At 71.5% G+C, this 54,946-nt stretch carries 56 protein-coding genes, 1 tRNA gene and 2 pseudogenes (1 of these 59 cut by a window edge); 29 read left to right on the top strand and 30 right to left on the bottom strand.

Annotated features, from left to right (window positions below):
- From KBX50_RS07180 to KBX50_RS07140, 9 genes are all read right to left on the bottom strand, one after another.
- Positions 1-545, bottom strand: partial view of a LacI family DNA-binding transcriptional regulator gene (locus KBX50_RS07180; RefSeq protein WP_210935711.1) — the 5' portion only. The gene continues 490 nt to the left of window position 1, outside the view; the window shows 545 of its 1,035 coding nt (coding positions 1-545); the start codon lies at positions 543-545; its stop codon lies beyond the left edge, outside the window.
- A gap of 62 nt (positions 546-607) precedes the next feature.
- Positions 608-1,573 carry a carbohydrate ABC transporter permease gene (locus KBX50_RS07175; protein ID WP_210935709.1) on the bottom strand — a complete coding sequence of 322 codons (966 nt, stop codon included), beginning with the start codon at positions 1,571-1,573 and terminating at the stop codon, positions 608-610.
- Position 1,574: 1 nt separating this feature from the next.
- Complete coding sequence (locus KBX50_RS07170) at positions 1,575-2,630, bottom strand: carbohydrate ABC transporter permease (RefSeq protein WP_210935706.1); 1,056 nt, start codon at positions 2,628-2,630, stop codon at positions 1,575-1,577.
- 69 nt (positions 2,631-2,699) lie between these two features.
- Positions 2,700-4,049 (bottom strand): ABC transporter substrate-binding protein, encoded by a 1,350-nt coding sequence (locus KBX50_RS07165; RefSeq protein WP_210935704.1) that lies wholly within the window; start codon positions 4,047-4,049, stop codon positions 2,700-2,702.
- 337 nt (positions 4,050-4,386) lie between these two features.
- Entirely contained in the window at positions 4,387-4,881 is a 495-nt protein-coding gene (locus KBX50_RS07160) for a TspO/MBR family protein (RefSeq protein WP_210935702.1), read from the bottom strand.
- 312 nt (positions 4,882-5,193) lie between these two features.
- Entirely contained in the window at positions 5,194-5,337 is a 144-nt protein-coding gene (locus KBX50_RS07155) for a GPGG-motif small membrane protein (RefSeq protein ID WP_007464364.1), read from the bottom strand.
- A complete protein-coding gene (locus KBX50_RS07150) occupies positions 5,328-6,104 on the bottom strand; it encodes a metallophosphoesterase (protein WP_210935699.1) in 777 nt (258 codons plus the stop codon). Before KBX50_RS07150 ends, KBX50_RS07155 begins: the two co-directional genes overlap by 10 nt.
- 10 nt (positions 6,105-6,114) lie before the next feature.
- A complete protein-coding gene (locus KBX50_RS07145) occupies positions 6,115-6,390 on the bottom strand; it encodes a hypothetical protein (protein ID WP_210935697.1) in 276 nt (91 codons plus the stop codon).
- Complete coding sequence (locus KBX50_RS07140; RefSeq protein ID WP_282101349.1) at positions 6,387-7,034, bottom strand: nucleotidyltransferase family protein; 648 nt, start codon at positions 7,032-7,034, stop codon at positions 6,387-6,389. The genes KBX50_RS07145 and KBX50_RS07140 overlap by 4 nt, the downstream gene beginning before the upstream one ends.
- Positions 7,035-7,146: 112 nt before the next feature.
- Between KBX50_RS07140 and KBX50_RS07135 the strand changes: the two genes are divergently transcribed.
- Positions 7,147-7,851, top strand: coding sequence for a thymidylate kinase (locus KBX50_RS07135; RefSeq protein ID WP_210935995.1), 705 nt, complete (start codon positions 7,147-7,149; stop codon positions 7,849-7,851).
- Here the strand turns inward: KBX50_RS07135 and KBX50_RS07130 are convergent.
- Positions 7,836-8,531, bottom strand: coding sequence for an SDR family NAD(P)-dependent oxidoreductase (locus KBX50_RS07130; RefSeq protein WP_210935695.1), 696 nt, complete (start codon positions 8,529-8,531; stop codon positions 7,836-7,838). The two genes, KBX50_RS07135 and KBX50_RS07130, sit on opposite strands and share 16 nt — an antisense overlap.
- Positions 8,532-9,182: 651 nt before the next feature.
- Here KBX50_RS07130 and KBX50_RS07125 point away from each other — a divergent pair.
- Positions 9,183-10,172, top strand: a complete 990-nt coding sequence (locus tag KBX50_RS07125; protein ID WP_210935992.1) for an RNA polymerase sigma factor RpoD/SigA — start codon at positions 9,183-9,185, stop codon at positions 10,170-10,172.
- A 103-nt stretch (positions 10,173-10,275) separates the two neighbouring features.
- Here KBX50_RS07125 and KBX50_RS07120 read toward each other — a convergent pair whose 3' ends face one another.
- A complete protein-coding gene (locus KBX50_RS07120; protein WP_210935693.1) occupies positions 10,276-11,247 on the bottom strand; it encodes a C40 family peptidase in 972 nt (323 codons plus the stop codon).
- Positions 11,248-11,702: 455 nt separating this feature from the next.
- Here KBX50_RS07120 and KBX50_RS07115 point away from each other — a divergent pair, with 455 nt between their 5' ends.
- The gene (locus tag KBX50_RS07115) at positions 11,703-12,230 is read left to right on the top strand and encodes a DUF6232 family protein (protein ID WP_210935691.1); all 528 of its coding nucleotides are present in this window, start codon (positions 11,703-11,705) and stop codon (positions 12,228-12,230) included.
- Between the two features lie 10 nt (positions 12,231-12,240).
- Here the strand turns inward: KBX50_RS07115 and KBX50_RS07110 are convergent, their stop codons facing one another.
- The gene (locus KBX50_RS07110; protein WP_210935690.1) at positions 12,241-12,582 is read right to left on the bottom strand and encodes a DUF3817 domain-containing protein; all 342 of its coding nucleotides are present in this window, start codon (positions 12,580-12,582) and stop codon (positions 12,241-12,243) included.
- Positions 12,583-12,608: 26 nt separating this feature from the next.
- Positions 12,609-13,070 (bottom strand): hypothetical protein, encoded by a 462-nt coding sequence (locus tag KBX50_RS07105; RefSeq protein ID WP_210935689.1) that lies wholly within the window; start codon positions 13,068-13,070, stop codon positions 12,609-12,611.
- Positions 13,071-13,190: 120 nt separating this feature from the next.
- On the opposite strand from KBX50_RS07105, the gene KBX50_RS07100 reads away from it, so the two are divergent.
- The 3 genes from KBX50_RS07100 to KBX50_RS07090 all read left to right on the top strand — a co-directional run bounded on the left by KBX50_RS07100 (position 13,191) and on the right by KBX50_RS07090 (position 14,449).
- Positions 13,191-13,514, top strand: coding sequence for a DUF6158 family protein (locus KBX50_RS07100; protein ID WP_210935688.1), 324 nt, complete (start codon positions 13,191-13,193; stop codon positions 13,512-13,514).
- Positions 13,514-13,837 carry an SRPBCC family protein gene (locus tag KBX50_RS07095; protein WP_210935687.1) on the top strand — a complete coding sequence of 108 codons (324 nt, stop codon included), beginning with the start codon at positions 13,514-13,516 and terminating at the stop codon, positions 13,835-13,837. The genes KBX50_RS07100 and KBX50_RS07095 overlap by 1 nt, the downstream gene beginning before the upstream one ends.
- A gap of 75 nt (positions 13,838-13,912) precedes the next feature.
- Entirely contained in the window at positions 13,913-14,449 is a 537-nt protein-coding gene (locus KBX50_RS07090; RefSeq protein ID WP_210935686.1) for a DUF1360 domain-containing protein, read from the top strand.
- Between the two features lie 158 nt (positions 14,450-14,607).
- Here KBX50_RS07090 and KBX50_RS07085 read toward each other — a convergent pair whose 3' ends face one another.
- From KBX50_RS07085 to KBX50_RS07075, 3 genes and pseudogenes are all read right to left on the bottom strand, one after another.
- Positions 14,608-14,805 carry a hypothetical protein gene (locus KBX50_RS07085; RefSeq protein WP_164447568.1) on the bottom strand — a complete coding sequence of 66 codons (198 nt, stop codon included), beginning with the start codon at positions 14,803-14,805 and terminating at the stop codon, positions 14,608-14,610.
- A 37-nt stretch (positions 14,806-14,842) separates the two neighbouring features.
- Complete coding sequence (locus KBX50_RS07080; protein WP_210935990.1) at positions 14,843-15,085, bottom strand: hypothetical protein; 243 nt, start codon at positions 15,083-15,085, stop codon at positions 14,843-14,845.
- A gap of 307 nt (positions 15,086-15,392) precedes the next feature.
- Positions 15,393-16,481 (bottom strand): annotated as a pseudogene (locus KBX50_RS07075) (3-deoxy-7-phosphoheptulonate synthase); the annotation flags it as partial.
- Positions 16,482-16,784: 303 nt separating this feature from the next.
- On the opposite strand from KBX50_RS07075, the gene KBX50_RS07070 reads away from it, so the two are divergent.
- Together KBX50_RS07070 and KBX50_RS07065 are read left to right on the top strand one after the other, a co-directional pair.
- On the top strand, positions 16,785-17,936 hold the full coding sequence (locus KBX50_RS07070; protein ID WP_210935685.1) for an alkaline phosphatase PhoX: 1,152 nt from the start codon (positions 16,785-16,787) through the stop codon (positions 17,934-17,936).
- Between the two features lie 96 nt (positions 17,937-18,032).
- Positions 18,033-18,248, top strand: coding sequence for a hypothetical protein (locus KBX50_RS07065; protein WP_210935683.1), 216 nt, complete (start codon positions 18,033-18,035; stop codon positions 18,246-18,248).
- Here KBX50_RS07065 and KBX50_RS07060 read toward each other — a convergent pair.
- Positions 18,215-18,949 carry a phosphodiesterase gene (locus KBX50_RS07060; protein ID WP_210935681.1) on the bottom strand — a complete coding sequence of 245 codons (735 nt, stop codon included), beginning with the start codon at positions 18,947-18,949 and terminating at the stop codon, positions 18,215-18,217. The two genes, KBX50_RS07065 and KBX50_RS07060, sit on opposite strands and share 34 nt — an antisense overlap.
- A gap of 143 nt (positions 18,950-19,092) precedes the next feature.
- Here KBX50_RS07060 and KBX50_RS07055 point away from each other — a divergent pair, with 143 nt between their 5' ends.
- From KBX50_RS07055 to KBX50_RS07025, 7 genes are all read left to right on the top strand, one after another.
- Positions 19,093-20,385: a pitrilysin family protein gene (locus KBX50_RS07055; RefSeq protein ID WP_210935679.1), complete on the top strand. Its 1,293-nt coding sequence runs from the start codon at positions 19,093-19,095 to the stop codon at positions 20,383-20,385.
- A gap of 23 nt (positions 20,386-20,408) precedes the next feature.
- Positions 20,409-21,761, top strand: coding sequence for a pitrilysin family protein (locus tag KBX50_RS07050; RefSeq protein WP_210935988.1), 1,353 nt, complete (start codon positions 20,409-20,411; stop codon positions 21,759-21,761).
- A gap of 220 nt (positions 21,762-21,981) precedes the next feature.
- Positions 21,982-23,004 carry an aspartate-semialdehyde dehydrogenase gene (locus KBX50_RS07045; protein ID WP_210935677.1) on the top strand — a complete coding sequence of 341 codons (1,023 nt, stop codon included), beginning with the start codon at positions 21,982-21,984 and terminating at the stop codon, positions 23,002-23,004.
- Positions 23,005-23,154: 150 nt separating this feature from the next.
- Positions 23,155-23,571 (top strand): CBS domain-containing protein, encoded by a 417-nt coding sequence (locus KBX50_RS07040; protein WP_093410484.1) that lies wholly within the window; start codon positions 23,155-23,157, stop codon positions 23,569-23,571.
- A 216-nt stretch (positions 23,572-23,787) separates the two neighbouring features.
- A complete protein-coding gene (locus KBX50_RS07035; protein ID WP_210935675.1) occupies positions 23,788-24,156 on the top strand; it encodes an SCP2 sterol-binding domain-containing protein in 369 nt (122 codons plus the stop codon).
- Complete coding sequence (locus KBX50_RS07030; RefSeq protein WP_210935673.1) at positions 24,156-26,216, top strand: glycogen debranching N-terminal domain-containing protein; 2,061 nt, start codon at positions 24,156-24,158, stop codon at positions 26,214-26,216. The genes KBX50_RS07035 and KBX50_RS07030 overlap by 1 nt, the downstream gene beginning before the upstream one ends.
- Positions 26,217-26,327: 111 nt before the next feature.
- Positions 26,328-27,077, top strand: a complete 750-nt coding sequence (locus KBX50_RS07025) for a 1-acyl-sn-glycerol-3-phosphate acyltransferase (protein ID WP_210935671.1) — start codon at positions 26,328-26,330, stop codon at positions 27,075-27,077.
- 28 nt (positions 27,078-27,105) lie between these two features.
- Here the strand turns inward: KBX50_RS07025 and KBX50_RS07020 are convergent, their stop codons facing one another.
- The 6 genes from KBX50_RS07020 to KBX50_RS06995 all read right to left on the bottom strand — a co-directional run bounded on the left by KBX50_RS07020 (position 27,106) and on the right by KBX50_RS06995 (position 32,223).
- Entirely contained in the window at positions 27,106-27,807 is a 702-nt protein-coding gene (locus KBX50_RS07020; protein ID WP_210935669.1) for a hypothetical protein, read from the bottom strand.
- A 73-nt stretch (positions 27,808-27,880) separates the two neighbouring features.
- Positions 27,881-28,594 carry a response regulator transcription factor gene (locus tag KBX50_RS07015; RefSeq protein WP_210935667.1) on the bottom strand — a complete coding sequence of 238 codons (714 nt, stop codon included), beginning with the start codon at positions 28,592-28,594 and terminating at the stop codon, positions 27,881-27,883.
- A complete protein-coding gene (locus tag KBX50_RS07010) occupies positions 28,567-29,706 on the bottom strand; it encodes a hypothetical protein (RefSeq protein ID WP_247673309.1) in 1,140 nt (379 codons plus the stop codon). The genes KBX50_RS07015 and KBX50_RS07010 overlap by 28 nt, the downstream gene beginning before the upstream one ends.
- Before the next feature lie 136 nt (positions 29,707-29,842).
- On the bottom strand, positions 29,843-31,021 hold the full coding sequence (locus tag KBX50_RS07005; protein WP_210935665.1) for a sensor histidine kinase: 1,179 nt from the start codon (positions 31,019-31,021) through the stop codon (positions 29,843-29,845).
- Between the two features lie 138 nt (positions 31,022-31,159).
- Positions 31,160-31,705 (bottom strand): GNAT family N-acetyltransferase, encoded by a 546-nt coding sequence (locus tag KBX50_RS07000; protein ID WP_210935662.1) that lies wholly within the window; start codon positions 31,703-31,705, stop codon positions 31,160-31,162.
- 65 nt (positions 31,706-31,770) lie between these two features.
- Complete coding sequence (locus KBX50_RS06995; protein WP_210935660.1) at positions 31,771-32,223, bottom strand: nitroreductase/quinone reductase family protein; 453 nt, start codon at positions 32,221-32,223, stop codon at positions 31,771-31,773.
- Positions 32,224-32,355: 132 nt separating this feature from the next.
- On the opposite strand from KBX50_RS06995, the gene KBX50_RS06990 reads away from it, so the two are divergent.
- The 3 genes from KBX50_RS06990 (at position 32,356) to KBX50_RS33260 (ending at position 35,676) form a co-directional block, all read left to right on the top strand.
- Positions 32,356-33,879 carry a PQQ-dependent sugar dehydrogenase gene (locus tag KBX50_RS06990; RefSeq protein WP_210935658.1) on the top strand — a complete coding sequence of 508 codons (1,524 nt, stop codon included), beginning with the start codon at positions 32,356-32,358 and terminating at the stop codon, positions 33,877-33,879.
- Between the two features lie 161 nt (positions 33,880-34,040).
- Complete coding sequence (locus tag KBX50_RS06985; RefSeq protein ID WP_210935656.1) at positions 34,041-34,814, top strand: HAD family hydrolase; 774 nt, start codon at positions 34,041-34,043, stop codon at positions 34,812-34,814.
- Positions 34,815-35,544: 730 nt separating this feature from the next.
- Positions 35,545-35,676, top strand: coding sequence for a hypothetical protein (locus tag KBX50_RS33260; RefSeq protein WP_282101348.1), 132 nt, complete (start codon positions 35,545-35,547; stop codon positions 35,674-35,676).
- A 46-nt stretch (positions 35,677-35,722) separates the two neighbouring features.
- Here the strand turns inward: KBX50_RS33260 and KBX50_RS06980 are convergent.
- The 4 genes from KBX50_RS06980 to KBX50_RS06965 all read right to left on the bottom strand — a co-directional run bounded on the left by KBX50_RS06980 (position 35,723) and on the right by KBX50_RS06965 (position 37,688).
- Positions 35,723-35,795: transfer RNA gene (locus KBX50_RS06980), tRNA-Arg, on the bottom strand.
- Positions 35,796-35,890: 95 nt separating this feature from the next.
- Entirely contained in the window at positions 35,891-36,928 is a 1,038-nt protein-coding gene (locus KBX50_RS06975; RefSeq protein WP_210935654.1) for an alpha/beta hydrolase, read from the bottom strand.
- A 78-nt stretch (positions 36,929-37,006) separates the two neighbouring features.
- Positions 37,007-37,213: a hypothetical protein gene (locus KBX50_RS06970; RefSeq protein ID WP_210935652.1), complete on the bottom strand. Its 207-nt coding sequence runs from the start codon at positions 37,211-37,213 to the stop codon at positions 37,007-37,009.
- A 58-nt stretch (positions 37,214-37,271) separates the two neighbouring features.
- The gene (locus KBX50_RS06965) at positions 37,272-37,688 is read right to left on the bottom strand and encodes an HPF/RaiA family ribosome-associated protein (protein ID WP_210935650.1); all 417 of its coding nucleotides are present in this window, start codon (positions 37,686-37,688) and stop codon (positions 37,272-37,274) included.
- A 347-nt stretch (positions 37,689-38,035) separates the two neighbouring features.
- Between KBX50_RS06965 and KBX50_RS06960 the strand changes: the two genes are divergently transcribed.
- The 3 genes from KBX50_RS06960 to KBX50_RS06950 all read left to right on the top strand — a co-directional run bounded on the left by KBX50_RS06960 (position 38,036) and on the right by KBX50_RS06950 (position 41,594).
- Complete coding sequence (locus tag KBX50_RS06960) at positions 38,036-38,824, top strand: single-stranded DNA-binding protein (protein WP_210935648.1); 789 nt, start codon at positions 38,036-38,038, stop codon at positions 38,822-38,824.
- A 206-nt stretch (positions 38,825-39,030) separates the two neighbouring features.
- Positions 39,031-40,053, top strand: coding sequence for a cobalamin biosynthesis protein (locus tag KBX50_RS06955; RefSeq protein WP_307870873.1), 1,023 nt, complete (start codon positions 39,031-39,033; stop codon positions 40,051-40,053).
- Complete coding sequence (locus KBX50_RS06950; protein ID WP_210935643.1) at positions 40,050-41,594, top strand: cobyric acid synthase; 1,545 nt, start codon at positions 40,050-40,052, stop codon at positions 41,592-41,594. The genes KBX50_RS06955 and KBX50_RS06950 overlap by 4 nt, the downstream gene beginning before the upstream one ends.
- Before the next feature lie 70 nt (positions 41,595-41,664).
- On the opposite strand, the gene KBX50_RS06945 is transcribed toward KBX50_RS06950, so the two are convergent.
- Positions 41,665-42,066: a rhodanese-like domain-containing protein gene (locus tag KBX50_RS06945; RefSeq protein ID WP_210935981.1), complete on the bottom strand. Its 402-nt coding sequence runs from the start codon at positions 42,064-42,066 to the stop codon at positions 41,665-41,667.
- On the opposite strand from KBX50_RS06945, the pseudogene KBX50_RS06940 reads away from it, so the two are divergent.
- The 4 genes and pseudogenes from KBX50_RS06940 to KBX50_RS06925 all read left to right on the top strand — a co-directional run.
- Positions 42,001-42,878: pseudogene (locus tag KBX50_RS06940) on the top strand (uridine kinase); the annotation flags it as partial. The gene KBX50_RS06945 and the pseudogene KBX50_RS06940 overlap by 66 nt on opposite strands.
- On the top strand, positions 42,868-44,214 hold the full coding sequence (locus tag KBX50_RS06935; protein WP_210935979.1) for a dipeptidase: 1,347 nt from the start codon (positions 42,868-42,870) through the stop codon (positions 44,212-44,214). The pseudogene KBX50_RS06940 and the gene KBX50_RS06935, both read left to right, overlap by 11 nt.
- 70 nt (positions 44,215-44,284) lie before the next feature.
- Positions 44,285-44,491, top strand: a complete 207-nt coding sequence (locus tag KBX50_RS06930) for a hypothetical protein (RefSeq protein ID WP_093410448.1) — start codon at positions 44,285-44,287, stop codon at positions 44,489-44,491.
- Between the two features lie 117 nt (positions 44,492-44,608).
- Positions 44,609-46,189 (top strand): ATP-dependent DNA ligase, encoded by a 1,581-nt coding sequence (locus tag KBX50_RS06925; protein ID WP_210935642.1) that lies wholly within the window; start codon positions 44,609-44,611, stop codon positions 46,187-46,189.
- 4 nt (positions 46,190-46,193) lie between these two features.
- Here the strand turns inward: KBX50_RS06925 and KBX50_RS06920 are convergent, their stop codons facing one another.
- Positions 46,194-47,012, bottom strand: coding sequence for an SURF1 family protein (locus tag KBX50_RS06920; RefSeq protein WP_210935640.1), 819 nt, complete (start codon positions 47,010-47,012; stop codon positions 46,194-46,196).
- Positions 47,013-47,293: 281 nt separating this feature from the next.
- On the opposite strand from KBX50_RS06920, the gene KBX50_RS06915 reads away from it, so the two are divergent.
- The gene (locus KBX50_RS06915; protein WP_210935638.1) at positions 47,294-48,775 is read left to right on the top strand and encodes a cobyrinate a,c-diamide synthase; all 1,482 of its coding nucleotides are present in this window, start codon (positions 47,294-47,296) and stop codon (positions 48,773-48,775) included.
- A gap of 3 nt (positions 48,776-48,778) precedes the next feature.
- On the opposite strand, the gene KBX50_RS06910 is transcribed toward KBX50_RS06915, so the two are convergent.
- Positions 48,779-50,911: a transglycosylase domain-containing protein gene (locus KBX50_RS06910; protein WP_210935635.1), complete on the bottom strand. Its 2,133-nt coding sequence runs from the start codon at positions 50,909-50,911 to the stop codon at positions 48,779-48,781.
- Between the two features lie 121 nt (positions 50,912-51,032).
- Here KBX50_RS06910 and cobC point away from each other — a divergent pair, with 121 nt between their 5' ends.
- The 3 genes from cobC to cobA all read left to right on the top strand — a co-directional run bounded on the left by cobC (position 51,033) and on the right by cobA (position 54,584).
- Positions 51,033-52,118: an Rv2231c family pyridoxal phosphate-dependent protein CobC gene (gene cobC, locus KBX50_RS06905; RefSeq protein WP_210935633.1), complete on the top strand. Its 1,086-nt coding sequence runs from the start codon at positions 51,033-51,035 to the stop codon at positions 52,116-52,118.
- The gene (cobT, locus tag KBX50_RS06900; protein WP_210935977.1) at positions 52,118-53,224 is read left to right on the top strand and encodes a nicotinate-nucleotide--dimethylbenzimidazole phosphoribosyltransferase; all 1,107 of its coding nucleotides are present in this window, start codon (positions 52,118-52,120) and stop codon (positions 53,222-53,224) included. The genes cobC and cobT overlap by 1 nt, the downstream gene beginning before the upstream one ends.
- 64 nt (positions 53,225-53,288) lie before the next feature.
- Positions 53,289-54,584, top strand: coding sequence for a uroporphyrinogen-III C-methyltransferase (gene cobA / locus KBX50_RS06895; RefSeq protein WP_210935631.1), 1,296 nt, complete (start codon positions 53,289-53,291; stop codon positions 54,582-54,584).
- Positions 54,585-54,946: the final 362 nt, after the last annotated feature.

Below are 54,946 nucleotides of genomic sequence, written 5' to 3'. Positions count from 1 at the left end.
TGCGCGATCCGCCGATGCCCGAGATCCAGCAGATGCCGGGTGGCGGTCCGCGCCGCCGCCACGTCGTCGATGCGTACGCAGGGCCAGCCGGGCACGGTGGTGCCGGAGCTGATGGTGACGCCGGGTAGGTCCAGCGCCGCCAACGCGGTCACGTCGGTGGCCCGTAGCGGAGTCGCGACCAGCATGATCGCATCCACCCGCTTGTGCAGGTGGGTGGCGTGCAGGACGCGTTGCCGATTCTGCTCCCGCCCACCCAGGTTGTGGAGCAGCAGGTCGTATCCGGCCCGGTGGAAGAAGTCCTCCGCCGCCTCGACGACCACGCCGAAGAACCACCGGGTGATCCGGGGAACCACCACCGCCACGGTGCCGGTCCGGCCGCCGGCCAGCCGCGAGGCGCTGGGCGACACCGCGTACTGCAACTGCTCGGCGGCGGCGAGCACCCGGCTGCGGGTCGCCGCCGACACGGTGGGCAGCCCGCGCAGCGCCCGGGAGACGGTGGCCGTGGAGACGCCGGCCAGCCGGGCGACGTCGTCGATCCTCGTCACGTGACACCCCGCTCACGTCCCCGCCTGGTGCCGCCGCCCACAGGCGGCGACACCACGGCGGATCAACCCTTGACGCTGCCGGCGAGCAGCCCACGAACGAAGTAGCGCTGCAAGGACAGGAACACGATCAGCGGTACGACGATCGAGACGAACGCTCCGGCGGTCAACCGTTGCCACTCGTTGCCCCGGGTACCGGCCAGTTCGGCGAGGCGAACCGTGAGTGGGGCGGTGACGTCGCTGCCACCGGCGAAGATGAGCCCGACCAGCAGGTCGTTCCAGACCCAGAGGAACTGGAAGATGCCGAACGCGGCCAACGCCGGGGCAACCAGGGGCAGCACGATGGTGCGGAAGATCTTCGGGTGGGTGGCCCCGTCGACCCGGGCCGCCTCCATCAGATCCTTCGGTAGTTGCGAGATGAAGTTGTGCAGCAGGTACACGGCGAACGGCAGCGCGAAGCAGGTGTGCGCGAACCACACCTGGGCGAAGTTCTGCGCGCCGTCGAGGTTCCAGGCGGGCATCAGGGTGATGCCGCCCAGGCTGACTCCGCGCGAGAAGAAGCTCAGCAGCGGCACCAGGGCCATCTGCAGCGGCACGATCTGAAGCGCGAAGATGGCGATGTACACCCAGTCCCGACCCCGGAAGTTGATCCAGGCCAGCGCGTACGCGGCCAGGGCCGCGAAGGCGAGCGGGAACAGCACCGCCGGCAGGGTGATCACCAACGAGTTGATGAAGTAGCTGGCGAGCTGCCCGGACGAGGCGGACTGCCCGAACAGCACCTCTTGGTAGTTCTGGAGGGTGAACTCCGGATCCCGGAAGAACGTCCACCAGCCGGTGGTCTTGATCTGGTTCTCCGGCCGGAACGAGGAGACGAACAGGCCGAAGGTCGGGATGGTCCACACCACCGCGATGACGATGGCGATCAGCGTCGCGGTGTGCGTGTTCAGCCGCTTGCGTACCCGCGCCGCGGGAGTCGACCGGCCGCTGGTCTCCTGTGCTCCGGAGGCGACCGGGGGAGTGGTGGTGGTCATCTCAGCCCTCCCGTCGCTGCTGACGCAGGTTGCGGATCTGGAAGATCACGATGGGGATCACCAGGACGAAGAGGAAGACCGCGAGCGCGGAACCCTGCCCGTTCTGGCCGTACCGGAACGCCTGGTTGTACATCTCGTTGGCGATCACGCTGGTGTCGTAGTTGCCGTTGGTCGAGGTGCGGACGATGTCGAAGACCTTCAGCGTGGCGATCGAGATGGTGACCACCACCACGATCAGCGCGGGCCGGATGCTGGGCAGGGTGATCTGCCAGAACATCTGCCACGGGCTCACCCCGTCGAGGCGGGCGGCCTCGACGATGTCGGCCGGGATCGCCTTGATCGCCGCAGACAGCACCACCATCGCGAAACCGGCCTGGATCCACACCATGATCACGATGAGCAGCAGCGTGTTCAGCGGCGAGTCGAGCAGCCACTGTCGGGGTGCGCCGCCGAGGCTGACCACGATCTGGTTGAGCAGACCGATCTGCTCCTGCTCCTCGCTCCGGAAGGCGTACACGAACTTCCAGATGATGCTGGCGCCGACGAACGAGATCGCCATCGGCATGAAGATCAGCGACTTGGCCACCGCCTCCAGCCGGGCCTTGTCGACCAGCACCGCGTAGATCAGGCCGATCGAGGTGGCGACCAGCGGAACCAGGGTCACCCAGACCAGGGTGTTGAGCAGCACCCGAACGATCGAGTCGTCGGCGAACATCCAGCGGTAGTTGTCCAGGCCCACGAAGTTCTGGCTGCCGCCGTCCATGAAGGACAGCAGGGTGGTCCGCAGCGCCGGTACGACCAGGCCGATCAGCAGCAGCACCACCGTCGGCAACAGGAAGAACGTGGCGAACAGCCCCTCACGGGATCTGGGCCGCCCCACGGGCAGCGGTGCTCCGCTGGCGGAAGCGGCCACGAATCGCGCCTCGCGTCGCCGCGCGAAGAAGGCCGGCACCGCGTCGAGCAGCACCAGCAGGCCGCCCACCACCACCGCGAAGGCGACCAACCCCCACAGCAGCATCATCAGTTTGGGTGCCTGCTCGGCAAAGTCGAAGTCCATCAACCCTCCCCGGGTCCTCGGTAGAGCCGGTGGGCCGGCCCGCGAACGCGGACCGGCCCACCACCGGAATTACTTCCAGCTGCTCTCGATGCCCTGCAGGACGCTGGCGGTGTTCCCGCCGTTGATCCAATCGACCATGCCCTTCCAGAAGGTCCCGGCGCCGACGGCGGCGGGCATCAGGTCGGAACCGTCGAACCGGAAGACCGTGCTGTCGTCCTGGAGGATCTCCACCGACAGCTTGTCGATCGGGTTGGCGACGTTGGCCAGGTCGACCTTGTTGTTCGCGGACACCCAGTCGCCGATCTTCGCGCGGCTGTTGGCGTACTCGCCGGAGGCGAGGTACGTCTGCACGGCCTGCACCTCGGGACGGTCGGCGAAGGCCGTCACGAACTCGCCGCCACCCAGCACCGGCTTGCCCTTGGCCGGGTCGATGGCCGGGAAGTAGAAGGCGAAGACGTCGCCGTCCTCGGCCACCCGGGTGCCCTCAGGCCACTGGTTGGCGTAGAAGGAGGCCTGCCGGTGCAGCGCGCACTTGCCCTGCGTGATCGGCACGCCCGCCTCCTGGAAGGAGGTGGTGGCGATGCTGCGCACCCCACCGAAACCACCGTTGACGTACTTGTCGTTCTTCAGGATGGTGCCGGCCCGGTCCAGCGCCTCCGCGACCCGCGGGTCGTTGAAGGGGATCTGGTGCGTGGTCCACTGGTCGTAGACCTCGGGGGTCTGCGTCCGCAGCATCACGTCTTCGATCCAGTCGGTGGCCGGCCAACCGGTGGCGTCACCGGACTCGATGCCGGCGCACCACGGCTTGACGTCGCTCTGGGCGATCTTGTCGCTCAGCTGGATCATCTGGTCCCAGGTGGTCGGGACGGTCCAGCCGTTCTCCTGGAACATCTTCGGCGAGTACCAGACGAACGACTTCACGTTCGACCCGAGCGGCGCGCCGTAGAAGGTGCCGTTGACGGTGCTGTACTTCAGCCAGTCCGGCGAGTAGTTCTGCTCGGCCATCGCCTTGGTCTCGGCGCTGGCCGGCTTCAGCTGGTTGCGCTCGGCGAACCGGGCGAGCAGGCCGGGCTGGGGGATGAAAGCCAGGTCGGGGGCGTTGCCGCCGTCGACCCGTACGGGGAGCTGAGCCTCGAACTCACCGCTTCCCTCGTGATTGATCGTGATGCCGGTGCAGTCCTCGAACTGCTTCCAGGACTCCGCCAGGCGGTCGGCCTCGATGTCTCGGATCGACGAGTAGATGTTGACCGTCTTGCCTTCGTGGCCCTGGTAGTCCTCGTACGGGGCGCACTCCGCGGAATCGGCGTTGCTGCTGCCGCCGTTGCTGCTGCTTCCGGTGCCGCAAGCGGTGGCGCTGAGTGCCAGTCCGATCGCGCCAACGATCGCGAGGGCCTGGCGTGGCCTGGCAGAGACCGCCATGCCGTCCTCCTTCCTGTCCGGCGCCGGCCGGGATCGCGTCCGGTTGACCTGGCGCCGGTCCGATGGGCGTTTTCACATGTAAGCGCTTGCATCTGCCTGGGGTCCACCCCTGGAGGGACACGAGCGAGTAACAATCCGGAAACCTGGCGAGGGGCCATGGATCCGCGCCCATCTGCGGGAAAGAGCCCTGTCGATCAGCGGATCCTCCCGCTGATGGACCGGGACGGTGGAAATTCTCTTCGGCGGAGGTTGGCTGGCGGGCAGCGGAGCACCACTGCCGGCCGGCGCTGCCGGCGCTGTCCCCGCCGCCGCTGGCCCGGCGTCGGAGCAGGGTCGGTCAGCTGTTCAGCTGCCAGATCGAGTAGTTGAGGGCCGCGGCGAAGGTCACCCACGCCCAGTAGGGCAGCAGCAGTACCGCCGCCACCCGGTTCGCCCGGGCGAACAGCAGGACGGTCACCCCGATCGCCAACCACAGCAGGACGATTTCGGCGAACGCCAGCCCATACCGGTCGCCGGCGAAGAAAAGCGGCGTCCAAGCGGCGTTGAGGACGAGCTGGACCGCCCACGCGCCGAGGGCCGCACCGAAGCCCACCCGGCGCCAGACCAACCAGGCGGCGACCGCGATCGTCACGTAGAGGACGGTCCAGACCGGGCCGAAGAGCCAGGACGGCGGCGACCACGCGGGCCGGTCGAGGTTCGCGTACTGGTCGGCGGCGCCCGACGCGGCCAGGTTGCCGATCACGGCGGCGGCCAGCACGGCCACCGCGAAACCGGCAAGCGCCCACCACTGGCCGGCACCGTTCCGTCGGGTGTGTTCCGCACTCGTCCGCATGGTCGGTGGGTTCTCCGCTGAGCGGCGGCGGCAAACCTTCCCGGTCCCCATCGTCGGGCCGGGCCACCTCATCGTGTCCGGGCCGGCAGCGTGTTGTTCACGCCCGCCTGCGTGGTTTCCCGGCCCGTCGTCTACCGCGACAAGGGCGCCGACTTCGCCTTCCTCACCCGGTCCCGACCGGCCCTCACCCGGTCCCGACCGACCGACGACAGCACGCCGGGGTCGCCGCGTCCGGTAACTCCTGTCGGGAGGACGGAGTACCGGGCGCGACGACCCCGGCGGGTCCGGTGAGCGGCGCCCTGCGCCGCCAGGTCAATTGAAGATGCTGACCCCACCCGGGCCGACGAGCAGCCCGACAACGATGAGGACGATGCCCCAGAGGATCTGCCGGCGGAACAGCGCGAGAATGCCGGCGACCACCAGTACGACTGCGAGAATCCAGAGAATCAGCTCCATGGTTGCTGAATACCCCCGGCGGCGACTCCGGAAACCTCACCCTGATCAAGGTGATCGCCCAGATGGAAGACGCTGTACGCCTGCTTGATCACTGGGTGGGCCACGTTGCGTACGCGTACCCCGCCCGGGGTCGTGCCGCGTTCGGAGCCGTGGTGGGCGTGCCCGTGCAGGGCGAGTGCGGTCGGCGCGGCGTCGACTGCCTGCCCCAGCTGGTAGCAGCCGAGGAACGGGTAGATCTCCAGCGGCTCTCCGGCCAGGGTGTCCGGGACCGGGGCGTAGTGGGTGAGGGCCACCAGCACGTCACAGTCCAGCGAGCGCAACGCCTCACTCAACCGGTCGGCGCTCTCGGTCGTGGTGCGTACGAACGCCTTCATCTCCGGCTCGCCGAAGTCGCTGGCGCACCGGCCGGCGAAACCGCCACCGAAGCCCTTCACCCCGGCGACGCCGAGGCGGCCACCCGGGCAGTCCAGCACCACCCCGTCGCCCTCCAGCACGGTGATGCCCGCCTCCTCCAGCGTCCCCACCACCTGGGGCACCTGGTCGCACTGGTGATCGTGGTTGCCCAGTACGGCGATCACCGGTACACCCAGGCCACCGAACTCCCGGGCCACGCAGCGGGCCTCGGCCTCGGTGCCGTGCCGGGTCAGGTCGCCGGCGAGCAGCAGCGCGTCGACGCTGCCCGGCAGTTGTTCCAGGGCCGGCCGGAATCGGCCGACCACGTCCTCGTCCAGATGCACGTCGCCCACGGCGGCGATCCGGATAACCATCGAACCTCCCTCAGGGCAGTTGCTCGATCTCCGTGGGCGCCTGCGCGCGGATCACCCCGATATCACTGCTGATCGGGACGTCCGGGAAGCGCTCGGCCACCCGGCGCAGGATCTCCTCCCGCCGGTGTGCGCTCTCGACCTCGCCGTGCAGCACGAGAGCGCGTTCGGTGCGGACCACGGTGATTCCCTGTTCGGCAACGGCCGGATCTTCGGTGAGCAGCCGGTGGATCTCCGCCTCGACGTACTCGTCGGGCGGACCGGCGCCGGAGTCGAGGTGCGCGGTCACGTTCTCCCCTTCCCGTCGGCCGTGCCGGAGAGCGGCACGACGTCCAGCCTGTCCAGCAGCACCAGGAACGACTCCGCGTACGGCGAGTGCTGCGTCTCCTTGCGTACCCGTTCCCAGTCGATCTGCTCACGCAGCGAACGGGCCAGCGGCAGCCCCCGAGCGAAATCGCAGTAGTGCTGGGAGAAGCTGAGCAGCTTGTGCACCATCAGTTGGGTGGCCGACAGCACCGGCATGTGAATGGCGTCCACCGGCCGTACGACCGTGTCGGTGAAGGTCTCCTCGGTCACCGGCGTCTCGACCGGGCGGTGGATCAGGTCCACCATCCGACCGCCGTCGTAGACCTTGACCAGCCAGTCCTCCGGTGGCCGCTCGGCGGTGAAACCGGCCTGCCCCAGCGCCTCCAGCGCGGCTTCGACGTCGGACTCGCGGATGAGGAAGTCGACGTCGTGCTCGCTGGAGTGCCCGCCGTGCGCGTAGACGGCGAAGCTGCCGCCGAGAGCGAACGGGATCTCGGACTGTTTGAGCACGGCGGCGACCTTCTTGAGGGTGTGTAGGAGAGTCTCGTCGTCGCGCTCGGCCATCTCGCCTCTCCCGTCGATTCGTCGGGGGTGCCACCGGTGGGATCTCCGATCGGTACCCGGCATTCCGGTCGCCCACACCTGCGCCGCGCGCGCAAGGGGACGAACGGGTCTCAAACCGGATCTATGGTGCACCCTCGTGCGCTCGTCGGATAGCCTTTCCAGGGTGGCCAGATCGATGGGAGCGCTCGCGTCGACGGGAGTCCGCCGTGCCCGGGGCCGGCTTCGCACCGTAGCCCTGATCGGCATCGACGGCTCGGGCAAGACCACCCAGGCCTATCGGCTCGCCGAGTCGCTCACCGCAGCCGGGTTACCGGCCACCTATCACCGCAACGCGGGTGGACGGCGCTGGCTCGGCCGGGCGGCGCACCGACTCGGTCGGCCGGATGCCCAGAGCCTCCTCGGCCGGGACGGGATGCTCCTGGCGGAGTCCGTGCTGCGCTGGTTGGCCATCGCGATGACGCTGATCGGTGGCCTGTTCAGCGGACGGGTCGCGGTGATGGACCGCTATGCCGCCTGCCAGTACGCCAGCCTGCGGGCACATGGCGGGCACCGGTGGGAGCGGCTGGTCCGGGCCGCCTATCGACTGTTCCCCCGACCGCAGGTGACGTTCCTGCTGACCGTCGAGCCGATCGAGGCGTACCGGCGGATCGAGCGCAGGGGCACCGACCACGAGAGCCTCGGCTTCCTGGCCGCCGCTGACCTGGCCTACCGCACGCTGCCGGAGTATCCGACGTTCGTGCCGGTCAACGCGGATCTCCCGGCCGAGGAGATCGCCCAGGAGATTCGTGGGCACCTGAACGCCTGGCTGGCAGCCGGAGGCGAGCCAACCGACTACGCGGCGCCGGTGACGGAACTGGTGCCGCTTCAAGCCCGTCCGTAGACGGGTACGGCGGCGCCACTGGTGGGTGCCGACTCGTCCGACGCGAGGAAGCGGATCACCGAGGCGATCTCTGCCGGGTCCACCCATCGGGTGTGATCGGCGTCCGGCATCGCGCCGCGGTTGGTCGGGGTGTCGATGACGCTCGGCAGCACCGTGTTGCAGCGGACTCCGGCCGCCTTGTACTCCACCGCCACCGCGGCGGCGAAGCCGAGCACGGCGGCCTTCGCGGTGACGTAGCCACCGACTCCCGGGAAGGGCGCGACCGCCGCCCGGGCAGCCACGCAGACGACCGCGCCACCACCGGCGGCGATCAGGTGGGGCAGCGCGGCCCGGGTGACCAGATGGGTCGGGCGGAGGTTGAGGGTGAGCATCCGTTCGAAGTCCTCGACCGGCGTCTCGTGCACCAGACCGCCGCTGGCGTAACCGCCGACGAGGTTGACCACGGCGCGTAGGGGCGCTTCGGGATCTCCGGCCGCCACCTCGGCCACCCGGGCGACGTCCTGCGGGTCGGTCAGGTCCGCGACCGTCCGGACGGGAGCGTTGGCCTCAGGTCCGCTCAGCGGGTCCGGTTGCCGGCGCTGGGGCGCGACCACTCGCCACCCGGCCGCCACGAACGCGGCGCTGACCGCCGGGCCCAGTCCGCCCGTGGCCCCGGTGACCAACACACTGCGATTCGCCATGACCTGAGGGTAGTGCGATGCCCGATCGGCGGACCGTGAGACCCACCCGGGAGGATTCCGGGCCGGAAGAGGCGTGACGGCTGAAGCCGGCGCGCCGCGGGATCGCCACTCACAACGGCCGTCCGGTCGCCGGGAGTGGCGTGCCGACCGGACGGGCCATGGCGGGACGATGCGGCGCGAACTGCCCTGAGCAGGTACGCGGCGCCTGCGGACCAGGCTCGCGTCAGGAACGCGACAGCCGGCCGGAGCGCTGGCCGGTGGCGGGCATAGGACCGGGGCGCGGATTGTTCATCAGGGCGTGGGGTATTACCACCGGCGTGGATGAACCGAGCGGTCCACGTACGCGTATCCGGCAGTGACCAGGATCGCAGCACGGTGGTGACCCGGGTCGCTGTGCCTATCGGCCGGGCAGTGCTGCCATGGACCGGGACGGACGGCGATCCGTCGATCCGTCGACCTCACGGGGTGCCTGCCGAGGACAGCCAGGCAGGGTGCTGACAGCAAACGTGGACGCTGCTCTCAGCTGATTATCAGGCATTCGTGACACTTTCGACCCACGACATGGAATCCCCGACACGTCTCATCTGTTGTGTAGATGTCAGCACCGATGGGCACAGCGAAGGCTACGGGGGAGGGCTGATGGGCGTGGGGATGGCAAGGAACCGGGCAACCGGCGCGAGCGAGGGGACCGTGGGCACCGTGGACAAGAACATCGGAATGCGAACTGACGAGGTCGCCGAGGAGCGCGACCTGGTCGGAGTCTACCTGCACGAGATCTCCCGGACGCCGCTGCTGGACGCCGCCAAGGAGGTCGACCTCTCCAAGGCCATCGAGGCCGGCCTGTACGCCGAGCACCTGCTGGGCGAGGACCGCGTCCCCGACGGGGTAACCCGGGAGGAACTGGAGCGGCTGATCGCCGACGGGGAGCGGGCCAAGGACCTGTTCATCCGGGCCAACCTGCGACTCGTCGTGTCGATCGCCCGACGTTACGTCCGCTCCGGCATGCCCATGTTGGATCTCATCCAGGAGGGCAACACCGGTCTGGTGCGGGCGGTCGAGAAGTTCGACTACGAGCGTGGATACAAGTTCTCGACCTATGCGACGTGGTGGATCCGTCAGGCGATCAGCCGGGCGATCGCCCAGCAGGAGCGCACCGTTCGGCTGCCGGTCCACCTGGTGGAGGACGTCAACCGGATGCGTAACGTGGCCCGACAGCTCACTCGTGAGCTGGGCGGCGACCCGGAGCCGGAGCAGATCGCGACAGCCCTGGGGGTGACCGTCGAGCGGGTCAACGAACTGGTCCGCTGGTCACAGGACACCGTGTCGCTGGACACGCCCGTCGGAGACGACGGCGACACCAACCTCGGTGACCTGGTCGCCGACAGCGACGCTCCCTCCCCGGAGGAGATCGTGCTCACCGGGTTGGAGCGGCAGCGGATCGAAGGGCTGCTCAACCACCTGGATGACCGTTCGGCCGGCATCATGCGGGCCCGGTACGGGCTGGAGGACGGCCGGGAGCACTCGCTGACCGAGGTGGCTTCGCGGTTCTCCCTGTCCCGGGAGCGGATCCGGCAGTTGGAGATCCAGGCGCTCGGCCGGCTCCGCGAGCTGGCCCGAGCGGAGGGCCTGCAAGCGGCCTGAGCAGACGACAAACAACGGCGAACGGCCGGCGTCCATCGGACGCCGGCCGTTCGCCGTTCTTCGTTGTCGGGTGCCGCCGCAACGGCACCTCACGATCGGCGGCTCAACGCACCCGACCGTAACCGTACGGTGACATCAGGTCCACGGGTCGCTTCTCCACGTTGCGGCCGAAGGTCGGTGCGTGGATGACCTGCCCGTCGCCCACGTAGATGGCCACGTGGCCGAGGCTGCGGTAGAAGACGAGGTCGCCGGGGCGCAACTCGCCGCGACTGATGTGGGCCACCACGCCCCACTGCATCCGGGTGTTGTGCGGCAGGGACCGGCCCGCGGCCCGCCAGGCGGCCGAGGTCAGCCCGGAGCAGTCGTAGCTGCCCGGCCCGTCCTGGCCCCAGGCGTACGGCTTGCCCAGCGCGCCGTAGGCGTACCGGACAGCGACGCCGGCCTTGCCGGAGACGGCGGGTGCGTCCTGGGCGTTGCTGGCTCGGTTCGTCGGTCGTTCGGTTGCCCGGCCGTACGCCTCCCGGCGCATCTCGTAGAGCTTGGCGAGATCGCGCTCGATTCGTTTCTTCGCCGACGACAACTCGCGCGACTGCGCCGCCTGACGGCTGAGCGTGACGTCCAGCCGGGTCTTCTCGTCGAGCAGCCGCCGCTGGTCGGCCGTGTAGCTGGCGATGGTGGCCTGCCGTTGTCGGGTCAGGTGGTCCAGCGTGCCGAGCCGGTCCAGTACGGAGGTCGAGTCACCGCCGTGCAGCAACGCGTCGACGGTGCCGAGGCTGCCGGTCTTGTACGCGGTCACCGCCAGCTCGCCGACGTCCGCCCGGCTCTGTTCGGCCTGCTGCTCCAGCGGGCCGATCCGGTCCTGCAACCGCTCCACCGCGGAACGGTTCTCCTTGATCTTCTCCCGCAGCTCGTTGTGGGCCTCCACCACGCGTTCCAATTCGACGGAGGCCTTCTCGATCCGCCGGGTCAGTTCGGCGGGGGAAGGTTCGGCCCGGGCCACCGTCGCCGGCACGAGCAGCGCCAGTGAAAGGGCGGCGACCGTCAGGGCACGCAGCGTGTGCGTCAGGGACGACAAGAGCCGAATGCTCCTCTCCGGGGCCGGCGCGGGCGGCTGAGGCTCCGCGACGGCGACGGCCCGGTGCCGTCCTGGTGGACAGCGGCCGGCCGAGCCGACCTGCCCAACCTAGTACGGGACGGGAGTCGTCCGCAGAGAAAGCCGGGACCACTGGGAGTGCTGTGGCGGAACACCCAGCGGCAATCAGCGCCAAGCAGGTTATCGGCGACATGTCGGACTGGTCGCTCCCGGCATATGACGTCGGACGCCGGGGCGTTTTGACCGACAAGCCGGACTTGGTGGCCTCTTTCCGGCGGCGGCGGCTCCGCGCAAGCCTCTGACCATTGCAAACGCCGCAGTCGGAGTGGCGCGGGCGGCCCACAATGAATCGCGCGACCGGGATTCCCGCCGACCGGCGTCGATACGCAGGGCCGACGGAGACCGACCCGGTGCCACCAGCCGTGGGAGGAGGGGGCGTGAATCCTGATGGCGCGACAACGCGGACGCCACGAACACCCCGAGGCGCCGGCACCGGGCCGACGTTGCTCTACGCCCGGCCCGGGATCATCGTCACGGTCGACCGATTCACCGTCGGCCGCAGCACCTGGCGCGTCGCCGAGCTGACCCATCTGCACAGCACCCGGGGGCCGCACGACCGGGCGGCGACCCGGGCCGTGCTGGTCTCGACAGTGGTGATCGGCGGGGTGGGACTGCTGCTGGGGTTCACCGGAGGGCTGCAACGGCTCACCGCCGGGGCGTACCTGCTGCTCGGTGCCGTGTTCCTGGTGCCGGTGCTGCTCGCGGCGGCGGGCGACCGCTGGCGGCCACCGGCGTACGAGCTGTGGGGCCGCCGGGCGGGTACCGACGAACTGCTGTTCAGCAGCGACGACGAGCAGCAGTTCGGCCAGGTGAGCCGGGCACTGCGTCGAGCCCGTGAGATGAACAGCTACGGCGGGTGGGAGGATCCGCTGGCCGGAGCCGACCCGTGGCGACCGCGACGGTGAGGGCGGGTCGCTACCCGGCGATCGGCTCGGGCGCCTGCGCCTGTTCCCGCTCCCGCTGCTCGGTGGCGACCAGCGCGCTCACCCGCCGCTCCGCCCAGAAGGAGACGAACGGTACGGTGCCGGCCAGCATCACCAGGATCATGCGCTTGAGTGGCCAGTCGGCCCGGCGGGACAGGTCGAACGCGGCGACCAGGTACACCATGTAGAGGAAGCCGTGTGCCTGGCCCACGGTCTCCACCACGACCGGGTTGTCGAAGCCGTACTTCAGCGGCATGCCGATCACGACCAGCAGGATCAGCACCACGCCGACGACCCAGGCGATCACGCGGTAGCGGGTGAGGGCAGCGCGCACTTCTCGTCCGTCCTTCCGGGCCCGGCTCAGCCGGGATAGTCACCGGGCTTCGCGCCCGGATTGGCGTTCAACCATGACAGGTAGCGGTTGTAGGCGGCCAGGTCGGCGTCGTCCTCGCCGGGACCGGCGGGGACCCGGGCGACCCGCACCGGACGTCGGATCCCCGTCCGTGACTGCTCGGCGTCGATCGCGTCGGGAGCGGTGGCACGCCCGGGCCCGACGGGTTCGCCCGGGTGGCCGGTGGGCGCCGACGCGACGGCGTCCCCGGTCGGCGGGGCCTCCGTGCGCAGCGTATGGCGTACCTCGCGCCACCAGACGAAGACCACGAAGCCGGCGAAGATCGGCCACTCCACCGCGTAACCCCAGCTGATGGCGTTGCCCGCGGCGGCTCGGCTGACCTGCCACCAACCGAGGCCGAGAAAGGTGGTCACCAGCACGACCATGGCCACGTGGCGAGCGATCCACGCCGGGGTCCAGAGCCGCTTCATGCCACGAGGGTACCGAAACCGGCCGCCTTCTCCGACGCGGTGTCGTAGTGCGTCGTGGTTTGGCGATACGCGAGGTGGGCAACCGTACAGACGCCAGCCCGGGACGGATGAGGGGGCGAGATGACGGCATCGGGACGACAGGACGGATTTCCCGCCGGCGGTACGGAGGTGAGCCCCGAGCAGCGGATTCCCGAGTGGGGCGACGACCGGACACCGGCCCCCGCACCTGAGGCGGACCTGCTCGGTGTCGATCCCGCCGAGTTGGGCGAGGAGGATCTCATTCGGGAGATGCAGAGCCTGCACCGCACCCGTCTGGACACGCTGCGCCACGCCACCGACTCGGCGCTCGCCAATCACCTGCGGCGTACCGCCGAGTTGGAGACCGAGTATCTCGCTCGCCACCCAGGTCGCGAGGTCGACCCGAGCCGGCTGCGGGACGCGTGATGGCGTACGCGGAGCGGGGGGTGTCCGCGCCCCCGGAGGTCGTCTTCAACACGGCCACCGACCCCGACCGGATCTCGTCGTGGTTGCCGGAGCCGCTGCTGTCGGGTGAACCGGCCCGGGAGGGCGACGCCGGGCAACTGCGGGCGCGCTGGACGGCCCGTAGCGCCGACTGGTCGGCCGAGCTGCAGGTGGAGCCGGTCGACGCTGGTGGTTCCCGGCTCCGGCTGGAACTCGGCGGGGGCGGCGAGGACGTCGACCGGCTCGCCGACGAGGCGCTGAACAGCCTTGCCCGCGAGGTGGCCGACAACCTGCAGGCCGGCTGACCCGACCGGAGCCGACTCGATCGAACCCCCCGCCGGACTGCGGCGGATCGTAGCGTGACCCGAAGAGGAGGCCGGGTGAGCGACTTGAAGCAGAAGGTGGCGCGGTTGCGCCAGGCGTACGCGCCGCACGAGCACCGCCCGCTCGGTGGCTACCTGGCGGCGATGGGCACCTACGCCGGGGTGACCGGCGCGATCGCCGGTCTGGTGAAGGTGACCGGGCGGAGCGTGCCCGAGCGGCCTGCCACGTCGGACGTGGTGCTGCTCGCCATCGCCACCCACAAGCTGAGCCGATTGCTCTCCAAGGATGCGGTGACCAGTCCGTTGCGGGCCCCCTTCACCCGCTACGACCGACCGATCGGCAGCGGCGAGGTGATGGAGCAGGTGCGCGACTCGGGCAGCTCCACCCGCCATGCCATCGGGGAACTGCTCAGCTGCCCGTTCTGCCTGGCCGTCTGGGTGGCCACCGGTCTCACCGGCGGGCTGGTGCTCGCGCCGCGACTGACCCGGCTCGTCGCCACGGCACTGACCGCGGTGGCCGCCTCCGATTTCCTGCAGATGGGCTACGCGGTGGCCCAGCAGGCGGCCGAGGGCGGTGGCGGCGAGAAGGATTGACGGTACCCACGACGAGGCCGACGCCGGGACACGGGTCGGCCTCGTCGTTGCTGCTGTCTGGCCGGTTGCCGGCGGCATGGCAGTCACCTGGGCTGCCGGGTGACTCACAGGTAGCCGGGCCTGCCTCGCGGGGCCTCAGCCAGCGGCAGGACCGCGGTTCAGCGCTGCATCCCGGACCAGCCGCGCGGCGACTCCGGCTCCCGCTCGTCCTCGTCGGCGCCGGTGACGATGTCCCGGTCGACGGCGGTGCGGTCGTGTTCGTTGGCGAAGTCGGGTTCCGGCAGGGTGTCCGTCCCCTCCGGCGGCTGGCCGAGCGCGGGCGGATGGGGGTGCTGATCTTCCTCGCGCTGCGTCATCGTGTACCTCTCCTCGTCGCCGGTCCCGGCCGGCTGATCAGCCCGCCGAGCCACCCAGCAGGTCGGTCACCTCGTCGACCGCGTACTCGCCCTGTGGCAGCGCGTTGAGCCGGGCCAGCAGCTGCGCCGGCAGCTCCGCGGCGACCGCGCGGCGGTAGATGTCCACCTGACTGATCCGCTCCTGACCGTGGTAGAGGTCGTCGAGCAGTTCGTCGAGCGGACGGGTGTCCACCTCCTCGGTCTCCACCTCGTCCCCGACCGCGGCAACCGTGCCGGGCAGGTCGGTGGTGGGCGGATCGAGCGCGGCGGTGTCGACCACGGGCACGTCGGCCAGGATGGCTTCGGGTAGCCGAGCCTGCGTCGTCGGTGCCGTGGGCGCCTCGGTCACGGGTACGTCATCGCTCACCCCCGTGACCTACCCGCCCCCACCCCGCCAAAACACCCCCTCGCCCCCACCCACCCCCTCGCCCCTCTGCGTTGATCATGAGGGTGGCGGCACCGTGGAGATCAACTACTGCCGCTAACCTCATGATCAAAACGGTCGGTGGGGGGGGGGGGGAGGGCGGGTAGGCGGGGGTGGGGAGGGATGTGGTGGCGCGGGTGGCACGGCGGGCGCGGACGGCGGCGGCCAGTTCGGCGAGCACCTCGTCGGTGGTGTCCCAGCCGATGCAGGCGTCGGTGACCGACTGGCCGTAGGTGAGTTCGCGGGTGGGGTCGAGGTCCTGTCGACCCGGTACCAGGAAGCTCTCCAGCATGATCCCCACGATGCCCCGCTGACCGGCGGCAATCTGTGCGGCCACGTCGGCGGCCACCACGGGCTGGTTACGGTGGTCCTTGCCGCTGTTGGCGTGGCTGGCGTCCACCACCAGCCGTTCCGGCAGCTCTGCGGCGCGCAGCAGGTCCAGCGCACCGGCGACGGACGCGGCGTCGTAGTTCGGCCGGCCGCCGCCACCCCGCAGCACCAGGTGGCCGTCCGCGTTGCCCCGGGTGTGCATGATCGCCGGGGTGCCGGAGACGTCGATGCCGGGGAAGACGTGCGGCACGCCGGCGGCCCGGATCGCGTCGACCGCGGTGCCGATGCTGCCGTCCGGACGGTTCTTCATGCCGATCGGCATGGACAGCCCGGAGGCAAGCTGGCGGTGCACCTGGCTCTCCACGGTGCGCGCCCCGATCGCCCCCCACGCGACGGTGTCCGCGATGTACTGCGGGGTGATCGGGTCGAGGAACTCGCAACCCACCGGCAGGCCGAGACGCAGCACGTCGAGCAGCAGCGCCCGGGCTCGACGCAGACCCGTGTTGACGTCCCCGGAACCGTCCAGCCCCGGATCGTTGATCAGACCCTTCCAGCCGACCGTGGAACGCGGCTTCTCGAAGTAGACCCGCATCACGACGAGCAGGTCCTCGTCGACCCGCTCGGCCGCCGCGCGCAGCCGGTGCGCGTAGTCGAGGGCGGCGGCGGGGTCGTGGACCGAGCACGGCCCGACCACCACCAGCAGCCGGTCGTCGGTACGGTCGAGCACCTGACCGACCGCCCGGCGGCCGGCCAGCACGGCCGCCGTCAGGGCGTCGTCCAAAGGCAGTTCGTGCAGCAGCAGGGCTGGGGTGGTCAGCGGTACGACACGGTCGATCCGCTGGTCGATGACCCGGTGGTTCTCCGGGGTCGTCACGGTGGGCATCCTTCCGCCGACCGCACCCGGGGCCGGTGCCCGGGTCGAGCCGGCTGCTCGTACGCGAAAGGGCAGGAACGAAAGCTCCTGCCCGGCCGGCTCGACAACGGTGACGTCAGATCATGGTGAAGTCACCGGCCTGCGAGCCGGCTGGCTAAACCATCGATACGAGCGCGTCACGGCGGTAAGCGTACCCGACCGCGCCCGAGCGCTCATCCTCTCGTCGACAGAGCCTCCCCCGGCGTTCATCAGAGTCGATGAAACTCCCGGTAATTCCAGCGTCGCCGAACGCGGATCATCCGGAGGTTTCCCATGGATCGTCGTACCGTCCTGCGCGCCACCGTCGCCGGTGGCGCCGCCGCCTTCTCCGGCAGCCTGTGGGCGGGCGCCGCCGTGGCCGCGCCCGCTCAGCCCGGCCCCAGCCCCTACGGCTCGCTCCGGAGCGCCGACAGCAACGGCATCCAGCTGCCCACCGGATTCACCAGCCGGGTGATCGCCCGGTCCCGCCAGACCGTCTCCGGGACGTCGTACACCTGGCACGACGCCCCCGACGGCGGTGCCTGCTTCGTCGCCGGCACCGGCTGGATCTACGTCTCGAACTCCGAGATCACTCCGGGCGGTGGCGCCTCGGCGGTGCGGTTCAACGCCGACGGCAGCATCGCCTCGGCGTACCGGATCCTCTCCAACACCAACCAGAACTGTGCCGGTGGCGCCACCCCGTGGGGCACCTGGCTCTCCTGTGAGGAGGTCAGCCGCGGATACGTCTACGAGACGTACCCGCAGGGCGGCACCGCCGCGGTGCGGCGGGCGGCGATGGGACGGTTCAAGCACGAGGCCGCCGCCTGCGACCCGGACCGTCGGGTGATCTACCTGACCGAGGACGAGAGCAACGGGTGCTTCTACCGGTTCCGGCCGAACAGTTGGGGCAATCTCTCCGCCGGCACCCTGGAGGTGCTGGTCGCGGGGACCGCCACCAGCGGCCCGGTGACCTGGGCGCGGGTGCCGGACCCGGACGGGTCGCCGACGCTGACCCGCAGCCAGGTCTCCGGTGCCAAGCGGTTCAACGGTGGCGAGGGCTGCTGGTACGACGACGGCACCTGCTGGTTCACCACCAAGGGCGACAACCGGGTCTGGGCGTACGACGCGGTCAACCAGCGCATCGATCTGGCGTACGACGACTCCCTGGTCTCCGGCAGCGCGCCGCTGACCGGGGTGGACAACATCACCGGCGCCGGTTCGGGCGACCTCTACGTGGCCGAGGACGGCGGCAACATGGAGATCAACGTCATCACTCCCGCCGGGGTGGTCGCGCCATTCCTGCGGATCACCGGGCAGTCCTCCTCGGAGATCTGTGGGCCGGCCTTCTCGCCGGACGGCACCCGGTTCTACTTCTCGTCGCAGCGTGGCACCTCCGGCTCCTCGTCCGGCGGCATCACCTACGAGGTGCGTGGCCCGTTCCGCTGAGCCGAGCTTGACGTTGTGGCAGGGCCCCGTCCTCGTTGAGGAGGAGCCCTGCCCGCCCCCGAGTGCGGGAGACGGGGGCGGGGTATGAGGAGCGGCATGACTGACGAGCGAAGCGACCAGGAGCGGGTGGAGTCCCGCGCCCACCTGCTACCGGAAGAGGCGGCGGCCGGCAGCGACGACGCGCATGCCCAGGCCGACGCGATCCTGGCCGAGTCCGACGCCCGGGAGGCCGACCAGAACGCCGCCCCCGACACGGTGCTGGAGCGGCGTACGTCGGATCAGACCGTCAACCCCGTCGAGCCGCCGGACTGAGCGCTGGCGCCGCGCCCTCGGCGGGATCCTCGGTAGGTGTGCTGGCGCAGCCAGGCCAGGGGCCCGGCCAACCGCAGTTCCTCCGGGACGTTGCCCACCGGGTCGAAGGCCAGCGCGGCGTCCTCCCGCACGCCGAGCTGATCGCCGATGGTGACCTGCCCGAAAGGTCGCCACGGTCCGACGGCGGAGGCGACGGCGAGGACCAGCCCGGGCCGGCCGGCCGCCACCGCGGTGGACAGGCCGGACAGGTCGTGGCCCAGGTCGGGTGATTCCGGGTCGGCCAGCGCGGCCAACCAGAGCCGCCGCCGGCCGGTCCGGTACGACATCACCGAGCTGTACGTGCCGGTGAACCGACGTCGGGGCAGTGGCAGGTGTCGCAGCACCGGCGCGGCGGCGCTGGAGCTGACCAGCAGATCGAACGGTCGTCCGGCCTGGCGGTGTATCCGCACCGCCAGGCCGAGCACGTCGGGCCAGGCGTGCGGGGTGGGCGTTCCCTTGGAGAGGCGGACGGTGGCCGGGTAGCGACCGGGCCGGTCGAGCAGCCGGACACCGGTCGGCGGGCCGGCCGTACCCCAGACGAGCACCTCACCGGCGAAGGACCGGCCGGCCGGGTGCAGCATCCGGCCCCGGCGCAGCCGGGCCAGGGCCCGTGCCGCTCGTTCGGTGATGACGGCGGGCTGCGGCCAGGGAATCGTCGGCATGTCTTCCGCATACCCAGGGCCGTACCGTCGATGCCGCCCCTCGGCGCTGCCCCGTGACGTGCGGTCGTCGCGTCACTGGGCGCGGCTCGCCGGTGGGGTGTCCCGGGGCCTGCCGGGACGAAAGATCGGATAGCGTCGGTGCCATGCCCGACAGCGGTTACCCCTGGCCGATCTCGACGACCCGACTGGACAATGGCCTGCGCGTGGTGGTCAGCGAGGATCGCACCGCCCCGGCGGTTGCGGTCAACCTCTGGTACGACGTGGGTTCCCGGCACGAGCCGGCCGGTCAGACCGGCTTCGCCCATCTCTTCGAGCATCTGATGTTCGAGGGTTCGACGCACGTCGCGAAGACCGAGCACATGAAGTTGGTCCAGGGGGCCGGCGGCTCGCTCAACGCCACCACCAACCCGGACCGCACCAACTACTTCGAGACGGTCCCGGCGGAGCACCTTGAGTTGGCGCTCTGGCTGGAGGCCGACCGGATGGGCGGGCTGGTGCCGGCGCTGACCCAGGAAACGCTGGACAACCAGCGGGACGTGGTCAAGAACGAGCGGCGGCAGCGCTACGAGAACGTGCCGTACGGCGACGCCTGGCTGCGGCTGCTGCCGCTGCTCTATCCGCCGGGTCACCCATATCATCACGCCACCATCGGGTCCATGGCCGATCTGAACGCCGCCGACCTGGCCACCTTCCAGGCGTTCCACCGGACCTACTACGCGCCGAACAACGCCGTGCTCACCGTGGTCGGTGACACCACCGTCGACGAGGTCGTCACCCTGGCCGAGAAGTACTTCGGCGGCATCCCGCCCCGGCCGGACATCCCCCCGGCACCCGACGGCCGGGTCGTGCCGGCCACCGGAGTGCCGGCCGAGGAGACAGTGGTCACCGAGGTGCCGGCGCCCCGCGTGTACGTCGCGCATCGCACCCATCCGTTCGGCAGCCCCGGGTACGACGTGGTGACGGTGCTGGCCACCGTGCTCGGCAGCGGTCGGGGCAGCCGGCTCTACCAGCGGCTCGCCGATGGTGAACGGATCGCCCAGCCCGATCTGGTCGGGGCGTACGGGGTGGACCTGGCGCACGCCCCGGCACCGCTGATCGCCACCGCCACCGCCCGCCCGGGAGTCAGCGGTGAGCGGTTGGCGGCCGGGCTCGCCGAGGTGGTCGACGAACTGGCGACCGTGCCGGTCACCGCCACCGAACTGGACCGCGCCAAGGCGTTGCTGACCACCGCCTGGTGGCGGCAGATGTCCACGGTGGACGGTCGGGCGGACGCGCTGAGCCGGTACGCCACCCAGTTCGGTGACCCGGCCACGGTGACCGAGCGGTTACCGGCCTGGCTCGCGGTGACCGCCGAGGAAATCGCCGAGGTGGCGGCCGACACGCTTGCCGCCGACGACCGGGCGACCCTGACCTACCTTCCCGAGGAGAAGCTGTGAGCGCGAGCAGTGAGCGGCCCTCAGTGACCCTGATCGCTGACCGGCCCGGCCCGGGCGCGGCCCGCCCGTACCGTTTCCCCCAGGTGGTCCGCCGCTCCGTCGCCGGTGGCGACGTCGTCGCCGCGCACCTGCCCGGGCAGAACCTCGCCGTGGCGATGCTGCTGCTGGACGCGGGCGCCGGCCGGGAACCGGTGGGCCGCGAGGGACTTGGCGGGGTGCTGGCCAAGGCGCTGGAGGAGGGCACCACCCAGCGCGACGCCACCGCGTACGCGCTGGCCATCGAGGCGCTCGGCACCGAGCTGGTGACCGGGCTGGACTGGGACACCTTCCAGGCGAGCGTGCAGGTGCCGGTGGGCCGGCTGGGTGCGGCGGTGGAACTGCTCGCCGAGGCGGTGCGTACCCCGAGGCTGGACCCGGACGACGTCCGGCGGGTCCGCGACGACGAGGTGACCGCACTACGGATGGACTGGGCCAATCCGGGACCTCGGGCCGACGCGGCGTTGCGCGCCGACCTGTTCGGCGCCGGCAACCGTTGGGGCCGCCCGATGTACGGCGACCCCGACTCGGTGGCCGGTCTGGACGTGGAGGACGTCACCGTCTTCCACTCGGAGTGGTTCATCCGTCCGGGCACCCTCGTCGTCGCCGGCGACCTGGACCGGCTCGACCTGGACGCCCTCGCGGCCACGGCGTTCACCGGCACCGGCGGCGGGCCGGTTGACCGGGGCGCACCGATCGATGTGCCGGTGCGTGCCGAGCGGCGGATCATCCTTGTCGACCGGCCCGGATCGGTGCAGTCCACGCTGCGGCTCGGTCATCCGGGACCACACCGGGCGCACCCGGACCATGTGCCGATCGCGCTTGCCGGCACCGTGCTCGGCGGAGCGTTCACCTCCCGGCTGAACCACCTCATTCGGGAGGTGCGCGGTTACACGTACGGCATCCGGGGCGACTTCGCCTCGTCCCGTCGGTTCGGCCGGTTCGCGGTCAGCTCGGGGGTGCAGACGGCCGTCACCGCACCGGCGCTGGTCGAGGCGGTCGGGGAGATCGCGCGTACCCAGGCCGGCGGGGTGACCGAGGACGAGCTGGCGGTGGCCCGGTCCTGGCGGGCGGGCCAGCTCTCGGTCGAGTTGCAGAGCCCACGGGCCATCGCCGGGGCGCTGAGCACGCTTGTGGTGCACGACCTGCCGGACGACTACCATGCCCGGCTGCGGGAGGAACTGCTCGGTGCTCAGGTGGACCAGGTCTCGGCGGCTGCCGCCACGCACCTGCGCCCGGAGTCGCTGACCCTGGTGGTGGAGGGCGACGCCGCGGTGATCAGGGACGAGCTGGTGGCCACCGGTCTCGGTGAGCTGATCGACCACCCGCCGGCGGGTTGATCGACAAGCCCACCGGCCGGGATTGTGACGTCGGTCGCGGCGTCGGCGGTCCGAGCTGAGATGCTGCGGCGGACCACGGTGCTGCGGCGGTGTTCTTCCGGCTGAACCGGTCGGCGGGTGGTGACTGTCCCGGACCGGACGGGCTCGGCCCGGCCGGCGGGATCCCCGGCGGTGGGAAAGGGTTCCCGGTCCGGGCGCCGGGCTGGGTAGCCTCGCGGGCATGAGGATCGGCATTGTGGGAGCCACCGGCCAGGTCGGTGGCGTGATGCGGCAGGTGCTGGCGGAGCGTGACTTCCCGGCGGAGCAGGTAAGGCTGTTCGCCTCGGCGCGCTCGGCCGGGCGTACGCTGCCGTGGCGCGGCGAGGAGATCACCGTCGAGGACGCGGCCACCGCGGACTACTCCGGGCTGGACATCGTGCTCTTCTCGGCCGGCAAGGGTTCCGCCAAGGAGTTGGCCCCTCGGGTCGCCGCCGCCGGTGCGGTCGTCATCGACAACTCCTCGGCGTTCCGGATGGACCCGCAGGTGCCGTTGGTCGTCGCCGAGGTCAACCCGCATGCGGTGGCCGCCCGACCCAAGGGCATCATCGCCAACCCGAACTGCACCACGATGGCCGCCATGCCGGTGCTGCGTCCGCTGCACGCCGAGGCGGAACTGGTCGCCCTGGTCGTCTCCACCTACCAGGCGGTCTCGGGCGCCGGCCTGGCCGGCGTCGCCGAGCTGGACGAGCAGGTCCGCAAGGTGGCCGAGACCGCCACCGGGCTCACCTTCGACGGCGGCGCGGTGGACTTCCCCGCCCCCCGTTCGTTCGCCCAGCCGATCGCTTTCAACGTGCTGCCGCTGGCCGGCTCGATCGTCGACGACGGGTCGGCGGAGACCGACGAGGAGCAGAAGCTTCGCAACGAGAGCCGCAAGATCCTGGAGATCCCCGACCTGAAGGTCTCCGGTACCTGCGTACGAGTGCCGGTCTTCACCGGCCACTCGCTCCAGATCAACGCCCGGTTCACCCGGCCGATCAGCCCGCAGCGGGCGTACGAGCTGCTCACCGACGCGCCCGGCGTCGCGCTCTCCGATGTGCCGACCCCGTTGCGGGCGGCCGGGCAGGATCCGACGTTCGTCGGCCGGATCCGCGCCGACGAGACCGTCGAGCACGGCCTGGCGCTGTTCTGCTCCAACGACAACCTGCGCAAGGGCGCGGCACTCAACGCCGTGCAGCTTGCCGAGCTGGTTGCCGCCGAGGGCTGAACCACAGCGACACCGGGCCCGGCCTTCGCCGGTCGTGGCGGCCGACCCACGCTCTGGCGGAGCGTGCAGCGCCCGCGCGGTGACCGGCCACGTTACTGGCTGCGGCCGTCGGGTAGACCCCTGGTTGCCCGACACCCAGAGGGAGGCGCCATGACAACGGTCGGAGAGTTCATGACGACCCGGTTGGTGACCATGGACGGCAACGCCACGCTCGTCGCGGCGGCCCAGGAGATGCGCGACTCCGCGATCGGTGACGTGGTGGTGACCGACGGAGACAACGTGGTCGGCATCGTCACGGACCGGGACATCACGGTCCGCGGCGTGGCCGAGAGCATGGACCCGGACACCACCCGGCTGAACCAGATCACCACCAAGGACGTGGTGACGGTGAGTCAGTACGACGACGCCGTCGCCGCCGCCGACCTGATGCGGACGTACGCCGTGCGGCGGCTGCCCGTGGTGGAGGACGGCCGGCTGATCGGCCTGGTGTCCATGGGCGATCTGGCGGTCGAGCGGGAGCCCCAGTCGGTGCTGGCCGACATCAGCGCGGACGATCCCAACAACTGATCGCCTCCACCAACCGAAGCCGGTTCCCGAGCCATCGGGAGCCGGCTTCGCGCTGGCCCGACGCCACGGGCCCGTGCGCTACCGCACCCGGCAACTCGGCGTGGCCGGTGACCGGGTCCACCCGGCCGCGCGGTATCACCCCAAGCGGGTGAGGTTGAGCCACCGGGCGTCGGGGACCCCTGCTGCGGGACATGAGCGACCGGGAGGAGGGGCCCGATGGCGGATGCGACCACGCGGTTTTTCGAGGACCTCGACCAGCAGGGGTACGAACCTCTGCTGGCGAAGATTTCCGGAGCCCTGCGCTTCGACCTGCACGAGGGACCGCAGACCACCCACTGGCTGATGCGGATCGACCGGGGAAACATCCAGGTCAGCCGGCAGGACATGGAGGCCGACACGGTGGTCGGCACCAGCCCCGCGCTCTTCGAGGAACTGGTCACCGGCCGCGAGAACGGGCTGGCGGCGCTGCTCCGGGGGGACATGACGGTCACCGGTGACGCCCGCCTGGTGGTGCAGGTCGAACGGATTTTCCCCAGCTCGCCGTACGCCAGGGGACCGCAGCGCTACCGGAAGGGGGTGCAGTGATGGCGCCCAGCCACACCGTACGGATCCTCGACGGCAACAACTTCGTCGTCAGCGAGGCCACCGGGGACATCGAGGCGACACCTACCGAACCGACCGGGCTGTTCTCCATCGACACCCGCTTTCTCTCCAAGTGGGTGCTCACGGTCAACGGTGAGCGGCTGAACGCCCTCTCCTACGACGACCTCCAGTACTACGAGTCGCGCTTCTTCCTGGTGCCCGGGCTGGCCACGCACTACGTGGACGCGAAACTGTCGATCATCCGGGAACGGGCGGTCGGTGGGAGCTTCCGGGAAGACATCACCATCCTCAACCACGACGAGAAGGCAGTCGACCTGGAGATCCGGATGGACGCCGGCTGCGACTTCGCCGACCTGTTCGAGGTCAAGGACGAGATCCTCAACAAAAAGGGTGAGATCTACTGTGAGGCCGAGCCGGACCGGCTGCGCCTGGGCTACCGGCGCGGCAACTTCAAGCGCGAAACGATCATCTCGTCCTCCGCGCCGGCCCGGTACGACCGCAACGGCTTCGCGTACTCCATCCACCTGGAACCGAACGAGCAGTGGGACACCCGCATCGACGTGCAGACCCTGGCGCTCGGCCCGGGCGGTCGGGACCTCCGCTTCGGGTTGCGGGTGCACGGCAACGAGCGGCTCGCCCTGCAGCACGACCTGGAAGAGTGGATCGCCAAGGCGCCGACGGTCAACAGCGAGCACGACAAGGTGGCCGCGACGTACCGCAAGTGCATCGTCGACCTGGCGGCGTTGCGCTTCTCGCCGCTCTCGCTGGGCGGTCAGACCCTGCCCGCCGCCGGTCTGCCCTGGTTCATGACCATGTTCGGTCGGGACAGCATCCTGACCTGCCTGCAGACGCTGCCGTTCACACCGGAGCTGAGCACGACCACACTGCGGATCCTCGCGGCCCTTCAGGGCACCCGGTTCGACGACTTCCGGGAAGAGGACCCGGGCCGGATCCTGCACGAGATGCGGTACGGCGAGAGCGCCGCGTTCGAGGAACAGCCACACTCGCCGTACTACGGAGCGGTCGACTCCACCCCGCTGTTCGTGGTGCTGCTCGACGAGTACGAGCAGTGGAGTGGCGACGGCGCGCTGGTCAAGGAGCTGGAGCAGGAGTGCCGCCGGGCCTTCAAGTGGATCGACGACTACGCCGACCTGGTCGGCAACGGTTACATCTGGTACGAGCGGCGCAACACCGACACCGGCCTGGAGAACCAGTGCTGGAAGGACTCCTGGGACTCCATCTCCTACCGCGACGGCACCCTGCCGCCGTTTCCCAGGGCCACCTGCGAGGTGCAGGGGTACGCGTACGACGCGAAGATGCGCGGCGCGCGGCTGGCCCGCGAGTTCTGGGACGACCCGACGTACGCCGACCAACTGGAGCGCGAGGCTGCGGCCCTGAAGGAACGGTTCAACCGGGACTGGTGGGTCGAGGACGGCGGCTACTACGCGCTCGCGCTCGATCCGGACGGACGACAGTGCGACGTGCTCAGCTCCAACATCGGCCACCTGCTCTGGAGCGGGATCGTCGACGACGACCGGGCCGAGCAGATCGCCAATCACCTGGTCGGGCCGAGGCTGTTCACCGGGTGGGGGGTGCGGACCCTGGCCGAGGGCGAGGTGCGCTACAACCCCATCGGCTACCACAACGGCACCGTCTGGCCCTTCGACACCTCGTTCTGCGCCTGGGGTCTGCGTCGGTACGGCTTCGCCGAGGAGGCCGCCATGATCGCCAACGGCATCCTGGACGCGGCCCGGTACTTCGACGGCCGGTTGCCGGAGGCGTTCGGCGGTTATCCGCGCGAGCAGACGAAGTTCCCGGTGGAGTACCCGACGGCGTGCAGTCCGCAGGCGTGGTCGACGGGGGCTCCGCTGCTGTTGCTGCGCACGATGCTCGGCCTGGAGCCGCACGAGGGGCACCTGGCGGTCGAGCCGCGACTGCCGGTCGGCATGGGCCGGATCGAGGTGCTTGACATCCCCGGCCGCTGGGGCCGGGTGGACGCCTTCGCCCGTGGCCGGGTCGACCTGCACTCGCGCGCCGGGTGACCGGCGCGGCCGGGTTGCCCAATCGGGCGACGGGCGACCCGGCCGCGCCCGGCGGGTCGTGGTGACCACCGTCCCTACCGGTGCGTAACCTACTCGGGGTAAAGTTTCGGGATGCCGGAACTCGTGTACCCGCCCGTCATCGCCGCAGCCAAGACGATGTTCCGGGTCCTCGACCTGAAGCTCACCGTCGAGGGCGATCATCACGTTCCCCGTACCGGGGGAGCGGTGCTGGCCAGCAACCACGTGAGTTACCTCGACTTCATCTTCTGCGGCCTGGGCGCCCTCGAGTCCCGACGTCTCGTCCGTTTCATGGCCAAGGACTCGGTGTTCCGGCACCGGGTGTCCGGGCCGTTGATGCGCGGCATGCGACACATCCCGGTGGACCGGCGCGCCGGTGCCGACTCGTACGCCGCCGCTGTGGCGGCGCTGCGCTCCGGGGAGGTGGTCGGCGTCTTCCCCGAGGCGACGATCAGCCGCTCCTTCACCGTCAAGGAACTCAAGAGCGGGGCCACCCGGATGGCCAGCGAGGCGCAGGTACCGGTGCTGCCGGTCGCGCTCTGGGGCACCCAGCGGCTGTGGACGAAGGGGCGCCCGCGTACGCTCACCCGCCGGCACACCCCGATCACCATCCTGGTCGGCGAGCCGATGGATCCGGCCGCGTACCAGGACCCCGCCGCGATGACCGAGGATCTGCGTACCCGACTGACCGCGCTTGTCGACCGGGCTCAGCGGGAGTACCCGGACCAGCCCGGCACGCCGTCGGACCGGTGGTGGCTGCCGGCGCATCTCGGTGGCAGCGCGCCGACCCCACAGGAGGCCACCGCGCTCGACGCCGACGACCGGCGCTCCACGACCCCCTGACCACCGCGGTCCGGCCGTTCCAGGGGGCCTACCGCTGGCCGGACGCCGCACCGTACGGTGGCGCGTCGGCGTGCCTCGGCCGGTAGTAGTCATCCCGGGAGTGGAACTCCACGGGCAGGGCGCCGGGCAGCAGCACCCGCCCCGCGCCGCCGAACGACGCGGTCCGGGTCAGGCGGGCGAGCGCGTCCCGCTCGGGCGGGGACAGGTCCACCAGCTCCGGCCGGACCAGCCGGAACGTGGCGATTGCGTGGCGCAGCTGTCGGGCGAGCGGGCCGATCCGGTCGTCGGGACCGACCAGGGCGAGTGCCGGCTGCCGGATCGTACGCAACGCGTCACAGACCACCAGCAAGGTCGCGAGGTCGCCGCCGGCAGCAGGCAGCAAATCCAGCCGGGACGGCCACTGCCAGCGGATCTGCCCGCTGACCAGCCCGGGCAGCCGGGCCGCCCCGCGCTGTCCGGGGCCCACGAGGGCGAGCTGAGTGCCGGCGCTGACGTACGCCAGCCGGTGATCGGTGACGGTGAGGGCCACCGGGACGGGCAGCGCCCAGGCCCGGTGGGCGTCGCTGGGACCGAGGAGGTATCCGGCCACGTCCACCCGGTGGCGGTCGAGCACGTGCTCGCCGAAATCCGGTACCAGCTCATACCGCCGGTCCAGCACCGGACCCGTGCCGTCGTCCACCGCGTCGAACCGGTGCGGTGCGATGAAGAACGGGGAGACGTCATCGTGCATCGTCGCGACCTCCGGTGCGGACGGCATCTACCCACGAGCCTCGCCCAGGCGTCCGCCGCTGTCATGACGCCCGTTAGGGGGTCGGCTGATCGGTCGACGCACGCGACCGGTAGATACCAATTTCCTCTGGTCGGACGAGTCCGTCCTCAATCGCCCGGGCGAGCAGCGCCGCCTTCGTGGCGGCCGGTCGGCCCGCCCGCGTGTACTTGATCCTCGCCCGGTCGACGTACTGCTTCACGGTGTGCTCGCTGATTCGCATCCGTCGGGCCACCGAAGCCTTCGACATCGACTGGAACCACAGCAGCAGCGCCTCACGTTCCTTGTCGGACAGCATCGGGCGGTCCGGCCGCGGATCGCCGACCATCGCGCCGGCCAGCGCCGGCGCGACGTACGGTCGGTCGCTCGCCGCATCGAGCACCGTCGCCACACAGTGTTCCCGCCCTTCGTGCTTGGCCAGGAACGCCACCGCCCCGGCGTCCAACGCGGCGAGCATCGTGGCGGGGTCGGAGTGTTCGGAGTAGACCACCACGCGTCGCCCGGCGGAGCTGAGCTCGGCCAGCTTGTCCAGCACCAGCCGGCCGTGCAACCGCAGGTCGAGAAGGACCACGTCGGCCTGCGGCGCCGTGCGCAACACCTCGTCCGGATCGTCACCGGTGGCCAGCACGGTCAGTCGGGGCTCGGTGGCGAGCCAGGCGCGCACCCCGTCGATGACCACCGGGTGGTCGTCCACGATCGCCACACCGACGGGCCGTCCCGGCGTCACCGGTGCCAGCGCGTCTGCGTCCATCTGATCTTCCCGTCCCGTTCGTAGAGGTGCTCCACCTGCCCGTCCGCGTCCTCCGGCGGATGCCCGGGGTCATCCGGGCCTTCCCGGTCGGGTGTGACGAGACTGACCACCACCTCGTCCGGGCTGGAGACGACGGTCAGCCGGGCCCAGTCCTGTGCGTCCGCGAGGCCGGCGGTGAGCGGATCCGCCAGACTGCGGCGGATCCGCACCGGCAACGGTGGCGGTGTACCAATTGTGACCAGGTCGATCGGCAGGCCGTTGCGCTCGGCCAGATCGGCTGCGGCCCGCAGCTCGTGCAGCAGCGGGTGGGGCACGTCGTCGGACTCGGCGATCAGGCGACGCAACTGGGCGGCGGCCCGTACGCAGCGGCGCTGCACCTCCGGGTCGGCCGGATCGACCCGTCCCCCAGCCAACTCGGTCAGCACCTCGCTGGCGGCGCGACCGACCAGATTCAGCCGCTCACCCCGCTCGTGCCGCGCCCGTTCGGCGGCTTCCCGCTCGGCCACCATCGCGTTCGTGGTCGCCGCCGTGGTGGCCCGCTGCCGGGACAGCGCGGCAAGCACCGACGCGCCGGCGAAGACCGCCACCGGCAGCGACGACGTGCCGTAGAGGGCCATCGTCGCCCGAGCCAGGTCGGCGGCACCCGTGGCACCGTGCAGCGCGACGGCGGTCAGCGCGGTGGCCGCGTGTGCGGCCAGCAGTACCAGCAGCCGGCGCACCGGCCGCCCCCAGAGCACCACCAGGAAGAACCAGGCGAGGGTGCCCCACACCCAGTTCGCCGGGCTGAACAGATGTGCCCGACCCACCGCGGCGAAGACCGCCACGTCGACTGCCAGTAGCAGGCTGGCCAGCGGCGCCGCCGGCAGCGGGGTGTCGCGTAGCAGCCGGATCCCAGCGATCACGCCGAGCGCCGCGACGAGTAACCAGCCCCCCAGCACCACCCCGGGCACGGCCAGCGTCGACCCGGCGGCGAGCACCGCGGGCAGTCCGATGGCCAGGTGCCAGACCAGCGCGATGGTGACCGCGACGATCCGGGCGCCCCGGTCGGAGGTGCGGGCCACCGCGGCGGCGGCCCGCACCGCACCGACCTCGTCGGACGCCGACCCGACCATCGGCTTCGGCTCTGGACCTGGCCGGGGCCGCTGCGGCAGGAACGCCGTACGGGTGGTGGTGGCTTCGGCGTACGTGGTCGTGCCGGCTCGTGGCCGGAACCCCGTCCCGCTCGCCCCCGGGTCCGTCGACAGCCGCTCAGCCGACATCGGACCACTCCAGCCGGATCCGGGTGCCCCGACCGGGCGCGGAGTCGACGTCGGCACGTCCGCCGATCGTCGCCATCCGGCCGTGTACCGACTCGCGCAGACCGTACCGGTGCGCCGGCACGGTGGCCGGGTCGAAACCGGGACCGTCGTCGATCACCTCGACCGTGACGGTTCCGGCGTACCGCCGCAGTCGCAGGGTCGCCCGTGCGCCGGAGGCATAATTCACCACATTGGCCAGCGCGGCGTGCGCGCTCTCCGCGACGGCCTCCGCGACAGGTGCGGCGACCGTGCACGGTGGCAGGTCGGTGGCGACCGGGAGGCCGGGCAGCCGGGCGAGCACGGCCCGGAGGCGCTCGTCCAGTCGGGCGGTCGCGTCGTGCGGCACCGCGCGCGCCTCCGCCAGAGCGGCGAGGGTACGCAGGTCGGCGACACACCGCTCGCGCAGCGCGGTGGAGGACCTGTCGACCGCGCCCTGCCCCACCATGGTGAGCGTCGCCAGCACGGTGTCATGCAGGTCGCGGTTCTGCCGTCGTTCCGCCTCGCGCGCGATCCGGGCGACCATGGCGTCACGGGCGGCCCGCTGAGCGGCCACGAAGGCAGTGTCCGCCCGGGTGATGCGGCGGCGCATCACCGCGGTCATCATCGCCGTACAGGCGGTCTGGGCGAGCAGGGTGGCCGCGTGCGCCCTGGCCTCGGTCGAGTTCCCGGCCGCGTGCGCACCCGTCGCGTACGCCGCGGTGACCAGCAGCCCGGCCGGAACCGACAGGCGGGCCGGGGCGGTCGCCTGAGCGTTGATCACGGTGGTGCTGGCCAGTACCGCGATCCAACTGGCCTCACCAGGCAGCACCTCGGGTGCGACCAGGACCGGGATCGCCAGGCACGCGGCGCTGGTAAGCGCCACGTCGACGGCGACGAGAGGGGGGCCGACGCCGTCCCGCCAGGCGTGCAGCGCGTACCAGAGCGACCAGCCGGTCAGCACCGCCACGGCGGGTAGCAGCAGTTCCGGACGGACCGGCGGGGTACGCACGGCGAGCGCCACCACGAGGCAGAACAGGCCGCAGGAGAGCCGCAGCAGCGCCGGCAGTCGGGTGAAGATGAACGCGAACGCGCTGGCGGCCGGACGGTCCACCGTGGCAGGTGACGTGATCGGGCTGGGCAGGGCCGACATCGGGAAGGCGTCCTTTGCGACAAACGACCCCATCCGGGTCCGCGCTGCGGAGATCGACGCCGGAGAATAACACACGGCAGTGGAGCTGATGACCGTGGGTGACGTCGAGGTCGACCCTTGGTCGCCTGTCCGTCACGCTCAGCCGCTGACCCCCTCGCGTAGCCCGACGCAGTCCTGCTGCCAGAACGTGGCCGAGTAGACGAACGTTCCGGTCATCCACGGCTCGTACCCGGAGAGCCTGGCCACCTGGAAGGCGGGAGCCGGAATGCGCAGCGACGGCCGGCGGAAGCCCAGCTCGCCGGCGGCGGCGAAGCCGAGGCGGGCGTAGTACCCCGGATCGCCCTCCAGGAAGACCGCCGGCACGCCCCGCTCGTCGAGCAGGCGCAGCCCGTGCCTGATCAGAGCGCCACCGATGCCGCGTCGCTGCCGGACCGGCGTGACCGCGACCGGGCTGAGCACCTGCACCGGCACGAGTCGCCGCGGAGCGTCGAGCAGGCTGCGGGTGAACATCACGTGCCCCACGACCTCGTCGTCCTCCTCGGCGACCAGGCTGAGGGCTTCCGGGTCGTCGTTCCGCAGCGCCCGCACCAGCGCCGTCACCACCTCCCCGTGGTCACCGAAGGCGCTCCGGTGCAACTCGTGGACGGCATCGTGATCGGATACCAGTTCGTCGCGTAGCTGCATGGCGGTGACCATACGGTCGGCGTCACGGCCCGGACCAGTGATATCCGGCGGCGGCCGGTGCCAGGTCAGTGCGGCGGCTCGGTCCGCTCGGGCGGGTCGAGCCGGAACGTCGGGTGGTCGGCCGGATCGGGCAGCTCGTCCAGGAGGCGTCGCACCTGGCCCCTGCCCCATCGGTCCCGGTATGCGGCCAGGACCGCCGCACGGTGTTCGCCGGAGACCTCCACCGCCCGGTACCGGGCGGGCTGGCCGCGTCGCTCGATCGTGCAGTCGTCGGCGGCGCGTACGTTGCGCACCCACTCCGTACGCCCGCGCACCGAGACCAGGTAGCGCTCGCCGTCGAGTTCCAGAATGTTCACCGGTACACGTTGCGGCCTTCCGCTGACCCGCCTGGGCACCTGGAGCGTGCTGGCCGCGCCAAGCCGCCGCATCAGCGGGTTGACCACCCGCACGATGAGCCATCCCGGTCGCTGGTAGGCCGGTGACCGGCGTGCCCGCCCGTCGCTCGCGTTTTCCGCCATGACGTCAATCCAAGCAACCTCGGGCAACTCTGGGGCGATGCTGCTGCACCGTCGGCCGGGGTCGGCGACGCATGTCCGAGCGAGTGCGAGGCAACATGCTAATTTACAAGCATCGATACTTGAGGGGGTGGCATGAAGATTCGACTCGCGGTCGGGGCCGTACTCACCGCCGGTCTGGTCGTCGGCAGCGTCGGCCTCGCCGGCCTGGCCGGCGCGGTCCCGAGCGCCGAGCGTCCGTCCGGTGCCCGCAACGACGCGCCACCCGCGCTGCTCGCCGTCGGCGACTTCGACTTCTCCCGGCCCGAGACGGCCGCCACCGGTCTCCAGGTGCCGTGGGGGATGGACTTCCTGCCCGACGGCAGCGCCCTGGTCGCCCAGCGACCCACCGGGCAGGTGGTGCGGATTCAGCCCGGTCAGTCGCCGGAGCCCGTGGTCACCATCTCCGGTGTGACTCCGGTCAGCGAGGGTGGCCTGCTCGGCCTGGCCGTGTCGCCGACCTACGCTCAGGACGGCTGGATCTACGTCTACTTCACCACCGCGAGCGACAACCGGATAGCCCGGTTCCGGCTCACCGCACCGCAGACCCAGCAGCCGATCCTCACCGGGCTGAACCGTGCGGCCATTCACAACGGGGGTCGGATCGCGTTCGGACCGGACGGAATGCTCTACGTCGGCGTCGGCGACGCCGGACAGACCGCCTCGGCGCAGGACCCGCAGAGCCGCAACGGAAAGATCCTGCGCATCCGGCCAGACGGCACCGTCCCGTCGGACAACCCGATCGCCGGCTCGCCGGTCTACAGCCTCGGCCACCGCCACGTGCAGGGACTGGCCTGGGATGCCCAGGGCAGGCTGTACGCCACCGAGTTCGGTCAGAACACCTGGGACGAGATCAACCTGATAGTCGCCGGTGGCAACTACGGTTGGCCCACCGTGGAGGGAAGGGCGAACGATCCCCGTTTCCGGGACCCGCTGCTCACCTGGACCCCTGCGGAGGCGTCACCGAGCGGTGCGACCATCGCCGGGAACCGGCTCTTCGTGGCCAGCCTGCGCGGCAACCGCCTGTGGAACGTGCCGCTCAACGGTTCCGGTGGCGTCGGCACCCCCACCGCCGAACTGGCGGGCAGCTACGGGCGGCTGCGCACCGTCGAGTACGGCCCGGACGGGTGGCTCTGGGTCACCACCAGCAACCGGGACGGCCGCGGCACTCCGGCCGCCACCGACGACCGCATCCTCCGCTTCCCGCCCCGCGACGCCACGACGCCCCCTCCCACCACACCGCCGCCGACCACGCCGCCTCCCACCACACCGCCTCCCACCACGCCGCCGCCGACCGGTGGGCCGGCTTCCTGCACGGTGAGCTGGACGGCCAACCAGTGGAACACCGGCTTCACCGCGGACGTCCGGGTCACCAACCGCGGCACCGCCCTGACCAGCTGGACCGTGACCTGGTCGTTCAGCGGCAACCAGCAGGTCACCAACGCATGGAACGCGCAGGTCACGCAGTCCGGAAGGAACGTGACCGCGCGCAACGCCGCCTGGAACGGCAGCCTGCCGACCAACGGCACGGTGAGCTTCGGCTTCCAGGCCACCTACACCGGCACCAACGACCGCCCCACCGACTTCCGCCTCAACGACACCCCCTGCCAAACCAGCTGACCACCGCATCCGATTCCATGCCTGGTGCCAGATCGAGCCAATCTTGGACAGTTCCCGTTCTTCGCTGACGGGAACTGTCCAAGATTGACAGTGATGCAGCTGCCGGAACGGGTGAACCTCCCTGTCCGGCCGACACCGTCAAGGTGCGTCAGGATGGGTGGATGCTGCGACCACCTCGCGCGCTCCTGTTGGACTTCGGCGGTGTCCTCGCCGACGCTCCACGACAGCCACCGGCACCACCGGAGCTGGTACGCCGGCTGTTCGACCTGGTGGGCGGCACCGTGTCGGCCGAGCAGATCGCCGCTGACCTGACCGAGGGCGGCCGGGCCTACGCGCGGTGGCGCGACGACATCGGCCGCTCGGACGATCCGGTCGAGCTGTCACACGCGCAGGTGTGGGCAAACTTCATCACCGGTACCTGGCCCGAAGCGGCCCGCACGGCGGTCCAGGAAGCGGCTACCCCGCTGGCGTACGCGTGGGCGTGGCGACCGGAGTGGCAGGTCCGCCCGGGGATTCCGGAGGCGTTGCGGACCGCGGCCGATGCGGAGCTGCCGATGGCGGTGGTCAGCAACGCGCTCTGCGGGGCGGCGCATCGGGATTTCCTCGCCGCTGCCGGGCTGTCCGACCTGTTCGTGGCCGAGTTCTACAGCGACGAGGCCGGGCTCCGCAAGCCCAACCCCCGCCTGGCCTGGTTGGCGGCGGACGCTGTCGACGTACCGATCGGCGACTGCTGGTTCGTCGGCGACAGCGTGCACCGCGACGTTGCCTGTGCTCGTCGGGCTGGTGCCGGTGCCGCGATCCTGATGCGCTCACCTCGCACCGACCGCGAGCCGTCCCGCCCCGACCTGCGGCCGGACGCCCACACCGAGGACGGCCACGACCTACTCGCGCTCCTGCGCCGAGGCGGCTCCTCGCCCGAGGACGACCTGCCCTAGCAGGCCGGTGGCTCCGCCCGCCGTGTTCATCCTCGGGCAGAGCCACCGGCAGCATCCAGCGTTACGACCGGCACCTCGCCGGAGATCGTCGGTCGTGGTGTATCTGTGCGGTCGTGACTACCAGTTCGGGGGCAGGTAGTTGCTCTTCGTAACCCCGCGGTTCTTGGTGATTCGGTAGTTGGACCCGCAGTTCGCCTTGGAATACCCCCCGATACCCACACCGTTGCCGTACGCGTGCTTCTTCGTACTTGAGTTCACATGCTTGCACTCGGTCCAAGCCCGGTAGAAGCCGGTGCCACCCCGACACATGACGCCGTAGGTGGCGGTCCCGGGGGTGCCGTTGCAGTTCGTCGGTAGCGCCTGCGCTGGCGAGGCGGTGACTGCGACAACACCGAGGGTCGAGGCGAGCGCAAGGGTCAGGGCGACCGCTATCCGTTTCGCGGCGCCGACCCTGTTCCCCGTCCCGTTCTTACTTGCTCGCACGTTTGTTCGTCCCCCTCTGTCGGTCGGCCGATTCCGACCTCGGCCTTTCGTCGGTAGCTCCTGCGGTGCAGCATCCGCGCCGACACGCCATCGAAAAATCATCACGTTGGTCGCGCCGAGATCCGCAGACTCGGTATCGTTCCCTTGTGGACGAATGAGCGGATCTACCGCCACCGCAACCCTTTCAGCAGGCGGGCTCGAAGATCAAGGGGCGTGGACGTACGAACCTCATGGCGGGACTGTCAGGTTGACGTTGATCCTGGTTGTCGAGGTGGTCCGCGCTCGCCCGGGCGAGTCGGCCTTCGGCCGGGCGATGATCTCGGGGTGGCTACCCCCGGTCCGCGGCTCCGGCGAGGGTGAGCAGCAGGACTCGTGGTGACGACTGGCCGGCGCCCCGCTGACCGCTGACACCGAGGTGACGTAGGCGCGCCCGGCAGGATTCGAACCTGCGGCCTTGGGATTAGAAGTCCCCTGCTCTATCCGCTGAGCTACGGGCGCAACGTGGTATCGCGCGAGAAGGGTACCGCCGCCCGGCTCTCGCCCGGTGAAACGGGTGGTCAGGCCGGGTCGTAGCGGCCGGGTGTCGGCGAGGGTCAGGCGTCCGTGGGGGAGTGGCTTTCCGTGGGGTGTCCCTCCTCGGCCGGGAGCCGGGGTTGCGGCGGGGTCGGGCGGGTGGTGGTCGGTCCGGCGCAGAGGAAGGCTTCGGCCCACCGACCGACCTCGGCGAAAACCTTCTCGCGTACGGCGGGGCCGGAGAGCGTGAGGTCGTGCAGGCCGCCGTCGAAGCGGGACACGGTGACGTGCTGGCCGAGCCGGGGAGCCCGGCGGACCATGTGCTCGACGTCGAGGACCGCGTCGGCCAGGGTCGCCGCGTCCTGCCACTTCGTGCCTCGGAACGATCGGGTGGAGCAGGCGAGCAGCACCGGTACCGGGATGTCCAGCCCGGCACGCAGCCGCCGCTGACCGGTGCGGATGGCGTCCAGCCAGCCGGCCCGCACGGGGAAACCGGCAAGCGGCTTCCAGGCCAGGTCGTACGTCCACTCGCCGCGATGGTCGGCGTGCAGGCTCTCGCCGTACACGGTGCCGATCCCGAACGGGAGGACGCGGTGCGGCGCCCTGCGGCCCAGGCGTGCGACGGCGGCCGCGAGGGGTCGTCGCACGAACCAGGGAGCGTTGAGGTCGAAGAACGGACTGTTGAGGAAGATCCCGTCGACCAGCCCGGCGTCGCGGCGGGCGTCGGCCCACAGTGAGATGATCAGGCCGCCGGTGGAGTGGCCCATGGCCAGCAGGGTGTCGTGACCGTCCTCGTCCCGGATGATCCGTGCGGCAGCGTCCAACTCGGGGAAGTAGTCGCCGAGGTCGCGGCAGAAGTTCGGGGTCTGGTGCGGCAGTAGACTACGACCGTACTTGCGCAGGTCGAGAGCGTAGAAGTCCCAGCCGCGCGCGGCGAAGAAGTCAGCCACGTGGGTCTGGAAGAAATAGTCGACGAAGCCGTGCACGTAGAGCACGGCGCGTCCGGTGGGGCGCTCCGCCCGGCGGCGGACCAGCGTCGCCACCACCGGACCCTCGTCATCCCTGCCCAGGTCGATGATCTGCCGCTCGTAGGGCGGCCCAAGCACGTCCGGTTCCACCCACCGACGGTACTGCGGCTGGCTACCGGGCGGTAGCCCCCGCCCGCCCGCACCCGGCGGACAGGGGCTACCTCCTGGTCAATCGCCCACGGCCTCGCGCCCGGACGGCTCGTGCGAGGTCGAGGCCCGGCCACGATCGGGGCCGTACGGCGACACCTGGTCGACCGGCACCGAGCGGTGCTCCCGCCGGGCCGCGGACGAACCGCCCTCGACCGGGCCGTCGCTGTCCTGGACCAGCCGGGTCTCGCCGCTCCGGCGCATCTCGGGTTGCTGCACGTTGGGCATGTCGTTCACCTCCACGGTGAGCGCGCCGGCCGCTGAGGTCCATCGGCCGGCTACGCGCTCACCTCTCGTCGGTCGTCCCGGCCCCGGCCAGCTCGTCGGTCGGCGCGACCGGGCCGGGCGGTTCGTTGACCCGCAGGTGCTTGTTGTTGCGGGGCTCCTGCCGGGTCTTCGCGTCGTTCAGCTGACGCCGCAGGTCGTCGCGGACGTCGTTGAGCGCGGCGTGCAGGTCCTCCTCGGTCGAGGTGGCGACCACCCGTTGCCGACCGGCGATCCAGCACTCCAGGGTTACCTTCTGACCCTTGGCCTCCCGATCCTTCACCGACAGCTCCATGTCGGTGGCGTCGGCGTGGAAGCCGGCCAGGCGAGCGTCGAGCGTGGCGAACTGCTCGACGATGCGGTTTCGCTCCCGGTCGGAGAAGCCCGCGCCCAGCCGGAGGCACTTGGCCACGGTGGCGGGGTCCTGCACGGCGCTCATCGCCGCACCTGCCCCGTAAGGCGGGTGGAACGGGTGCTGGTCATCATCATGATCGCTGACCTTTCGTTCGACGTCGTGCTCACGGGTGCGCTTGCAGGGATCCCTACCCAGGTCGGCTCCGTCCGGAACGTGACCATTTCCGCTGCCTCTTGATCATCGTCGGGCAGCTGCCGGCGGGCCAGGGACGATCGGCCTACCACAAGGGGACCTTGATCAGGCGTTTGTCCACAGGTGGTCCGGTCGTCCACAGGTGCCGCCTCCTGGGCTGTCTGCGAAGGCAATGGGCGGCAGGCTCAGTGGCGAGTCGACTCGCCGAAGCCACGCCCTGGACCTTTGAAGGAGGGACGATGTTCGATACTTATATGACGATTGTCGGGAATGTGCTCACCGCGCCGGAGTGGCGCCGAACCGCCCAGAGCAACACCCTGGTGGCCAACTTCAAGGTCGCCTCGACCGCCCGACGCCTCGACCGCGACAGCGGGCGCTGGGTCGACGGCAACAGCCTGCGGGTGCGTGTCAACTGCTGGCGCAAGCTCGCCGAGGGAGTTGCCGCCTCGGTGATGGTCGGTGACCCGGTCGTGGTCTGCGGCCGCCTCTACACCCGTGACTGGGTCGACGACGCCGGCAACCACCGCACGCTTTACGAGTTGGAGGCCGTCGCGGTCGGCCACGACCTGTCCCGGGGGCGTGGGCGTTTCCTGCGCAACCGGCCCACCCTGACCACCAGCGCGGTCTCCGACGCCGACGTGGAGCGGCGGGTGCACGGGGAGCCGACCGAGCCGGTGCCGGACGACGAGGCACCTGCCCGACCCGACGACCGCCCGGTCGACGACGACTTCGAGCTGCCCGACATGTCCGGATTCGCCGCCGGTCTCGACGGCAATCTCGACCCAGGTCGGCTCGGCGGATTCGGCCCGGGTTCGGGCGGGTCCGAGCCGTCGGGCGGCGACCGGCTGCCGGCGGGGGAGTTGGACGAGTTCGCCGGCACTGGCGTCTCCGACGAGCTTGCCCCGGTGCCCGCCGAAGCCACCGAGGCCGAGGTCGAGTTGGCGGTGCGCCCGGAGGAATCGGGGGCGGGCGATGCCGCGACCGGGCGTGGTCGTCGGGGGCGCGGACGGCTGCCACAGCCCGTCTGACCACGCGCGAAATGCCCACGGCGGCCGGCATGCGCCTGCCGTGTGCGCCTCGCAGTGGTGATCAGGTGACCGGGCCGGTGACGTGCCCGGTCGCCTGCCACCTCAGGACAGCGGTGCTCGGGGTGGCTACGGCGGGCCGATCCCGGGTGCTCAACTCGGCTAGGCTGACCGCCCGGGGGTGACATGCCGTGCGACACGCGGGTGCGGTGGCGAACGCGACTGGCCTTGTCGCGGGCTACGCGCTGGATGCCCTGTTCGGCGACCCTCGTCGTGGTCACCCGGTGGCCGGGTTCGGCCGGGCCGCCGCCGCCCTGGAACGTCGCCTCTACCGCCCTGACCGGCTGGCCGGTGGAGTCTTCGCCGCGCTCTGCGTCGGTGCGCCGGTGGTGATGGGTGTGGCCGCCACCGTCGGCACCCGGCACCGGCCGGTGGCCCGGGCGGCGCTGGTCGCCGCTGGCACCTGGGCGGTGCTGGGCGGGCGAAGCCTGCGCCACGAGGCGAAGGCGATGGGCCGGTCACTGCGCGGTGGTGACCTGCCGGTTGCGCGTCAGCGGCTCGGGCATCTCTGCGGGCGGGACCCGACGACGCTCGACGAGCCCGAGCTCGCACGTGCGACGGTGGAATCGGTGGCGGAGAACACCTCCGACGCGGTGGTCGCCCCACTGGTCTGGGGTGCGGTCGCCGGGCTGCCCGGCCTGCTCGGCTACCGCGCGGCGAACACTCTCGACGCGATGGTGGGCCACCGTAACGTCCGCTACGCGCGCTTCGGTACGCCCGCCGCCCGCCTGGACGACCTGCTCAACCTGGTGCCCGCGCGGCTGACCGGGCTGCTGACCGTGGCGCTGGCGCCGGCCGGCAAGGGAGACCGGGAACGAGCCTGGCGGGTATGGCGGCGGGACCGCGACGACCATCCCAGCCCCAATGCCGGGCAGTGCGAGGCGGCGATGGCCGGGGCGTTGGGCGTACGCCTGGGCGGACGCAACGTGTACTTCGGCCGTACGGAGGTACGTCCGTTTCTCGGTGACGGTCCTCGTCCCGGGGCTCGGCACCTGACCCGGGCCGCCCGGATCTCCCGGGCGGTCGGGCTGGCGGCGCTCGGGCTCGCGGTGGCGTACCCGTTGACCGTGGGCCGACTGATCGGCGCCGCCTCCCGTCGGACGCTTCGATCCCTTCGGACGGTCCGACCCCGGCGGACGCCTCGACCGCTGCCGCTGCGGAGCGGTCGGTGACCGGTGGGCTGCTGGTGGCCGGGACGACCTCGGACGCCGGCAAGAGCGTGCTCACCGCCGGCATCTGCCGGTGGCTGCACCGGCGAGGTGTGAAGGTCGCGCCCTTCAAGGCGCAGAACATGTCGAACAACTCCGCCGTCGTGCTCGGGCCGGACGGTCGGGGCGGCGAGATCGGTCGGGCCCAGGCGATGCAGGCGGCGGCCTGCGGGCTCGCGCCGGACCTGAGGTTCAACCCGGTGCTGCTCAAGCCCGGCAGCGACCTGGCCAGTCAGGTGGTGCTGCTCGGCCAGGCCGTCGACACGATCACCGCCGGCGCCTTCCGGACCTTGCGTCCACGGCTCGCCGAGACCGCCTACGCGGCCCTGGCCGAGCTGCGGTCGGAGTACGACGTGGTGATCTGCGAGGGCGCCGGCAGCCCGGCGGAGATCAACCTGCGCGACGGCGACTACGTGAACATGGGGCTGGCCCGGCACGCGCGGCTGCCCACCATCGTCATCGGTGACATCGACCGGGGTGGCGTGTTCGCCGCCATGTTCGGCACCCTCGCCCTGCTAGACCCCGCCGACCAGGCCCTGCTCGCCGGCTTCGTGGTCAACAAGTTCCGGGGTGACCTCGGCCTGCTCGCTCCCGGGCTGGCGATGCTGCACCAGCTCACCGGTCGCCCGACGTACGGGGTGCTGCCCTGGGCACTGGACCTGTGGCTCGACGCGGAGGACTCGCTCGCCTATGGCCGGGTGCTGGGTCGCCCGGCCGCCCCGCGCGGCACCGAGTGGCTCGACGTGGCCGTGCTGCGACTGCCCCGGATCAGCAACGCCACTGACGTCGAGGCGCTGGCGACCGAGCCGGGAGTGCGGGTGCGGCTGACCGTCGAGCCGGCCGAACTGGCCGCCGCCGACCTGGTGGTGCTACCCGGCTCGAAGTCGACCGTGGCCGACCTGGCTTGGCTGCGCGAGACGGGTCTTGCCGACGCCGTCACTTCGCACGTGGCGGCGGGCCGCCCGGTGCTCGGCATCTGCGGTGGCTACCAGATGCTGGCCCGCGCCATCCACGACCCGGTGGAGAGCGGGCAGGGCACCGTGCCCGGCCTCGGCCTGCTCCCCATCGAGATCACCTTCGACCGCAGCAAGACCGTCCGGCCGGCGGTGGGCAGCGCCGCCGCTGACCTTCCGGTCCGTGGCTACGAGATCCACCACGGGTACGTCCCGACCGCCGACCCGCAGCTGACCCCGCTGCTGCGGGACACCGGCGGCGCCGGCGAGGGTGCCATGCACGGCGTCGTGCACGGTACCCACTGGCACGGCACGTTCGAGTCCGACGAGTTCCGTCGCTGGTTCCTCACCCGGGCGGCCCGGCTAGCCGGACGTACCGGCTTCCGGGTCGCGCCGGACACCTCCTTCGCCGCCGCCCGGGAACGCAGTCTCGACCTGCTCGGCGACCTGGTCGAGGAGCACCTGGACACGGACGCCCTGTGGCGACTCATCGAAGACGGCCCGCCGACCGACCTACCGTTCGTCCCTCCCGGTGCCCCACCCGGAGGTTAGGGAGCTGAGCCGGCGGAGGAAGAGTCCACTGTGGCACCTCCGCAGGCCCTGGACCTGACGGCCGACCGAATCAGTTGCGGACGTCGGCGGGCTGGTCGGCGAAGGGCAGGCCGGCCGACGTCCACGCCTCCACCCCGCCGATCATGTCGGTCGCCCGGTGCAGGCCCAGGGCGCGCAGGCTCGCGGCGGCGAGGCTGGAGCTGTATCCCTGCCGGCACATCACGACGATCTCCAGGTCGTACCCGGTGGCTTCGGGTATCCGCCAGTCACTGGCCGGGTCGAGTCGCCACTCCAGCACCGTCCGGTCGATCACGATGACGCCGGGTAGGTCGCCCTGTTCCCGACGCTGCGCGTCGGTGCGGACGTCGATCAGGAGCGCACCCCGGCTCGCGGCCTGCACCGTCTCCTGCGGGGTCAACCGGGTCATGCCCGCACGGGCCTGCTCCAGCAACGCCTCGACACCGGGACTCATCACGGAATGGGACACGCCACGAGCATGCCGTCCGGTGCGCGGCTGCGCGATCCGAAGTGGCCCGGGACAACCCGATCGGTAACGTCGGTGTCCGTGGTGGTGGTCTTCGAGGCGTACGCCGGACTGGCGCGACGGGTGCTGGCGGGGCCGGCCCGGTTGGGGCGTACCCGGTTGGTGGCCGTCGACGGGCCCAGTGGCGCCGGCAAGACCGTCTTCGCCGCGCGCCTCGCCGACGCCCTCGCCGGCGTGACGCCCGATGCGGTCCGGCCGCCGGTGGTGCACACCGACGACCTGCTCGACGGGTGGGATGACCAGCTGACCTTCTGGGAGCGGTTGGAGGAGCAGGTGCTCGCGCCGGTCCGGGTCGGGCAGGCCGGCGCCTACCGGCGGTACAGCTGGGTGCGGCGGCGGTTCCTGCCCACGCCGGTGCCGGTCCCGGTGACCCCGGTGCTGATCGTGGAGGGGGTCAGCGCGGCCCGGACGGCCGCCGGGGCGGACCTGACCCTGGCGGTCTTCGTCACCGCCCCGCAACCACTGCGGCTGAACCGGGCAGTGGCCCGCGACGGCCCTACGATCCTGCCAGAGCTGCGACGCTGGCACGTCACCGAACGCGCTCACTTTGCCGCCGACGGCACCGAGGCCCGCGCCGACCTGATCGTCGACGGCGCACCCGCCCTACCGCACGACCCGGAGCGCTACTACTGCCGACGCGGCTGATCACACCGACCACACCGCCCGTGCTGGGCGGCAGGCCGCGACGCCGGTGCCCGGCATACGATGCCGGTCATGACCACACCGATCATGACCGAGTCCGACCTGCGGGAGGCCGTCGCGCGGGAGTTGCCCGGCGTACGGGCCGACCTGGAGCGTCTCGTCCGCATTCCCGGCATCGCCTTCGAAGGCTTCGATCACGCGCACGTGGAGCGGTCCGCCGAGGCGGTGGCCGAGTTGCTGCGCGGCTGCGGCCTCGACGTGGAGGTGGCGCGGGCCGGTGGTCAGCCCGCGGTGATCGGCCGGAAGGCGGCACCACCCGGTGCGCCGACGGTGATGCTCTACGCCCACCACGACGTGCAACCGATCGGCGATGCGAGTTTGTGGGAGTCCGACCCGTTCGAGCCGGTGGAGCGGGACGGCCGGTTGTACGGCCGGGGTGCCGCCGACGACAAGGCCGGCATCATGGCGCATGTCGCGGCGCTGCGCGCGTACGGTGACCGGCTGCCGGTCGGCGTGGTCGTGTTCGTCGAGGGGGAGGAGGAGTACGGCTCCGACTCCCTGGAGCGCCTGCTCGCCGAGCACCGGGACAAGCTTGCCGCCGACGTCATCGTGATCGCCGACTCGACCAACTGGGATGTCGGCGTGCCGGCGCTGACCACGTCGTTGCGCGGCATCGTCAACTGCTTCGTCGAGGTACGCACGCTGGACCACGCCGTGCACAGCGGCATGTTCGGCGGTGCCGTCCCGGACGCGCTCACCACCCTGGTCCGGCTGCTCGCCACGCTGCACGACGACGCCGGGAACGTGGCGGTGCCCGGCCTCATCGGCCGGGAGGCGGCCCGCGTCGACTACCCGGAGGACCGGTTCCGGGCCGAGGCCGGGCTGGCCGAGGGAGTGCGGTTGTTCGGCACCGGCCGGATCACCGACCGGCTGTGGACCAAGCCGGCGCTCGCCGTGCTCGGCATCGACGCCCCGGCCACCGGCGAGGCGCCGAACGCGCTGGTTCCGGCGGCCAAGGCCAAGATCAGCGTACGGCTGGCGCCGGGCGACGAACCGAAGCGGGCGTACGCGGCGCTGCGCGCTCACCTGGAGCAGCGTGCACCGTGGGGCGCACAGGTCGAGGTGAGTTTCGAGCACGACGGCGCCCCCTGCGTCATCGACGCCACCGGCCCGATGTTCGACGCGGCTCGATCGGCCTTCCGTACCGCCTGGGACGGCACCGACGCGGTGGAGATCGGGGTCGGCGGCTCCATTCCGTTCATCGCCACCTTCCAGGAGATGTTCCCGCAGGCGGCGATCCTGGTGACCGGGGTGGAGGACCCGCACGCCCGGGCCCATGGGCCCAACGAGAGCCTGCACCTGGGCGAGTTCGCCCGGGTCTGCCTCGCCGAGGCGTTGTTGCTGGCCAGAGTGGCTGAGGCGGGTCGCGGGTGAACCCGTAACTTCCTGTCGACAGTGGCCGTTTCCGGTGTGTCGGGCGCGGGGCTGTTGTAGCCTCTCGAACATGCGTACGAATGAGGTTCTGGCCCGCCTGGAGGCCGCTGTCATCGCTCTGGGGGACGTCGATGTCTCCGCGTGGCCCGAGGACACGCTCAAGGAACAGCTCGGCGAGCTGTCCGCCGCCCTGGTCGCCCTGGATGCGTCGCTGTCGCGCATCGCCGATGGTGTCCGTGCCCGCGGGCTGCGCATCGAGGAGCCGGTCCCGGCTTGACGCCGCGCTGACGTCGGTGGGCGCGGGTGACGTCGGCGACCGCCGTCCTGGTGGCGTGGCTGGCGGGTCCGCACGCAGGTCGCGCCGGTTGTCGGTGGTGGCTGGCAGGATGAGGGCGTGCGGTTCCTGGACCTGGCTGCCACCTCCGCGGCCGTCGGCGCCACCAGCGGTCGTCGGGCCAAGGTGGAGCTGCTCGCCGATGCCCTGCGGCGGCTCGACCCGCCCGAGGTGGCGGCGGGCTCCGGCTGGCTCGCCGGTGAGCTGCGTCAGCGGCAGACCGGCGTCGGCTGGGCCAGCCTGCGTGACCTGCCTCCGCCGGCGGCCCAGCCGACGCTGACGGTGTCGGCGGTCGACGCGGCAATCGACGAGATCGCGGCCGTGCGCGGCACCGGCTCGCAGGCTCGCCGTCGGGCCCTGGTGCAGGCGCTCTACGCGGCCGCCACCGCCGACGAGCAGCGCCTGCTGACCGGCCTGTTCCTCGGCGAGCTGCGGCACGGCGCTCAGGCCGGGCTGCTCGCCGACGCGATCGCCCGAGCCGCCGGGGTTCCCGTCGCCGTCGTACGCCGGGCGCTGCTGCTCGCCGGTGACCTGCGGGCGGTGGCGGTGGCCGCCCTCGGCGGCGGAGCCGCGGCGTTGGCCGAGTTCGGCCTGCGGGTCGGCCGGCCCCTGGCACCGATGTTGGCGCAGAGTGCTTCCACCGTCGACGAGGCGCTCGCCGCCACCGGAGTCCCCGCGGTGGTCGACGTGAAGCTCGACGGCATCCGCATCCAGGTGCACCGCAGTGGTTCCGACATCGCCGTGTTCTCCCGCAGCCTCGACGAGATCACCGGACGGGTGCCCGAGGTGGTGGCCGCCGTGCGAGCCCTGCCCGCGCGGGAGGTCGTCCTCGACGGGGAGGCCATCGGGCTGGACGCCACCGGCCGGCCCCTGCCGTTCCAGCAGACGTCCAGTGCCGCCGCCCGCCGGGCCGGGTCCGCCGGTCCCGGGGCACCGGTCGCGCCGGCGGTACGCGCCGCCGCCGAACGCACCGGCGAGACCGTGCTCACGCCGTACTTCTTCGACCTGCTGCATCTCGACGGGGTGGATCTGATCGACCGGCCGGGCCGGGAGCGGTGGGCGGCCCTGCGCGGCACGGCCGACGCGTCGCTGCTGGTCGGGCGGATGGAGGTGGACGACCCGGAGCGGGCCGGCGCGGCCTTCGCCGCCGCGCTCGACGCCGGCCAGGAAGGCGTGGTGGTCAAGGCGCCCGACGCGCCCTATGACGCTGGGCGGCGCGGTGCCGCCTGGGTCAAGGTGAAGCCCCGGCACACCCTCGACCTGGTCGTGCTCGCCGTGGAGTGGGGCAGCGGCCGACGCACCGGATGGTTGTCGAACCTGCACCTGGGCGCTCGCGACCCGGGCAACGGCGGCTTCGTGATGCTCGGCAAGACCTTCAAGGGGCTCACCGACGAGCTGCTGCGCTGGCAGACCGAGCGCTTCCTCGGCCTCGCGGTGGACCGCGGGGACTGGGTCGTCCGGGTCCGACCCGAGCAGGTCGTGGAGATCGCCTTCGACGGCGTGCAGAGCAGTTCCCGCTATCCCGGTGGGGTCGCCCTGCGATTCGCCCGGGTGGTCCGCTACCGGGACGACAAGACGGCAGCCGAGGCCGACACCCTCGACGCCGTCCGGGCGATCCACGCGGGCCGTCCGCCCGGCTGAGCGGTCAGGTGGTGGCCGGCGTGCCGGCGTCGGCGGCCCGGTCGCGGGGGCGCTCGTCGACCACCCCGGCGATCCGGCGGGCCTCGCGGCGGGCGATCCAGCCGTAACCGACCACTGTCATCGCCGCGAAGATCCACCATTGGACGACGTAGCCGAGGTTCTGCCAGTTGTTGGCGTGGCCCACCGGCACCGCCCGGAACACCGGGTCGGCGGCCGGCGTCTGCTCGTCGAGGAGCAGGTACGCGCCGTGCACCGGGTACGGCAGCTCACCGGCGAGCTGAGGCACGGAGACCCGGCGGCTCTCCAACCGGCCCGCACGGCGGGACACCTTGGCGTCGCCGCTCTCGCTGGCGTGCACCCGACCCTCGACGGTCACCTCGCCAGCCGGCGCGGGTGGCACGTCGGGCTGTGCCACGGCCCCACCCGGGGCGGGTGGGATCCAACCCCGGTCCACCAGGACGGCGGTGCCGTCGGCCAGCACCAGCGGGGTGACCACCTCGAAGCCGACCCGACTGTCGACCGTGCGGCCCCGCACCAGGACGATGTTGTCGGTGTCGTACCGGCCGGTCACGGTGACCCGGGTGAAGGTCCGCTCCGCGGCCGGTGGCGCACCGACCGTGCCGGGGCCACCGGTCGGCGCGGGCAGCGCCTCGCGCAGCGGCACCGGGTCCATTTGGAGGCCGGCGTCGATGCGCTCGTTGATCGCGGTCCGGCCGTGGTAGCGGTCCAACTGCCAGTTGCCGAGCAGCACCATCACCGTGGCGGCGGTCAGGGCCAGCACGAGAAGGCCCAGCCAGCGCGGCGTCAGCAGGAACCGGTACACGCCACGAGATTACCCGGGTGACCGCAGCCACTGCGCCGAGCCGTCCCGGTACGCGCGCGGTCGTCGCCCTGGGCCGCCCCAGGCAGTGGCTCCGGCCGGAGACGGGCGGAGGCAGCCTCGTCGTGGCGGAGCGTACCGGCGTCAAGGCGGTCCGCCACCGACTGCCTGCCCTGGCGGGGACGGGGCGGCGGAGGGTGCGTGTGCGGCGTCTGCTTCAGCTATCGTCACGCGGGCGGAGCGCGCCGACGGTCGGCACGCCGACCGCTCGCGAGGAGTCGATGATGACCGTCGTGCCGCGTCTGGTGCTCACTGCCCCTTCCTCCGGACACGGCAAGAACGCGCTGGCGATCGGCCTGCTCGCCGCGTTCGCCGATCGGGGCCTCGACGTGGCCGGCTTCAAGATCGGGCCCGACCAGGTCGACGCGGCGTACCTCGGGCTGGCCAGCGGCCGGCCGGGTCGCACCCTGGATCCGCGGCTGGTGGGCGCCGAACACATCGCCCCACTGCTGCTGCACGGCGCGGCCGGCACGGACCTCGCGGTGGTGCAGGGCAGCATGGGCCTGTACGACAGCCTGACCGGCCGGAGCGAGACCGAGTCGACCGCCGCCGTCGCCACCGTGCTGCGCAGCCCGGTGGTGCTGGTGGTCGACGTCGCCGCGATGGGTCAGTCGGTGGCCGCCCTGGTGCACGGCTTCCGGGCGTACGACGAACAGTTGTGGATCGGTGGGGTGATCCTCAACCGGGTGGCCTCCGCCCGACACGAGGCGCTGCTGCGGGAGGCGCTCGACGACATCGGTATCCCGGTCTACGGCGCGCTGCGTCGCCAGGACCTGCCCTCGGTGCTGCCGTCTCGTCGGCACGGCGTGGTGCCGGTCCTCGAAGGCACCGGCGAGGCCGCCCGCGCGGTCCGACGGTTGGGCGAGGCGGTGACCGCCACCGTCGACCTGGAGCGGCTGCTCGGGCTGGCCCGCTCGGCACCGGCGTTGGGTGTGCAGCCATGGTCGCCGCAGAGCACCGACGAGGCCGCCCCGGCCCTGTCCGCCGGTGCCGCGCCTCCGGTGGTGGCGCTGCTCGGTGGACCGGGTGGCAGCTTCAGCCATGCCGAGACGGCCGAGTTGCTGCGGGCCGCCGGGGCGGAGGTGATGACGCTCGACCCGTTCGCCGACGAGGTGCTGCCGGCCGGCACCCGGGCACTGGTGGTCGGCGGGGCGCTGCCCGAGTCGTACGCGGAACAGCTTTCCGCCAACCGGCGGCTCTGCATCGCGGTCGCCGAGCTGGCTCGCACCGGGCGTCCGGTGGTCGCCGAGGGGGCCGGCCTGCTCTGGCTGGCCCGGGAACTCGACGGGCTGCCGATGTGCGGGGTGCTCGACGCGATCGGCAGTCTGCGGGACGGGCTGGTGGTCGGCTACCGGGAGGCGACCGCTCAGGGCGACAGTGTGGTCGCCGGCCGGGGCGAGGTGGTGACCGGGCACAAGGAACACCGGGCCGTCCTCACCCCCCGGGGTGGGCAGCGTCCGGCCTGGAGCTGGCCGGGTGGCGCGCCGGAGGGGTTCATCTGGCGGGGAGTCCACGCCTCCCAGCTCGTTCCGCACTGGGCCGCGTACCCGAGGATCGCGACCCGGCTGGTGGCCGCCGCTGCGGCCGAGCCGGCCACGGTCCCGGTCGGGGTCGGCGGCGGTGCCCCGGCCGGGTCGGCGGGTGTCGCGCCGGGCGACCCGGCCGGTGCGGTGGCGTCCGGGCCGGCCGCGGGCCCGCCAGCCTGATCGTCAACCCACGATCCGGTCCGACGGTGGGACGAAGTCCCGAACGGGTTTGCCCTTCAGGGCGTCGCGGAGAGTGTTCGACACCGCGGCGATCGGGATCTGCGACTGCCCGTCGCCCACCGCGTTGAAGGGGTTGTCGGGGTCGGAGATGAAGCTGGCCGCCGCCAGCTCCGGCGTGTAGCCGACGAACCAGGCGGATCGGGTGCTGTCCGTGGTACCGGTCTTGCCGGCCACCGGGCGGCCCACCGTCCCGCGCACGCTGTCCGCCGTGGACCAGCCGCCGCAACTGCCCTTGGCCGGGGTGTCGCCGGTGGGACAGCGGGCGGCGTCGGTGGCGGCGCGCGCCGCGTCGGCGCTGACCACCTGGCGGCAGCGCGGCTTGGCGACCTCACGTTCGATGCCACCCGGTGTGGTGTAGGTGGCCGGGGTGCCGTCCCGGTTGTAGATGGCGTTGACCGGCAGCGCCTCGCAGTAGCGCCCGTCGGCGGCGACCGCGGCGTAGGCGTTGGCCATCTCCAGGGGCGTGGCGTCGGAGACGCCCAGGGTGAAGGCACCCCACTTGTTGGCCTTCGAAGGGGAGGCATGCTCCCGGTCCACGTCGGTACGCCAGCGCAGTCCGAGTTGCTCGGCGAGCCGGACGGCCCGTTCCGCCCCGACCTGCTCCTCCAGCCAGACGAAGTAGGTGTTCACCGACTTGCCGAAACCGGACCACATGGTCTGGGTGCCGCTCATCGCGCCGCTGGCGTTCGAGGGCTGCCAGCCGTCGTAGACCTCCGAGCGGTAGCTGTGTGGCGCGTTGAAGGTGGTGTTGAGCGGCATTCCGGCGTCGAGGGCGGCCAGCATGGGGAACATCTTGAACGTCGACCCCGCCTGATAGCCGGGCAGGTCACCGCCGCCCATCAGGGGTGCCACCGTGTTCGGGTAGTTGGCCCGCACCTCTGGACCCGCCTCCGGGTTGGAACTGAGCGGATTCTCGTCGACCTCAAGCGAGTACGTGCGGTTCACCGCCATCGCCTTGACCCGTCCGGTGCCCGGCTCGGAGACCACGATGCCGTTGGCGAACGGGCTGCCGGTGTTCGACTCGGTGCCGACGTTCTTCTCCGCCGCCGCCTGGATCTTCGGGTCCATGCTGAGCACGATCCGGTATCCGCCCCGGCGTAGCTTGTCCAACCGCTGGAGCCGGTTCTCACCGAACGCCGGCTGGGCGCTCCACCAGTTCTTCAGGTAGTCGCAGAGGAAGCCCCAGCTGTTCCACTTGTCGGGAACGGCGGCGCAGTCGTTGGGCGGGTAGGTCAGCCGGAGTCGGATCGGCTCGCTCTTCGCCGCCTGGGCCGAGTCCGGCGAGAGGTAACCGAGCCGGGCCATGTTGTCGAGGACGTAGTTGCGCCGGGCGGTGGCCTCCTTCTGGTCGGAACTGGCCGGGTCGTACTGGGATGGCGACTTGACCAGCCCGGCGAGGGTGGCCGCCTCGACCGCAGTCAGCTCCTTGGGGGTCTTCGAGAAGAAGATCTCGCTGGCGGCGTAGATGCCGTATGCGCGGTGCCCGAAGTACGCCGAGTTGAGGTACCGCTCCAGGATCTCCTCCTTGCTCAACTCCTTCTCCAGGTCGACCGCCATACGCATCTCCTTGATCTTGCGGGTCGGGGTCTGCGCCGTGGCCTCCTGCACCTCCCTCGGGGTGGTGGCGCTGTCGCGCAGCGCCATCCGGACGTACTGCATGGTGAGGGTGGAAGCTCCCTGGGAGACCCCGCTGGAACGGGCGTTGGCCACGAAGGCGCGGGCGACCCCCTTCGGGTCGACGCCGTGGTGCTGGTAGAAGCGGTTGTCCTCGGCGGCCACGATGGCCTGCTGCATGTTGGGCGAGATGTCCGACAGCTTGGTGTACTGCCGGTACTCCTCGAAGAACATGGTCAGCACGGTCTTGCCGTCGGGCGCGTACAGGTAGGAGGTCTCGGCGGGCAGGGCGGTGGTCAGCAGTCGGGTCTTGCTCTCCACGGCGTGCGCGGTGGCCTTGGCGCCGATGCCGGTCACCGCGACGACCGGGTACGCGGCAGCGGCGACGACGACGCCGGCGATCAGCCCGGCACGGAGTAGCGGAACGAGACGACCAGCGGCAGCAAGGGGTCGGTAACTCACACCGCCAAGTTATGACATTTCCGATTCGTCCATGAGAAATACTCATGAAGTGATCGGTGGTGATGTGGCCCACCCGCCGGGTCGCTGTCCCCCGCGCCGCCTTCCCGGCAGGATCGCGGTCATGCATGGGCAGCTGACCACGAGATCCAGAGCGTCGGTGACCGAGCCGGATCTCGCCCACCACGGTGACGTCGAGGTCGCCGCGGGCCTGGTCGACCTCGCCGTCAACGTGCGACGCGCCCCGCTGCCGCCCTGGCTGGCCGAGCCGATCACCGCGTCGATGGCCGACCTCGCCGCGTACCCGGACCCCCGTCCGGCCCGCGCCGCCGTCGCCGCCCGGCACCGCCGGCCACCGGAGGAGGTGCTGCTCACCGCCGGTGCCGCCGAGGGCTTCGTGCTGCTCGCTCAGGCACTGCGCGGAATCCGTCGGCCGGTGGTGGTGCACCCGCAGTTCACCGAGCCGGAGGCCGCGCTTCGGGCCGCCGGGCACACCGTGCGGCGGGTGCTGCTCGACCCGGCGGACGATTTCCGGCTCCACCCGGAGCGGATACCCACCGACGCCGACCTGGTCGTCGTCGGCAACCCGACGAATCCCACCTCCGTGTTGCACCCCGCCGCCGACCTCGCCGCACTGGCCCGCCCCGGTCGCGTACTCGTGGTCGACGAGGCGTTCGCGGACACCGCCGCCACGCCCGGGGTACCCGGTGAACCCGAATCGCTGGCGGCCCGCCGGGACCTGCCGGGCCTGCTGGTCGTACGCAGCCTCACCAAGACGTGGGGGCTGGCCGGGCTGCGGATCGGCTACCTGCTCGGCGAGGCCGCGCTGCTGCGCCGGCTGTCCGCCGTACAGCCGCTCTGGGCGGTCTCCACCCCCGCGCTGGCCGCCGCCGAAGCCTGCGCGAGCCCTGCGGCGGCCCAGGCCGAACGGGTCATCGCCGCACAGCTCGCGACCGACCGCGAACACCTGGTCGCGCGGCTTGCGGCCCTGCCCGGGGTACGCGTGGCCGGCCGCCCGGCCAGCGCCTTCGTGCTGGTGCGGATCTCCGGGGCCGACCGGATCCGGGACCGGCTTCGGGCGCGCGGCTGGGCGGTACGCCGGGGTGACACGTTTCCGGGACTCGGCTCCGACTGGCTACGGATCGCAGTTCGGGATCGGGTGACCACCGACGCGTTCATTGACGTGCTGGCCGAGATCATGGAGGCATGATGCTGGAGAACACCATCGCGGCCATCCGCCCGCTCGACGAGTCGGCGATGACCGCGGCGAGGCAGTTGCAGGCGCGCCTGACCAAGCCCGCCGGCTCGCTCGGCGCTCTGGAGGAGCTGTCCGTGCGCCTCGCCGGCCTGGCGGGCAGCTGCCCGCCACCGGTGCCCGACCGGGCGGCGGTGGCGATCTTCGCCGGTGATCACGGCGTACACGCCCAACGGGTCAGTCCCTGGCCGCAGGAGGTCACCGGGCAGATGGTCGCGAACTTCCTGGCCGGCGGAGCGGTGGTGAACGCCTTCGCCCGGCAGGCTGGCGCCTCGGTGACCGTGATCGACGTCGGGGTGGCGGCCCCGCTGCCGGTGGCCGACGTCGATGGCCCGGACGGCGCCGGCGCCCTGCACGGCGCACCGGAACCGGCGGTGCCCCGACTGGTCGACGCACCGGTCCGGCGCGGTACTCGGGACATGACCGTCACCGCCGCGATGACCCGGCAGGAGGCGCGGACGGCGGTCGAGGTCGGTATCGCCAACGCCGGGAAACTGGTCGACGCCGGGGCCGGAATTCTGCTCACCGGTGACATGGGGATCGCCAACACCACCCCGGCCGCCGCCCTGATCGCCGCCTTCACCGGAGTCGACGCCGCCGAAGCGACCGGCCGGGGCACCGGCGTCGACGACCCGACCTACCAGCACAAGATCGAGGTGGTCCGCGCCGCGCTGCGCCGCCACACCCCCGACCCGGCGGATCCGCTCGGTGTGCTGGCCGCCGTCGGTGGGCTGGAACACGCCGCGCTGGCCGGCTTCGTGCTCGGTGCGGCGGCGCGTCGCGTACCGGTGCTGCTGGACGGGGTGATCGCGGTCTCCGCCGCACTTGCCGCGGCGGCCTTCGCCCCGGACTCCGTGGCGGCCATGGTCGCCGGTCACCGCTCCGCCGAGCCCGGCGCGACGGTCGCGCTGAGCCGGCTCGGCCTCACCCCCCTGATCGACCTCGGTCTGCGGCTCGGTGAGGGCACTGGCGCGTTGCTGGCCCTCCCCGTGGTCACCGGGGCAGTTCGGGTCCTGCACGAGGTGGCCACCTTCGACTCCGCCGGGGTGGCCGAGAAGTGAGCCAGCGCACCCTGCGGATTCGCCGTCAGGTGCCGGGCGTCGCCGGTACGCGGAGCGAGGCGGTATGAGCGAGTTTGTGAGCAAGCCATCCGGCGCAGCAGCCGGCGGCTCGGGCGGCCCGAGCGCCAACGCGTACCCTCTCGGGCTGCGGCTGGCCGGGCTCCGCGTGGTCGTCGTCGGTGGGGGAGCGGTCGCGACGCGGCGGGTCCCGGCGCTGCTCGACGCGGGTGCGGACGTACTGCTGGTGGCACCGGAACTCACCCCGGCGCTGCGCGCACACGTCGACGCCAGGCGGTTGCACTGGGTGTCGCGCCGGTTCGCTGCCGACGATCTCGACGGTGCCTGGCTGGTGCAGGTCGCCGTCGACGACCCGACCGCCGCGGCGGCGGTCAGCGCCGCCGCCGCGGAGCGTCGGATCTTCTGCGTACGCGCCGACGACCGGCACGCGGCGACGGCCTGGACCCCGGCGGTGACCCGGTACGGTCCGGTCACCGTGGCGGTGCTCGGCGGTGGCGACCCACGCCGCGCGGTGAGCGTCCGCGACGCCATCCGTGCCCTGCTGGTGTCGGACGCCGCCGGGCCCGGGGAACCGCTCAACGCCCCCGCCCGCGCGGGTGACCGTCGCGGCCGAGTCGCCCTGGTGGGTGCCGGACCGGGTGATCCGGAACTGATCACCCTCCGGGGCTGGCGGCTGCTCAGCGAGGCCGACGTGGTGATCGCCGACCGCCTCGTCCCCGGACTGCTCCTCGACGAGTTGCGCACCGGCGTGGAACTGGTGGACGCCTCCAAGATCCCCTACGGTCCGTCCCGGACGCAGGAAGAGATCAACCGGATCCTGGTGGATCGGGCATTGGCGGGAGCCTTCGTGGTCCGGCTCAAGGGTGGCGACCCGTACGTCTTCGGGCGGGGTGGAGAGGAACTGCTCGCCTGCGCTGCGGCCGGAGTGCCGGTCACGGTGGTGCCGGGGGTGACCAGCTCGATCGCCGCGCCGGCCGCGGCCGGCATCCCGGTCACCCACCGATCGGTGGCGCACGAGTTCACCGTCGTCTCCGGGCACGTCGCCCCGGAATCGCCGGACTCACTGGTCCGCTGGGAGGCGCTCGCCGGTCTGCGCGGCACGCTGGTGATCCTGATGGGCCTGAAGAACCTGCCGGCGATCGCCAGCACGCTGCTGGCGCACGGGCGGGCACCGGGGACGCCGGCTGCGGTCATCCAGGAGGCCACCACCGGTGGTCAGCGGATAGTTCGCTCGACGCTCGGCGAGGTGGCTGACGCGGTGACCGCCGCCGGGCTGCGCCCACCGGCTGTGGTCGTGGTCGGTGACGTGGTTGAGGCACTCGGGGTGGCTGGGCTGACCTGAGCCTTTGGGTGGTCACTTTTTGGGGCTGGGGGCTGCCGTGCCTGGCTTTGGGGTGGTTGCTGTTGTTGGCTGGGGGGCGACGGTGCCTGGCTTCGGGGTGGTTGCGGTTTGGGCTGGGGGCGACCGTGCCCGGCTTCGGGCGGTCAGGCTTGATCCCTGCGCCGGGCACGGTCGCCCCCAGCCTGACCTGGTCGGCCATCGTCCGGGCGTCGGCCAGCCCGGGTGGGGTCTGCTGTCTGCGGTCGGTTGCTTCGGTGTGGGGGTACGCCGCTGGCCGGCACCCGGGGTGTCGGGTGCCGGCCAGCGGTTTTCTGTTCCCCCTGTGGAGGAATGTCTTCGGTTGTTGTCTGACCGTGGTGGGG

Source organism: Micromonospora sp. C51 (assembly GCF_018070435.1).
GTDB lineage: Bacteria > Actinomycetota > Actinomycetes > Mycobacteriales > Micromonosporaceae > Micromonospora > Micromonospora sediminimaris.
Note: the sequence above shows the minus strand (reverse complement) of the source record. Positions and strands in the feature narration are given on the sequence as shown.

What these genes read in the sequence shown, in the direction of transcription:
- KBX50_RS07170 (WP_210935706.1), bottom strand. Translation starts at nt 2,630, where the DNA reads ATGGACTTCGACTTTGCCGAGCAGGCACCCAAACTGATGATGCTGCTG.
- KBX50_RS07000 (WP_210935662.1), bottom strand. Translation starts at nt 31,705, where the DNA reads ATGCAGCTACGCGACGAACTGGTATCCGATCACGATGCCGTCCACGAG.
- KBX50_RS07020 (WP_210935669.1), bottom strand. Translation starts at nt 27,807, where the DNA reads ATGCACGATGACGTCTCCCCGTTCTTCATCGCACCGCACCGGTTCGAC.
- KBX50_RS07105 (WP_210935689.1), bottom strand. Translation starts at nt 13,070, where the DNA reads ATGAAGCGGCTCTGGACCCCGGCGTGGATCGCTCGCCACGTGGCCATG.
- KBX50_RS07025 (WP_210935671.1), top strand. Translation starts at nt 26,328, where the DNA reads ATGCCGGAACTCGTGTACCCGCCCGTCATCGCCGCAGCCAAGACGATG.
- KBX50_RS06945 (WP_210935981.1), bottom strand. Translation starts at nt 42,066, where the DNA reads ATGAGTCCCGGTGTCGAGGCGTTGCTGGAGCAGGCCCGTGCGGGCATG.
- KBX50_RS07055 (WP_210935679.1), top strand. Translation starts at nt 19,093, where the DNA reads ATGCCCGACAGCGGTTACCCCTGGCCGATCTCGACGACCCGACTGGAC.
- KBX50_RS07015 (WP_210935667.1), bottom strand. Translation starts at nt 28,594, where the DNA reads ATGGACGCAGACGCGCTGGCACCGGTGACGCCGGGACGGCCCGTCGGT.
- KBX50_RS06970 (WP_210935652.1), bottom strand. Translation starts at nt 37,213, where the DNA reads ATGCCCAACGTGCAGCAACCCGAGATGCGCCGGAGCGGCGAGACCCGG.
- KBX50_RS07040 (WP_093410484.1), top strand. Translation starts at nt 23,155, where the DNA reads ATGACAACGGTCGGAGAGTTCATGACGACCCGGTTGGTGACCATGGAC.
- KBX50_RS07100 (WP_210935688.1), top strand. Translation starts at nt 13,191, where the DNA reads ATGACGGCATCGGGACGACAGGACGGATTTCCCGCCGGCGGTACGGAG.
- KBX50_RS07150 (WP_210935699.1), bottom strand. Translation starts at nt 6,104, where the DNA reads ATGGTTATCCGGATCGCCGCCGTGGGCGACGTGCATCTGGACGAGGAC.
- KBX50_RS06990 (WP_210935658.1), top strand. Translation starts at nt 32,356, where the DNA reads ATGAAGATTCGACTCGCGGTCGGGGCCGTACTCACCGCCGGTCTGGTC.
- KBX50_RS07155 (WP_007464364.1), bottom strand. Translation starts at nt 5,337, where the DNA reads ATGGAGCTGATTCTCTGGATTCTCGCAGTCGTACTGGTGGTCGCCGGC.
- KBX50_RS07070 (WP_210935685.1), top strand. Translation starts at nt 16,785, where the DNA reads ATGGATCGTCGTACCGTCCTGCGCGCCACCGTCGCCGGTGGCGCCGCC.
- KBX50_RS06915 (WP_210935638.1), top strand. Translation starts at nt 47,294, where the DNA reads ATGACCGTCGTGCCGCGTCTGGTGCTCACTGCCCCTTCCTCCGGACAC.
- KBX50_RS07060 (WP_210935681.1), bottom strand. Translation starts at nt 18,949, where the DNA reads ATGCCGACGATTCCCTGGCCGCAGCCCGCCGTCATCACCGAACGAGCG.
- KBX50_RS07140 (WP_282101349.1), bottom strand. Translation starts at nt 7,034, where the DNA reads ATGCCGGGTACCGATCGGAGATCCCACCGGTGGCACCCCCGACGAATC.
- KBX50_RS07160 (WP_210935702.1), bottom strand. Translation starts at nt 4,881, where the DNA reads ATGCGGACGAGTGCGGAACACACCCGACGGAACGGTGCCGGCCAGTGG.
- KBX50_RS06930 (WP_093410448.1), top strand. Translation starts at nt 44,285, where the DNA reads ATGCGTACGAATGAGGTTCTGGCCCGCCTGGAGGCCGCTGTCATCGCT.
- KBX50_RS06935 (WP_210935979.1), top strand. Translation starts at nt 42,868, where the DNA reads ATGACCGAGTCCGACCTGCGGGAGGCCGTCGCGCGGGAGTTGCCCGGC.
- KBX50_RS06960 (WP_210935648.1), top strand. Translation starts at nt 38,036, where the DNA reads ATGTTCGATACTTATATGACGATTGTCGGGAATGTGCTCACCGCGCCG.
- KBX50_RS07030 (WP_210935673.1), top strand. Translation starts at nt 24,156, where the DNA reads ATGGCGCCCAGCCACACCGTACGGATCCTCGACGGCAACAACTTCGTC.
- KBX50_RS07010 (WP_247673309.1), bottom strand. Translation starts at nt 29,706, where the DNA reads ATGGTCGGGTCGGCGTCCGACGAGGTCGGTGCGGTGCGGGCCGCCGCC.
- KBX50_RS07065 (WP_210935683.1), top strand. Translation starts at nt 18,033, where the DNA reads ATGACTGACGAGCGAAGCGACCAGGAGCGGGTGGAGTCCCGCGCCCAC.
- KBX50_RS07045 (WP_210935677.1), top strand. Translation starts at nt 21,982, where the DNA reads ATGAGGATCGGCATTGTGGGAGCCACCGGCCAGGTCGGTGGCGTGATG.
- KBX50_RS07175 (WP_210935709.1), bottom strand. Translation starts at nt 1,573, where the DNA reads ATGACCACCACCACTCCCCCGGTCGCCTCCGGAGCACAGGAGACCAGC.
- KBX50_RS07035 (WP_210935675.1), top strand. Translation starts at nt 23,788, where the DNA reads ATGGCGGATGCGACCACGCGGTTTTTCGAGGACCTCGACCAGCAGGGG.
- KBX50_RS07005 (WP_210935665.1), bottom strand. Translation starts at nt 31,021, where the DNA reads ATGTCGGCCCTGCCCAGCCCGATCACGTCACCTGCCACGGTGGACCGT.
- KBX50_RS07125 (WP_210935992.1), top strand. Translation starts at nt 9,183, where the DNA reads ATGGCAAGGAACCGGGCAACCGGCGCGAGCGAGGGGACCGTGGGCACC.
- cobT (WP_210935977.1), top strand. Translation starts at nt 52,118, where the DNA reads ATGCTGGAGAACACCATCGCGGCCATCCGCCCGCTCGACGAGTCGGCG.
- cobA (WP_210935631.1), top strand. Translation starts at nt 53,289, where the DNA reads ATGAGCGAGTTTGTGAGCAAGCCATCCGGCGCAGCAGCCGGCGGCTCG.
- KBX50_RS07095 (WP_210935687.1), top strand. Translation starts at nt 13,514, where the DNA reads ATGGCGTACGCGGAGCGGGGGGTGTCCGCGCCCCCGGAGGTCGTCTTC.
- cobC (WP_210935633.1), top strand. Translation starts at nt 51,033, where the DNA reads ATGCATGGGCAGCTGACCACGAGATCCAGAGCGTCGGTGACCGAGCCG.
- KBX50_RS07085 (WP_164447568.1), bottom strand. Translation starts at nt 14,805, where the DNA reads ATGACGCAGCGCGAGGAAGATCAGCACCCCCATCCGCCCGCGCTCGGC.
- KBX50_RS06995 (WP_210935660.1), bottom strand. Translation starts at nt 32,223, where the DNA reads ATGGCGGAAAACGCGAGCGACGGGCGGGCACGCCGGTCACCGGCCTAC.
- KBX50_RS07165 (WP_210935704.1), bottom strand. Translation starts at nt 4,049, where the DNA reads ATGGCGGTCTCTGCCAGGCCACGCCAGGCCCTCGCGATCGTTGGCGCG.
- KBX50_RS07135 (WP_210935995.1), top strand. Translation starts at nt 7,147, where the DNA reads ATGGGAGCGCTCGCGTCGACGGGAGTCCGCCGTGCCCGGGGCCGGCTT.
- KBX50_RS06965 (WP_210935650.1), bottom strand. Translation starts at nt 37,688, where the DNA reads ATGAGCGCCGTGCAGGACCCCGCCACCGTGGCCAAGTGCCTCCGGCTG.
- KBX50_RS07130 (WP_210935695.1), bottom strand. Translation starts at nt 8,531, where the DNA reads ATGGCGAATCGCAGTGTGTTGGTCACCGGGGCCACGGGCGGACTGGGC.
- KBX50_RS06985 (WP_210935656.1), top strand. Translation starts at nt 34,041, where the DNA reads ATGCTGCGACCACCTCGCGCGCTCCTGTTGGACTTCGGCGGTGTCCTC.